Consider the following 55,025-nt stretch of genomic DNA (forward strand, 5'->3'; position numbering starts at 1 on the left):
CCCTTCTCGCGGAACATCCGGGAGGCGGTGGCCACGACGCGCTGCCGGTTCTCCTGTGCTTGCGCCCGGGACACGCGGCCCATGCGATCACTCTCCTCAGATAGATGTCACTTGCCATCTATCCTATCTCCAGTTTAGATTTTTGGTGACATCTATTTTCGGGCGGGAGATCAGCCCGGCAGGTCAAGCAGGGCCTTGCGCCGCCTCCCACCGTCTGAGGCTCACGGCCTCCGCCCCGCAATCGCAGAACTACCGACAGCACGGGAGACCCTTGTGGCATCACCGCCCACCCCCACCGGCTCCTCGACTCCCGCGGAGCCCACGCCGTCCGCGCCGCCTGCCCAGCGACGAAGCGTTTCCGAGGCGGTTCACCGTCGGCGGTGGGCCATCCTGACGGTGCTCTCGTGCAGCCTCCTGGTGGTGATGCTGGACAACTCGATACTCAACGTGGCGATGAAGACCATCGCCCAGCCCGCTCCCGCCGGACTCGGCTCCACCCAGAGCCAGCTGGAGTGGGCGGTCAACTCCTACACGCTGGTCTTCGCCGGACTGCTCTTCACCGCGGGCCTGCTCGGTGACCGGCTCGGCCGCAAGAAGGTGCTGCTCTTCGGCATGCTGATGTTCGGCGCGGGATCCGTGCTGTCCGCGCTGTCGGGCTCCTCCGGGCAGCTCATCGCCTTTCGCGCCGTGATGGGCTTCGGCGGCGCCTTCATCCTGCCCGCCACCCTCGCGATCATCATGAATGTCTTCGAGCGGGACGAGCAGCCCAAGGCCATCGGCATCTGGACCGGTGTGGTCGGTTTCGCCATCGCTGCCGGCCCGATCGCCGGTGGCGTCCTGCTGGAACACTTCTGGTGGGGTTCGGTCTTCCTGGTCAACGTGCCGATCGTGGTGGCAGCGATAGCCGCGATGGTGCTGATCGTCCCCGACTCCAAGGACCCCCGGCCCGGCAGGCTCGACCCCTTCGGCGTGCTGCTGTCGATCGCCGGTCTGGCACTGCTGGTCTACGGCATCATCAAGGGCGGCCAGCTGGGCGACTTCACCCGCTCCGAGTCCTGGGCGACGATCCTCGGCGGCCTGGCGGTCCTCGCCGGCTTCGTGGTGTACGAGGCCCGCAGCGACCATCCGGCCCTCGACGTCACCTCCTTCCGCAACCGGCGGTTCTCCGCGTCCGTGGCCGCCATCGGCCTGGTCTTCTTCGCCCTCATGGGTGTCATGTTCTTCAGCGTCTTTTACAACCAGAGCGTGCGGGGCTACAGCGTCCTGCAGTCCGGTCTGCTCGTGCTGCCGCTGGCCGCCTCTCAGATGTTCTTCGCCCCGCGGGCCCGACTGGTCGTCAACCGCTTCGGTGCCCGAGCCGTGTGCGCCGGCGGCCTCGTCCTGACCGCCGTGGCCTTCGCAGGCTTCCTGCTGCTCAGCCAGGACACCCCCATCTGGGTGCTGGAGATGCTGTTCTTCCTGATGGGCACGGGGATGGCCCATGTGATGCCGCCCGCCACCGTCATGATCATGTCGTCGCTGCCGCGGGAGAAGGCCGGCTCCGGATCAGCGGTCAACAACACCTTCCGGCAGGTCGGCGGAGCCATGGGAGTCGCCGTGCTGGGGTCGCTGCTGTCCACCACGTACCGCAACGGCATCGACGGCCACCTGGGCGTACTGCCCGCCTCCGACCGGCACGCCGCAGGTGAATCCGTCCAGGCGACCCTGGCCGTCGCCGAGAAGCTGGGACCTGCCGGCAGGGCGCTGGTGCGGCCCGCGCACGGCGCCTTCATCCATGCCATGCACATCACCGCCATGGGGTCGGCGGCCGTCGCCCTGGTCGGAGCGGTCGTCGTACTGATCTTCCTGCCGGGCAAGGACCCCGCTGTGGCCGCGGGCGGTGAAACGTCCCAGCGCAAGACCGCAGGGGCCCAACGGTGATCACAAACCATCCCCACGGACCACGGAGGCGACCGCTCGTCGAGGGACGTCGCCGCAGTGCCGCCGCTGACACCGCTGGCGCGGTGAGGCCTATGCGGACTTCGGTGCCGCTGACCTACTTCGCCCGGCAGTCGCAGAACCACCGACAGGACCGGAGGCCCCTGTGAAATCGCCACCCGGACCAGCGTGACATCGCCACGGCCAATGCCTCGCTGACAGCACCGCTGACGCTCTGATCACACCTCAACTCAGATATCCCGTTACTTCCAAGGAGATCGACTGATGACTGCCAACAACCTTGTTCTTATCCCCGGTGCCGGCGGCGTGGGCCGCACGGTCTTCGAACACTTGCGTGCCCAGGGGGTGCCGGTGCGTTTCATGATCCGTCGCGAGGACGAGCGTGCAGCTGAACTGCGGGCGCTCGGCGCGGAGGTCGTCATCGGTGACCTGACCCGGCCCGAGACGGTAGCCGCCGCGCTGCAAGGCGTGGCGCGGATGTACTTCGCGATGCGCGTGTCTCCGGACCACCTGCTGGCGGCGACCGTGGTTGCCTCCGTTGCGAGGGAGTACGGGAAGTTGGAGGCCCTGGTCGACCTGTCGCAGATGACTGTGTCGCAGATGACCGTCACCAGCACCGAGGAGTCGCACCAGCAGCGGCTGCACTGGCTGGCGGAGCAGGTCTTCAACTGGTCGGGTCTGCCGGTGGTGCACATCCGGCCGACGGCGTTCTTGGACACCCCGCTGTTCACCACGATGGCCGCGCGGTCGATTCAGGAGAACGGCACGATCGCGCTGCCGTTCGGCACCGGACGCACCTCGCCGGTCGCAGTGGACGACGTCGCCCAGGTCATCGCCACCGTGCTCCGCGATCCGGCTCCGCACATCGGGCAGGTCTACGAACTGACCGGACCGCGGTCGGTCGACATGACGGAGCTGGCCGCGGAATTCTCTCGGGCGCTGGGACGACCCGTCTCCTACGTAGACGTGCCGCCGGAGAGGTGGGAGGCACAGCTCCCGAAGCTGGGCATGCCGCCGCACCTCGAACAGCACGTCGCCACGATGGCCCAGCTGCACCGGGACAACCGTTACGACCGCACGACCGACGGCGTCGAGCGAGTGACGGGCACCCCCGCCCAGTCGATCGAAACGTTCGTCGCCGCTCGCAGGGACTTCTACCTGGGCTGAACCGCGTTTGCTAGCTGGGGGAAGCGCGATGCTTGCAGCGCTCGCCGACTCGCCTCGCCCATGGGGACTCCGTCGGCCTCGCTCGGATTCGCTGTCTGAGTGTCGCCAGACAGAACTGATGGAATGGCGCCGGAGCTGGTGGAAAGGTGCCGGACCCCGCCGCCGTATCGCCGGACAGGGGGAGAGAGACACCTCCGGGGAGGACGGCAACGGCCCGCCCGGACGTAGTGGCACGCGTGTGTCACGCCCCCGGACACGACGAAGGGCCAGCCCGGCATGCCCCCGAACTGGCCCTTCCCTCTGCTCCCCGGCGGGATTCGAACTTGCGACACCCGCTTTAGGAGTTCGATCCGAATCCGCTCCGGCTGCGGCCGTCGACTGGTGCGACAGTCGGACAGAGATGCTGGTGTACGTCCCTGTCCGGCGTCGTTGATGTCAGCCATGGATGTCAGAAGTCTTCCGATCACCGACGACCAGGAGCAGCTGCTGGCGTTCTACGACTATCCCGCGGAGCACTGGATCCACCTGCGCACCACAAACCCCATCGAGTCCACATTCTCCACCGTGCGGCTGCGCACCAAGGTCACGCGCGGTGCCGGATCCCGCACCGCCGCTCTGGCGATGACGTTCAAGCTGATCGAGTCCGCCCAGGCCCGCTGGCGCGCCGTGAACGCGCCTCATCTCGTCGCCCTCGTGCGCGCCGGAGCCCGCTTCGAGAAGGGACTACTCCTTGAGCGCCGAGAAGCCACAGCAGCCTGAGCTCCGTCGCAGTCCACGGGATTCGACGACCGGGTCTTCGGCGGAGCCGGGTGGCGCGTGGTCGTCGCCCGACCTCACACGGAGGGTCTACCGCGTCCGAGCAGCCCGTTCAGCTCGCCGGCGAGAGCCACTGAGGCGTCGATCTCGACCTTGCGGATCGACACGCTCTCCACGAGGAAACCGAACGGCATGCCGAGCCTGCGGCAGAAGGCGATCAAGTCCCGGGCGTTCGCCAAGCAGTGCTCGTACGACTCGGCCAGCGTGTCATCTGCGTGGAGCAGGGAGTTCTCGAGCCAGCGTGGGACGTCGACTCCGAGCCACTTGAGGAACGCCAGCGTCTTCATCGAGCCGCACACCGAGAGTGTAAAGAGGACGGGCTTAGGTTCGAGCTGCCGCTCGCGGCAAGCGTAGTAGTAGTCGGAGACCATGCTCTTCGCCGCGTCGGCACTGTAGATGACCTGCGAAATGAAATATGCGCTTCCCGCCTGCTGCTTGGCGATCAGCCGCAGGTGCTCGTCGGGGCGCTCTGTGATGGCCACGCCGCCGATCAGCAGATCCGGACGGACATCGCGGCGCAGGGCCTGTGCATTCGGCAGGCGGGTCCGCACCGCCTTGCCCTTCGAGGATGCACCCACGAAGACGCTGAGCACGCGGTCTGTGTCGGCCATCCGGAGCCAGGTCCGCAGCTGCGCCTCGGTGTACTTGCCGACACAGCGGTAGATGACCGCAGGGCGGTTCCAATCGCCCAGGTATTCCGCGTGATACGTGGCAGGATCCATCGTCGGCAGGTACGGGAACGGCCGTTCCTCCGGATTGCGATCGCTCTCGTCATCGATGTCGTAGAGCGCCAGACCATCCACGTCGAGGAAGTCCAACCGCGCCAAGGTCGCCGCGGTGATCTCCCGGATCCGCTCGGGAGTGGTGCTCAGGCGGGGCGGCGTGATGCCGTACAGGAGGACGCCGCTCTCGGCGTCAGTCAACCTCTTGCGGAGCGCGATGTTCTCGCTGTGGTCCACCATGCCGCCGAAACTAGCAGCTCACGCACCAGGCGCTAGGGCCTGTGTGATGTTGTGATCATCCAGTTGTCTTCAGGAGGTCGTTGATCCAGATCATCGACGCGCGGAGGTGGAGGCCGGCGAGGTAGCTCTCGGGCGTCTTGTCGTACCGAGTGGCGATACCCCGCCAGGCCTTCAACTTGTTGATGAGCCGCTCTACGGTGTTCCGCTCCTTGTAAAGATCGCCGTCGTGGCATGTGGGGCGGCCGCCCCGGCGGCCTTTCTTCTTCCGGTTGGCGGTCTGGTCCTTCTTCTCCGGGATGACTGCCTTGATGTTGCGTTTCCGCAGGTAAGAGCGGTTAGCGCGGGACGAGTAGGCCTTGTCGGCGGCGACAGCGTCGGGCCGGCTCCGGGGCCGACCAACGGGAAGACGGATGCGCACCTTCTGCAGCACGGGGACGAACTGCGGGCTATCGGCGGCCTGTCCTGCGGTCAGTACGAGGGACAGCGGACGGCACTTGCGGTCGGCGGCGAGATGGATCTTGCTCGTCAGTCCACCACGGGATCTGCCGAGCAGGGCCTGGGTCAAGCGGAGCTTGCGCCGCCGCCTGATCCGCCGTCGCTCTTCCTGCTCGGGGTCGTCCCTGCCGTCCTGTCCGTTCTGTTCTGGCGGGCCGCCCCTTTTTGCCGGGCCCGCTCCTGCTCGGCGGCGGCTTCCTCAAGGGCGTCCATGACGTCCTTGCCGATGCGCATCCCGGCCGCGTCGTGGTGAGCGCGGGCAGTGGTGGAGTCCACGCTGACCAGGGATAAGTCCGTCTCTCCCCGGCGGGCGGCCTCGGCGATCATGCCTTCCAGAAGAGCGGAGAAGACCCCGGCGTCCCGCCACACGCGAAAGCGCCCGTAAACGGTCGCCCACGGTCCGAACTCGGAGGGCATCTCGCGCCACTGAGCGCTGGACCGGAACCGCCAGATCACCCCCTCGAACTGCTCCCGCAGCCGCTCGGGGTACGGACCGTACTCGCCTATCGGCAGGTACGGCTCGATGAACTCCCACTGCTCGTCGGTGAGTTGCCTACGTGTCACACCCAGCGTCCTACCAGGTCCCGTCCCCACACGGGACGAGAACCCGAGATTGATCACGACCTCACACAGGCCCTAGGCGAGCATCACTGTGTGAGACCCTATTCGGCTACGCCCCGTCCGAGGGAGCCACGACAAGGCTCCGGTGGAGCGCTTTCTGAGTCAGGAGTCCGCCGCGAAGCCCTCGGCGACGCCAACTCATCGGCATCACTCGCTACGGCGCGAGGTCGAAGCCCAACCGCACTCGCCAGATCCACAGGACTTGACAATAACTCCCGTTTCCCCCCGTGACAGGCCTGCCTCGGCTCCCAAGGACCAGCCTGGGCGCCAACACGTGGCAGGGGCAGCTCTTCAAACTTGCGGCAGCGTCGCCGGGTCAGGGCCCGCAGGCTGCTCCGGGCCCCCAACCCTCGCGGCACCCTCAGCGGGAATCGCGATTGGCCCAGTTACGCGCTGAGCTTGCGGAGCTGCGCCTTGATCTGCTTCAGCTCTTCCATGACGCGGTCGACGGCGGCGTCGAGCAACATGCTGTAGCGCATTGGGGCAGCCAGCATTCCGTCCCAGCTCGCCCAAAGGTGCGGCTGCCACCGTTCTTCTGTCCGCGAGGTCCATTCAGGTATGTACGACGCATTCGGGGACACCCGCCGGGTCCAGACCGCCCTGATCGGCAGCGCGGATTCCGACCATCCCGTAGTACTGCCAACGGAAGCAGGGAGCTGGACCGGTTCCGCCTGCAGCATCGCTACGACACCTTCTGGTGCGGCACGTTGCTCGGTGGCTGCGGCAAGGAGCTGGCCGACAAGCGTTACACGGACCTTCTCTGAACTACCTGCGGCTGGTTTGTCGACGGGATCGCTGGGCGCATTCCGGTGAAGGCCACCTACCAGGCGCCGACTGTACGCAGCAGCAGGTGGAAGTCGTGGGCGGCTTCGGCAGTGGCGAGCGCGGCGGCGGTCAGCAAAGTTGCGGTTGCCGCGGTGAGGCCTGGATGGCGCCGGAGCGGCGGAGCGAGGAGCGCGGCGACGCGGCGGGGAACGGGGCCTGCGGTGGCGAGCGGGCTGCGGCGGCCGAGGATGCCGAGGGCGGCGCCGCCCGCGCGGGTGAGGGCCGGGGCGCGGCGTGCGGCGAGGGCTGCTTTGCCGACGGTGCGGGCGACGCGGGTGCGGTCGCCGGTGGCGGTGGCGGCGTTCTCGTCGGCCCAGCGTTCGATGGTGTAGGTGACGGCGGTGGCGAGGGGCCGCAGGAGAGGGTTGGCGGCGGCGCCGAGCTGGGCGAGGGCGACGAAGGCGTAGTGGTGGGCCGTCAGGTGCGCGCGTTCATGGGTGAGCAGGATGTCGTGCTCGGTCTCGTGCAGGGTGTGGAGCATGCCGGTGGAGACGACGACGCGGCCGGGCAGTCCGGGCAGCGCGTAGGCGTCAGGGGCTTCGTCCTCCGTCACGACCAGGCCGTCGCGCGCGGGCATGCAGGCCGCGTCCAGCGCCGCGGCGGCCAGCGTGCGGGCGCGGCGCCAGAGCATACGGGCGGCGGCGAGCACCGCGCCGCCGAGCAGCAGTCCCGCGACGAGCGCGATGGAGAGCTGGGTGGGGTCGTTGTGCTGCGCCCTGTGGGACGACCAGTGACCGAGGTCGGCCAGTTGCGGGATGCGGATGAGGCCGGTGACGGCCAGCAGGCCCAGGGAGATGGTGGTCGCCGCGCCCAGGACCAAAGCGGAGGCGGTGAGCAGCCAGGTGGCCAGGCGGGGCTCGCAGCGCTCGGACAACGGCCGCGCTCCAAGCGGGGCGAGGAGTGAGAGCAGCAGCGGCAGATAGACGGCGATGCGCATCCGGCGGGCCCCTGTCAGTCGGTGTCGGCTTCGGGGCCGAGGAGTTGGCGCAGCAGGTCGGCGTCCGTGTCGGACAGTTCGTCGGCGAAGCGGGCGAGCACGGCCTCGCGGTCGGGGCGTTCCTCCAAGACGGTACGCATCCGGCGGGCGGCGAAGCCGGCGTCGTCGGTGACCGGGGTGTAGGAGTACGCCCTGCCGCGGGCACGGCGAGTGAGCAGGCCCTTGGTGTGCATGCGAGTGAGGATCGTGACCACGCTGCTGTAGGTCAGCTCGCCGCCGAGGCGCTCGGTCACCTCGCCCGGCGTCAGCGGTCCGTCGGCCCGTTGGAGCAGAGCGAGGATCTCGTTCTCGCGGACGCCGTTGGCCCGTTTCGGACCGCGGGCGTGCGTGTTGTCGCTCACAGGGTCACCGTTCCCTCGCTCCTCGCCGGACGTGTATCTTCTACACGCGTGTGGGACATCTATACGGGTGTAAAAGTTCTGCTCCCCGAGTGTGCCATGCCGCCCGCCCTTCCCTCCAGACGACCCTGCCCGCCAGAAGATTGGGACCCCGTATGAGCGCCATCAACATCGGCCAGGCCGCCGTCCTAGGAGTCGTCGAGGGGGTGACCGAGTTCCTCCCGGTCTCTTCCACCGGCCACCTGAAGATCACCGAGGGGCTGATGAGCATCCCGGTCGACGACACCGCCGTGGTCGGCTTCACCGCCGTCATCCAGGTCGGCGCCATCGCCGCCGTCCTGCTGTACTTCTTCAAGGACATCGTGCGGATCTGCGCCGCCTGGGGCCGGGGCCTGGTCAACAAGGAGGAGCGCTACCACCACGACTACAAGTTCGCGTGGTGGGTGATCTACGCGACCATCCCGATCGTCGTGGTGGGCCTGGCCGCCAAGAAGCTCGTCGAGGGGCCGCTGGGGTCGCTGTGGGTGGTGGCCGGCTCCCTGATCGTCGGCAGTGGTGTGATGTGGGCGGCCGACCAGATGGGCCGGCACAAGCGCGGCGAGGACGACACCACCTTCAAGGACGCGATGCTGGTCGGCAGCGCGCAGATCCTCGCCCTGCTCTTCCCTGGCTTCTCCCGCTCTGGCGCCACCATGTCCACGGCGCTGATCCTGGACCTGGACCGGGTGGCGGCCACCCGCCTCTCATTCTTCCTGGGCATTCCGGCCCTGACCGGGGCCGGGCTGTACGAGCTGAAGGACGCCGTCGGCGCCGGGGTCGGCACCGCGCCGCTGGCGGTGGGCACCGCTGTGTCCTTCGTGGTCGCCTACGCCTCCATCGCCTGGCTGCTGAAGTTCGTCGCCAAGCACTCCTTCAACGCCTTCGTCATCTACAGGATCATCGCCGGTGTCGCACTGCTCGGACTGCTGACCAGCGGCATCATCAACGCCTGACGAACCACCAGGAACAACATCGAATGTAACGCGTGCTACATTCGCTGTCGTGTCGACCATGGAACCAGGGAACCGCTGGCTCGTCCTCGTGATCAAACTTCCCGCGGAGCCCTCCCGGCACCGGGTCGCGGTCTGGCGGGAGTTGCGCAAAGCCGGCGCGCTCTCCCTCGGACAGGGGGTCTGGGCCGTGCCGGACGTGCCGGCCTTCGCCAACGGCATCGGCCGGGCGGTCACACTCACGGAGCAGGCCGGCGGGGAGGCGGTGTCCCTGAACGCCTCGGGGCGCAGCACCGGGGACGCTGCGCGCTTCCAGGCAATGTTCACCGCCGCCCGCTCGGCAGACTGGGCGGAGTTCCTGGCTGACTGCGGCACGTTCGAGCAGGAGCTGGTCCGCACGGCCAAGTTCACCCTGGCCGAACTGGAGGAAGAGGAGCAGTCGCTGGAGCGGCTGCGGCGCTGGCACCGCGACCTGACGGCGCGGGACGTCTTCGGTGCCCCGGAGGCGGCCGAGGCGGCCCGGCGGCTCAAGGAGTGCGCCGCCGCCTGTGAGGACTACGCCGAGCAGGTCTTCGCCGCCCTCCACCAGACTCCCGGGGCGGACCGGTGAGCGCGCCCTCCGCTCCGGCCCCGCAGATGCGGCCGCTGTATGCGGCCGGGTTCACCACCGCCTTCGGCGCGCATGGGATCGCCGCCAACCTCGGCGGCCACACGCAGGACGCGGTCACGTCCCTGCTGGTGCTCGGCGGGCTGCTCGCTCTCTACGACGGAGCCGAGGTGCTCCTGAAGCCGCTCTTCGGCACTCTCGCTGACCGAATCGGTGCCCGCCCCGTGCTCCTCGGCGGGCTGGTGGCGTTCGCCGCCGCGTCCGCGCTGTACGTCGCCGCCGACAGCCCGGGCTGGCTGTGGGCCGCGCGCCTGGGCCAGGGAGCCGCGGCCTCCGCCTTCTCACCGTCCGCCTCCTCTCTGGTCGCCCGCCTCAACCCGGCGGCCAAGCACGGGCGCGCCTTCGGCAGTTACGGCTTCTACAAGTCGATCGGCTACACCCTCGGCCCGCTGCTCGGCGGCGTCCTGGTGTGGGCCGGCGGTCTGCGCCTGCTGTTCACCGTGCTGGCGGTGCTCGGGGCGGCGGTCGCCGTCTGGGCCGGGCTCGCTGTTCCCGCCGTACCCGCTCTGCCCAAGGCCCGCCAGACGATCCTTGACCTGGCCCGGCGGCTGGCCGACTCCGTCTTCCTCGCCCCGACGGCCGCGCTCGCGACGGCGACCGCGGCCCTGTCGGTGGGGGTCGGCTTCCTGCCGGTCTCCGGCCGCGCCGCCGGGCTGGGCACGGTCGCGACCGGGGCGACGGTGTCGGTGCTCGCCGGCTGCGCGGCCCTCGTCCAGCCGCAGGCCGGACGCGCTCTGGACGACGGACGCCTCACGACCCGCTCGGGCCTGGCGGCGGGATTGTCGCTCACCGCCGCGGGGCTGGCCTGCGCGATGCTGCCGGGGCTGACCGGCATCCTGCTCGCAGCGGCACTGATCGGTGCCGGTACGGGGCTGATCACCCCGCTCGGCTTCGTCGCGCTGGCATCGAGCACCCCTGCGGAGCGGCTCGGGCAGACCATGGGCGCCGCCGAACTGGGCCGCGAACTGGGCGACGCGGGCGGCCCGCTGCTCGTCGCCGCCGTAGCCTCGCTCGCCACGCTCACCTACGGCTTCGGGGCGCTCGCCGCGCTGACCGGGATCCTCGCAGTGGCTGCGTTCGCTTGTCGTCGCTCGGTGTCGTCCGTACCCCAGCCGGAAACCGAAGGGTGAACCCCGCGTGCTGCGTCAGGTCTGGTGGGCACGCCACAGGAGGCGCCGGCCGACGAATGCGGCGCCCACGACAGCGAGGGCGATGAGCGCGTAGAGCTGGTAGCGGGTTATCTCGTCGTAGAGGGTGGTGATGTGGGTACCGGCCGCGTAGGCCAGAGCCGCCCACACGCCGACCCACAGTGCGGCACCGAGCGCGTTGAAGGCGAGGAAACGGCGCCAGCGCATGCCGCTGGTCCCGGCAATGATGCCGTTGGCCTGACGCAGTCCCTCGACGAAACGGGCCACGGTGACGATCCCGCCGCCGTGACGGGTGAAGAACACTTCCGCCTTGTGGAAGCGTTCGGGAGTGAGAAGGACGTAACGGCCCCAGCGGTGCACGAAGGCCCGTCCGCCCCAGCGACCGATCAGGTAACCCACGTTGTCCCCCGCGACGGCCGCCACGAACGCGATCACCGCTACAGCCACGATGTTCAGCCGACCCGCCCCGGCATAGATCCCCGCTGCGATCAGAATCGTCTCGCCCGGGGCGGGGACGCCGAAGTCCTCCACGAAGACCACGGCGCCGACAGCCCAGTAGCCGTAATGGCCGAGCAGCGGAGCGAGGTGAGCCAGCGGACCCGGCAGGGGCGGTGCCATACCTTGCACCGTACGCGCCGGCCGAACCCGCGTGCCGCTCAGCAGGGTAGATCCAGGGTGACGGCGCTCCCGTGACCGGTATTCTCGGCATGCGCCGTGCCACCGTGGGCGGCGGCCACCGCGTGCACAAACGCGAGCCCCAGGCCCGAGCCCTCACTGGTACGGCTGGCCTCGGCACGGGTGAACCGATCGAAGGCCCGAGGCAGGAACTCCGTCGGGAAGCCCGGCCCCTCGTCCGTGACGCACAGCCGCAGCCTGCCCTCGTGGGCAGCGGCGGTGAGGCGGACGGTTCCGGTGCCGTGGCGCAGGGCGTTGTCGAGCATGTTGCCGATCCCGGGCACCAGCCAGCGGGCGTCGGCGTCGACGACCGTGTCGGACGCCTGGACGCTCAGAACCCGCCCGGTCCGTTCGGCCGTGCGCACATACGGGGCGACAGCGGTCTCGACCAGATCGGCCAGGCGTGCCGGAGAGCGGGTGATATGGCCGGTACTGCCGAGCTCCTCCAGGTCGAGCAGCGCGTTGGACAGGACGATCAGACGCTGGACCTCGGTATCCACCGAGCGCAGGGTCTCGATGAGCTCCCCGGCCGACCGGGGGCGGTGCAGGGCCACGTCGAGCTCGGCGCGCATCAAGGTCAGCGGCGTGCGCAGCTCGTGACTGGCGTCCGCGACGAAACGGCGCTCGCGCTCCGCCGCAGCTTCGAGACGGTCGAGCATGTGATTGAGGGTGTGCCCGAGCCGGGTGATCTCATCATCCCGCTCCGCGGGCACGTCGAGCCGCGTATTCGGGGCGCCGTCGGCGAGTGTGGCGGCTCCGCTGCGGTACCGCTCGACGGGGCGCAGGGCGGCACGGGCGGTGCGGTAGCCGACGTACGAGGCGGCGATCAGGGTCAGGGCGGAGGCGAAGGCGAGCTGGGCGAGGAGCTCGCGCAGCGCCTCGTCGCGGTGGCCTCGTCGGACGGCGGCGACCACGATCCGGGTCTGTCGGTCCGCCGCGACGCGCTTGGCCTGCAAGCGCAGGGTGTCGGAGGTGATGGGCAGGAGGGAGCCGACGTCTCGTCGGACGGTGGCGCCGCGTGCGACGGCGTCCAGCTCGGCGGTGGTGAGCAGCAGCCGGTGACGAAGGGCGTCGCTGGAGCGCAGCACACGGCCCTGTTCGTCGAGGACTTGCTGGAGACTGCCGCTGGGGCCCGGCGGGAGCGGCGCTTCGGCGCGTACGGCGTGATCGAGGCTGTGTTGGTAGGTGGTGAGGTCGTCGTTGAGCTGCTGGTCCAGGGCGGTTTTGACCCGCCAGTACACCAGTCCGGCCGCCCCGGTCAGGACCAGGGACATGGTGACGGCGACGGCCAGCACAAGGCGTGTGACGACGGGCAGCCGCCGCAGCCGGGCGCGCAGCCCGCGCGGGTTCACGGTGCGGTCTCCAGGCGGTAGCCGCGTCCGCGCAGGGTCGTGATCGTCGTGCGGTCGAAGGCGCGGTCGACCTTGGCGCGCACCTTAGAGACATGGACGTCGATGGCGTTGCTGCGCAGGTCGGTCTCGCCGTCCCAGACCTCGTCGAGCAGCTGGAGGCGGGTCACGACCCGGCCGACGTTCTCCATCAGCACCCGCAGGACGTCGAACTCGCGGCGGGAGAGGTCGAGTTCGGTGTCCGCGCGCCAGGCGCGCTGCTGTTCGGGGTCGAGGACGAGGTCGCCGACCTGGAGGCGGCCGGAGCCGTCGGGGCGGCGCCGTGAGATGGCACGCAGCCTGGCCAGCAGTTCCTCCATGGCGAAGGGCTTGACCACGTAGTCGTCGGCGCCGGCGTCCAGCCCGGCGACCCGCTCGTTGATCGCGCTGCGTGCGGTCAGCAGGATGACGGGGACGTCGATGCCCTCGGTGCGCAGCGTGCGGCACACCTCGACCCCGTCCATGCCAGGCAGCATCACGTCCAGGACGACCGCGTCGATGCGGGGATCGCGGGCGGCGATCAGCCCGCTCGGGCCGTCGTAGCGGCCTTCGGCGGTGTGGCCGGACTCGCCGAGGTAGCGGACGACCAGGTCCGTGAGGCGCGTCTCGTCGTCGACGACCAAGTAGTGCATGCCGGCCAGGCTAACCGCCCGGGATGCCGGCCCTGGGCGTCGGGAAAGGCTTCATGGTCTGTTCATGTGCCATCCCTACCGTCGTTCACGTCGCGGTGCCCCGCGGACCGCGACCGGTCCGCCGTCCGACGTGCCGTGACGGAAGGGACAGCCATGCACGCAGCGGTCACGGTGCTCGCCGCCAAGGGCATCACCGACCACATCGCACCCGCGGACCTGACAGCCCGCGGCGGCCTCGACGTCATAGCCCTGCTGATCCTGGTCGGGTGGCTGTATCGGCGCAGGCCCAGCGTACCGGCGATGCCGCTGGTCCTGGCCGCGCTGAACGTCGGCCTGTTCGCCGCGATGAGCACGATCAGCGCCGGGAAGTTCCCGGCCGGAGTCGGCTTCGGCCTGTTCGGCATCCTCTCCCTCGTGCGGCTGCGCAGTGCGGCCTTCACCCTGCGTGACGTCGCCTACACCTTCGTCACCCTGGTCATCGCCCTGTGCACCGGGCTGCCGCAGCGGCAGACCTGGCTCGTCGTCGCCCTCGTCGCCGTGGTCTTGGTCGCCGTGCTGGTGGTCGACGACCCCCAGTCGTACGAGCCGCCGACCCGGACGGTGAAGCTCACCCTCGACCGGATCTACCCCGAGCCCGCGCTCATCGCCCACGACGTGGCCCTCCGCTTCGGGCAGACCCCGCTGTCGGTCGTGGTCGACGAGGTGGACTACGTACGCGAGACCACCCGGGTCTCGGCCCGCTACCCCGCGGGGGACGAGCCCGTGGCCGCTGCGGACGCTGACCAGCGCGAGCAGGTGATGGCGCCATGACCCCGGTGAGATCCTTCGCGGCCGGGCTGGGCCTGTCCGCCCTGCGGGGCGCCACGCTGGCCGAGGTCGACGCGGCCGCGGCCCTGCAGCACCGCACCGACCGCAAGTACCTCATCCCGCTCGACCAGGCCCGCAGCTTCGTTCGCCTGCTCGCTGACCGCCACCACGTCCTCGACTTCGCCGGGCGTCGTACGACGAGCTACCTGAGCACCTACTTCGACACCGACCGGCTCGGTGCCTGGCACGCGCACGTCCAGGGCCGGCGTCGGCGCTGGAAGGTCCGCACCCGCCTGTACGCGGAGGACGGACTGTGCCGCGTGGAGGTCAAGACGAAGGACGGCCGCGGCGCCACGGTGAAACACGCGCTGCAGATACCGGCCGCCACATACGGCGCACTCGACCGGCAGGCTGCGGACTTCGTGAACGAGGTCCTGGACCGGTCCGGCATCCCCGTCACGGCCAAGGAGCTGACTCCGGCCGCCGAGATCCGCTACGTCCGCGCCGCCCTCGCCGACCTGGACCACGGCACCCGCGTCACCCTCGACGGCACCCTCACCTGCCACCAGGGCGACCGCACCGCCGCCCTCGACACCGGTCACCTTCTTGTGGAGACCAAGGGAGGTGTCCAACTGGCCTACGCCGACCGGCTGTTGCTACGCCTGGGGGCCCGCCCTGTGTCGCTGAGCAAGTACATCGTCGGCCAGTCCCTGCTCACCCCCGGCCTGCCCGACAACGACGTACGCCGCCTTGCCCGCACCCATTTCACCACCGAGGCGACTCCGCGCGCGCTCTTCGAAAGGACCTCCGCCGCATGAACGCCCTGCGCGGCATCAAATGGCCGTATGCCGTGATCGCGCTGCTCGCCGTCGCCGCTGCCGCCTTCGGCCTGCTGCACCCGGCCGCCGCCTCGACCTCCGCGAAGAAGAAGCCCGGGGCCACGGCACGCATCAAGCAAGACCCGCCGCCCACGCTCTTCACCGACGCTGAGATCGCCACGATCGGCAAGCAGGCAGCGGACCAACGCAAAAAGGCGGACGCCCTCTTCGCCCAGTGGAAAAAGGCGCACGGCACCACCCGCGACGACAAAGCATTCGCCGCCTGGGCGGCGCAGCAGATCCCGGCACCGCCGTCGGCCACACAGCGCACCGCCGAACTCCGCCAGGACCAACAGCTCGCCAAGGCCCGCACGGCCGCGGGAAAAAAGGCCGCGACCTGGCTGGAGCTCTACGCCAAGAAGGACATCTGGAAGCTCTACCTCCACGACCAGCGCGAGCTGATCCCCGACGCGCAGGGCACGGCGGAGAAGGCCCAGCTCAAGGCCGCCCTGAAGCTGGCCAAGACCCTCAGCGACCAGCTGGCAGCCAAGGACAAACAGCCGGCCCCCTTCGTCCTCGACCCAACCCTGCGCCCGGACAAGCACATCAAGCCCGGCGCCAAGGGTCCGTACTCCTACCCCTCCCGGCACGCCGCCCGCTCCGCTGCGGCCGTCACCTTCCTCAGCGCCCTCTCCCCACACCGGGCCCAGGACTACGAGTGGATGCGGGCCGAGGTCCTCTACTCCCGCCTCTACATGGCCGGCCACGTCCCCAGCGACCTCACCGCCGGCACTCTGCTCGGCGACCTGATCGGCGACTACGAACTCGCCATCAGCGGACGCTGACCAGTGGATTAGGCGTCGCTGCACCACTTGGACTGGAGCACCGGCCCGCAGATGAGCGTTCGCTTGGGCAAGGTTCGACGCAGCGAAGCTGTTCGCGGCGACCAAGGTCGACACGGCGAAGCTGCTCGGCGGCGCGAGGTTCGACACGGCGAAGCTGCTCGGCGGCGCGAGGTTCGACACGGCGAAGCTGTTCGAGGTCACTGCCAGCGTCGCAGCACTGGGTGGAGTTCGCCCATCTGTCAAGAAGCCCGGTCCGCGCTGACACCAACGGCTGACGCCAACAACCGCGAACAGCAGCGGTCGGCGCCGGACCTCAGTGGACGATCGGCCGAGGCGTAGGAGTGGTTGGTCGACGTCCACGGTCTCCGGTGATCGACCTGATAAGGATGAGACCAGACCTCAAATCCTGCACCGGGCGCGGTGCACCGTCCTCATTGATGGGCGGCGCACCGTCGGCTTTCTTCTTCATCCTCGCGGGTCTTCGCCCGGCCTCGCCGTCGGCCCGTGTCCGTCATGCGGTGAGCAGGCGGTTGAAGAACGAGCGGTAGTGCTGCAGGGCCCTACGCAGATCTTCGGTGTCCGCCTGCTCGCCCCGATTCCACTGGCCTTCCAGCTCGTGCTTCTGCTCGGCGAACGTCTCGGCCAACTGCTGCATGACGTCGGCGACCAAGGCGTCGGCCGTGTGTACGGCGTCCTGGGGGTCGTCGACGAACTCGTTTTGGATCTCCTGCCACCGTTCGCGGAGATGCTCTTCTTCCTCCGGCGCGAGGAGGTGAAGAGTCTCGTCGCCCGGTGCTGCCCCAGCCTCACGCCCCTGCCCTTCGGCAGTCTCTTGAGGCGGGGCTGTGCTCTCGCCGGGGTAGACAGGCGCCTCGGATTGCGCCCGCGGTTCATCCCCGGTGCCGGCGCGGGGCTGGGCCAGGTCTTCGGTAGAGAGGCCCCTCTCAGGGCCCGGTGCGTGTTCGCGTTCCATGTCTCCTCCGTCCTTTCGTCCTTCGGGGTCTGTCGGCATTGCGGTGGTGAGCGGGTTCAGGCCCGGGCGTGGCGAGGTTGACCACCGTCGGAGAGCAGCTCGTCGAAGAGCTCGCGGTAGTGCACCATGGCCCCGCGCAGTTGCTCGGTCGTGGCCTTGTGCTGGGTGCTGAGTGTGTCGACCTCGTGAGCGGCCCGATAGTGCTCGAGTGTGCGGCCATGCTCGACTGAAAGATCCTTCATGCGCTGTTCGAATTCCCCGGTCGGGTAGCCACGCTCGTGCATCAGAGAAGTGACCAGACGGTCGGCGTCATGCACCGCATCGTTGGGCCGGTCCACGAACTCGTCCTGCACGCTGGTCCAGTCGCGGGCGTACCGTTCCCGCACGCTGCTGGGCAGCGGCTTGATGTCGAGGGAGTCATGGCGCCTCTCCCGTGCACTCAGCTCGCGCTCGGCGGCCAATCTGTTGTCGGCGCCCTCGACTGTTCGTTCGTACTCGGGGCCGAAGCGTTCGCGCAGGTGACGGCGGCGCATGAACAAGAAGGCTGCCGTGGCAACGAGAGCGATCACCACTATGACGGGGATGATGATTGCTAGAAGTGTCCCTGTTGACATTGCGGTCGAGCCCCCTTGATTTGCCCGTTATCCACCACTTGATCCCCTGTGTGCCCCGGCCGTTGCGGCTAAAACGGGACATGGTGCGCAGCCCAACGGTGGCAGCGGGAACTTTCTGGGTCCTCTGAACCGGGAGTCAGGCAACGGGGCAGGGGTTGGCTCGTGCCCCGTGTGTGCCCGATCGGGCAGTGACGAGCGGGGATCAACGGGGAACGTCAGCCAACGGCCCGGGAACACCGAGGTCAGCGTCTCGCCTGGTCAGCCCAGATCCAGTTACGCGATCTTCCAAACTAGCTACGCCGAATCGAGGCTGGCCCGGGCAGCAGGCCCCATGGACGTCTTCCGGCAGTCCGGCCCGGTCACGCAGCCGATGCCAGGACGGGGGCGACGGGAACCAACGGGGCCGACTGCTCGGCCCAGACGATCTTCCCGGTGGGGGTGAAGCGGGTTCCCCAGCGCTCCGCGAACTGGGCGACGAGGAAGATCCCGCGGCCGCCTTCGTCCGTGTCCGTTGCGTAGCGCAGGTGCGGGGAGGTGCTGCTGCCGTCGGTGACCTCCACCACCAGGGTGGTGTCGCGTAGAAGGCGCAGGTGCGCGGGGGGCGCCCAGTAGCGGATGGCGTTGGTGACCAGCTCGCTGAGGATCAGTTTGGTGGTGAACGCCGTCTCCTTTAGGTTCCAGTCGGCCAGCTTCGCGGACACCTCGGCGCGCACGGCGGACACAGCGGCGGGAGAGGCGGGGATGTCCCATTCGGCGATGCGGTCACGGGGGAACGCGCGGGTGCGGGCGATCAGGAGAGCGACGTCGTCGGCGGGCCGGGCGGGCAGCACTGCCTCCAGGACCGTCCGGCACGTCTCGTCCGGGTCGGGCCCCGCACTGGAGAGCGTGCCGCACAGCAGCTCCAGGCCGGCTCCGATGTCGCGGTTCCGGTCCTGGATGAGCCCGTCGGTGTAGAGCACGAGCTGCGTGTCCTCCGGCAGCCGCCACTCGACGGCCTCGAAGCGCAGACCGCCCACGCCGAGCGGGGGCCCTGCGGGCAGGTCGAGAATCTCCACCCGGCCGTCCGGATACACGATGGCGGGCGGAAAGTGACCGGCCCTCGCCATCGTGCAGTTGCAGGAGACCGGGTCGTAGATCGCGTACAGGCACGTGGCCGCGACGTCCAGATCCTGACTGGCCCGGGCCTCCGCGTCCATCTGGCTGACCACGTCGTCAAGGCGGGCCAGCAACTCGTCGGGCGGCAGGTCGAGGGTGGAGAAATTGCGGACCGCGGTGCGCAGCCGACCCATGGTGACCGCGGAGTGCAGGCCGCGGCCGACCACGTCCCCGACCACCAGGGCGGTGCGGAAGCCCGGGAGCGCGATCACGTCGAACCAGTCCCCGCCGACCTCGGCCTCGGCCTCGGCCTCGGCGGGCACGTACCGGAACGCCGGCCGGACGGCGCTGGTGTCCGGCAGTGCGTGGGGCAGCAGGCTGCGCTGCAAGGTGGTGGCGATGCCGCGCTCGAGCTGTTCGAATGGCACAGCGGCGGACCGTTCGACTGGCCCAACAACGTGCAATGACCCGTCTGGCGGGCGCCACCGTCGCCACCCACGTCGAACTTCTCCCCGACGGCGCCCTTACCCGCTCAAGCCGGTCGCCCTGTCCTTCTTCAACTGGCTGGCGCTGCCGGTCGCCCGGGCGAACACGATCGTCCTGGACTCTCCCAACAGGAGCTTCCACCTCTCCCATGCGGGCAACGATCTGCGACTCTGTGCTCCGAGAGAATGTTTCACGGCACCAGGCGGTATCCGGTCACCCGCCCGCGATACGGACCACCTACTCCATGTCCTTGCTGACCAGGCAGTGAGTTCGGCGTGGTAGCGGGAGAGCTTCTGCGGGTCGGTCACACGTCTGGCCGTACGTGTGGCCATCACGCTCCAGCCGGTGCTTGCGTCCTCGTCGATCTGGTCTGCCTCGTACACCACCACCTCCGATGCCGAGGCGCTCGTCAGCAGGGCCGCACCGGCGTGCGTCCGGATGACGACGTCGCCTTCGGCGGTGACGAGGTGGTTGACCGGCCGGATCACCGGCAGTGCCTGGTGCGTGAACCCGCGCGGCCCATGGGACACGGTGGCCAGCAGTTTGAGCGACTCCTCCCGGCCCAGCTCGACCATGTGGGCAACAGGAGCGGAGGCAGGATGGTGGGCAGTCAGGACAGCTCCCTGCAGGTGACCTCGTGCTCGGCCTCCTGCGGCCAGGGCACCTCGGCATCGACGCCGTGGCTGCGGGCGTATGGCCATCACCCTGGCGTTTCCATTCTCCCCTTGGTATCGATCATCGTCACCGGCGGCTGGCTGCACAGGGCCCGGACGTCCCAAGCGCGGGGCTGTTCGACCCTTGCGGTGCCGCGAGGCGGGCCAGTGAACGCCTCGGCCCAGTCGTCTGTACGGCTACCCGGTTGCCTGCCCAGAGCGGGACGGCGGTTCGAGCTTGGTCACAGCGAACTCGATCCGGATGTCGTCGGCCAGCTTCAGCGCCCCGAGGAAGGCGCTGTACGGCTTGATGCCCCAGGTGGACTGGGTGACGGTCGCCCAGCCGCACACCATGCCGTCCCCGTCGCTGCCTCCATGCACGATCACCGGGTGCGTTCGGTCCTTGATGGTGAGGTCTCCGGTGATCTCGAAAGACTCAGGCGTTCCCGTGATGCTCGTAGAGCGGAAGGTGATGGCCGGATGCTGCGCAGTGTGCAGTAGAGCCTCGCCCTCCAGCGTGCGTTTGATCTCGGCGCGATCGGCGTCGGTCAGGGGCTTGATCCCGCCAGTTCCCTCCCGGACAGTCAGCGAGCCTGTCTCGACCGTCACGGTCACCGACGACTTCCCGGGGTCGCTCGCAGCAACCACAGCGTTCCCTGACCACCGCGTGGCCTCGATCGTGAGGTCATGACCCGCTTTCCGGCCCAGTCCGGCGCGGCTCGTCTTGATCAACAGGCGGCTGGCGGACGACCCGAAGCAGTACGTTCCATCACTGATAGTCATAAATCTTACTTTAGGTGACGGCGCATGGCTTCTCAGCAGACCCGAAAGTGCGTCCCTGCTGACGGACGCCACGGTTTTCGCCATCATCAGGACGGCAACGGCACGGTCCAACAACGGTTGTGCCTTGACTGGCTGCTAGCTGATTGTTCGGCAGAATGTCAGGCGCGAACGGGCGGCTTGATCGACCAGTGCCCCCTGTGTCTGCTGGCTCGCCCGTCCCAGCCGCACGGTCTCCCACCGGTACGCAGAACAGTGCCGGTGCCGTACTCGCGCCGTGGAGAGAGCGGGACGCGTGGGACTTGCCGAACCCTCGGTGCGCCGACCAGCGCCGACGCCATGGTGGGAGGCGGCGCTCCCAAGTGCGGCCTGGGCGCCTGGGTGCCCAGCGGACGGAGCCGTCGGCCGCGAGCCCCGGTATTGCCTCAAGGGATGACGATCCGCGCGTGCCCGGCCCGGCGCCTCCCTTCTTCGGCTGTGGCCCGGGCGAGAAGGCTCTCCGCCTGTGCCACGGCGTCGGCGGCGTTGCGTTGTCCCATGAGAACGCACAGTGTGTAGGCGGGGTCGTCGAGCCGGCGGTAGCTGAGCGGCTCGCCGTCGCGTAGCAGACCGGTCCATGCTGACCGGTAGGCGCGGAGTGCCGCGGCGACGGTTCTGACGTGGGGCATCAGCATCTTCGTATCCAGCACCTCCCTGCGCCGGCGGACCCGTCGTCGCATGGCAGAGCCGCGTGCGCACGAGATGCCTGCCGTGCGACGGTTTCACGGCACACACCGAGTGGGGTCAGGACTCGGTGACCTTGATGTGCCGCGGCTTGGGGGTCTGTGTCTTGGACACGGTGACGGTCGGCACGCCGTCGTGCAGGGTCGCGCCGACCTCCTCCGCCCTGACATCGGCGGGCAGGAGGGCCTGGTACTCGAGGCGGCCAGTGCGTCGGGTGCTGCGGCGCAGGACGCCTTCACGTCCCACTCCTTGTACTCACCGGAGATGCGCAGCAACCGAAGCCTGGGAACCGCCTCTCCAGCAGGCCGCTGGGCCGGTGTCGTACGGGCAGCGTCATCCCGGGTTCACCTCTGCGGGAGTGGGCCATGTGGGTCAATTTCCATGGTGCGGGTCTCGCGCCAGTTCGGGCGACCCAACGGCGGTTGATCGCCCGTCCAGACCGTCCTCATCACCGGCAACGCCGAGGCGCCCCATGAACGCCGGCTCACTGCGCGCCAGAACACGCTGCAACTGCACCCGCAGTTCCGTGTACTGCACATATGTGTCGTGTCGCTGCGCTGCCACGCACAACCAACGAGAAATACCCAGCGCGCGTTGTGCGCCGGACGGGTGGAGTCGTGCACGCAGCGCAAGCGACCGGACCCGCAGGGTCACACGGCAGGCATGAGCGGACAGGACTCCACGCAGTGTTCGAGGAAGGCCGCGTGCAGGAGAACAACTCTGGCTGCACACTTGGGTCAGAGCGGTGGTCGCCAACGTATGAGACCAGGGCGCGATGGCCATGATTCACGGCACGACACACTCCTCCGATGTGAGGGACGTCGTCTTCACGCATTCCGTGTTCGGCGCCCCGTGCTGGGTGAGTCTGACGAGCCGCGACCTCAACGCCACCCAAGACTTCTACGGTGCCGTACTGGGCTGGCAGTGCAGAAAGGCCAGACTGGGCGACCATTTCCGGACTGCGCTGGCGGACGGCGTACCCGTCGCGGGGATCGCCGGGGTGGCCGCCATGCGCCAGATGACTGTGGCCTGGACGCCGTACTTCGCCGTGCCGAATGCCGATGAAGCCGTGTCCCGCGCCCAGGAGCGATGCGGCACCCTGGCCGTCGGGCCGATCTCGTTTCCCCCTGGCAGAGCGGCGCTGCTCGCCGATCGCCACGGCGCGACGTTCGGGATCTGGGAGGGGAAGCTCGTCACCGAGTGGGAGGCGTGGCGGCAGGTCGCCCCGACCTTCATCACCCTTCACACACGCGACGCCTTCGACGCTGCCGTCTTCTACGGCGAGATCCTCGACTGGGCCTCGGGCCTCCCCGGCTGCTGCGAGGTCGAGTACGCGGGCGACGAAGTACTGCTTCGCAGCCGCGGCGATGTCGTGGCCCGCATCGAGTCGGGCTCGGTGGAGAAGCCACCCGATCCTTCGGTCCGGCCGCACTGGCAGGTCCACTTCATGGTGCGAGACGTGGGGCCGTGCGCCCGGGCCGCGGAGAAGCACGGTGGCAGCGTCCTGCAGGAAGCAGAGCACGAGGCCGTGCTGCGCGACCCGGACGGCGCCCAGTTCACGGTGACCTCGCTTCGGCAGCGATGACGCCCTGCTGGTCGGCACAGGATCCGCACGTGGCCGCTATGGCTCAGCGGGCGGCTTCGGGAGAGGGACCGGCCGTTGGGCGGGTCGGGGCGTTGCGCTCGGATCCCGTGGTGGGGTCGATATGCCGGCCCTGGTCGAGCCATCGGTTGGTCGAGTCGGTGGCCGCCTGCATGAGGTGAGCCATCTGCCGGAAGTCGAAGGAAAGGATTTCGACTGGGCTCGGCGACGGAAGCACGTACAGCTCGACGTGAGTGCGTGCCTTCTCGATGGAGGCGGTCATGCGTTGTTCCGTGAGAGGAGCGCCCCCCGCTCGTCGCAGGCGTCAGTGGCCAGGATATGGAGAGCGACCGCGGCGTCCTCGATACGGCTGAGGGGCAGGGCGTGGTCAAGAAATCGCTGGAAGCGCCGATTGTCGAAGACGTGGTTGACCCTGCCTGCCGCCGCCCGGAGGACCAGCAGGGGCTCGATGGGGAACACGTGGTTGCGAAATCCGAACGCCGCGGCTATACCGCGGATCGGGCGCCCCGGGAGGCGCCTGAGCAACCCGCGCAGCACCTCCGGCAGTTCGAGCGGATATACGTCGTATTCGCCGACCTGCCGCCACAGCTCCGCGAGCTCCTCGACGCCGCGCGCGTCGGGCCGGGCCGCGAAGTACGTCGCGTTCAGGGAACCCACCGAGGCTCCGACGACAAGGTCCGGCCGGATGCCGTGGGAGGTCATGGCACGCAGCATCCCCACCTGGGCGGCTCCCAGACTGCCGCCGCCCGACAGAACGAATGCGGTGGTCATCGAGACCTCCTGGTCGATCATTCCCTCAGCTCAGCCTGCGGTCAGGAGAGACGGTCCGCCACCGAAACGGACATCTGGACGAGCCGCGGCACACCAGCTGCAAGCGAGCCGCGGGAGGGACACTGATGCCGGCGCAGCCTCATCGGAGCACTGCCGACGCAGCTGTGACCGCGTAATACTTGGCCGACGATCATTGAAGATCAACCAACCTGAAATGGCTGGTCGCGGGGCTGGTGTGAGTCGGTGGTCGTGTACTCGTGCTGGACGTGGGGCTATCCGGCGTCAAGATCGCCCGGCAGCGTGTGACTTCGAGGTTGGCCAGGACGAGCAGGGCGCGCCCGCGGCAACGGTGTAGGAGGGCCGCCGCGGGGCAGTTCGGCCGGGCCCGCACACCGGCCGGATTATTGGCACGGGCCGTGTCAGTTCGACCGCTCTCAGCCGGACGACTCGCGGCCTCGAGACGCTGTCGATGCCGTGTGGGAGTTCGCCCGGGGCGGTGAGCGCGGGAAAGCTCTCCGCGACACGGCGTGGGCGGCCCTCAAGGCGGCCCAAGAGCGCGGACGGCGCGGCCGCGCGCGAGGCGGCTTCGGCGGCCATGTCCGCGGCCGGCGCCGCCTATCTGCATCCCCTGGCCAAGGCCACCCAGGTCAAGCACATTCTCGGAGCAGCCGCTTACGCGGCCACGCCGTCGGAGTCGCCGATCCCGAGGTTGTCGTAGCGCAGCATGCCGATCCCCTCGCGGGCCAACTGCTTGCTGACCCGCGAGGCGGCCGGCGAGTTCTTGCCGAGGGTGAATCCGTGGACGAAAATCCCCCAGCCCCGGACCTCGCCCTCCGGCAGGTCGATCGACCCGGCCAGCTCGGGGCCGACGACGCTGTTGAATCTCACTTCTTCGGGCACGTTGTGATCACTCCGGCCGGCTGTTCGTGGAGGCCGGCGTGCCGACGAGCAGCTCGGTGATCTCCTTGGCGAGGTGCGGGCCGAGCTCGCCCCAGCCGTCCTTGTAGCCGTAGACGCCGGCCAGGGTGCGGGCCTCGTAGTCGCCGTTCATGATCTCGATGTCGTCGGCGGTGATGAGTCCCGGGTGGGCGACGCCGACAGCCGACGAGACCTTTATCAGCTCCCTGCGCAGGGTGCGCAGGTAGACAGCGGCTCGGGTGGCCTTCGAGGTCGGGTCCAGGCCGCGGGCCAGCCACTGGTTCTGGGTGGCGATGCCGGTGGGGCACTTGTCGGTGTGGCACTTCTGCGACTGGATGCAGCCGATCGACAGCATCGCCTCACGGGCCACGTTGATCATGTCGGCGCCCAGGGCGAAGGCGACCGCGGCGTTCTCGGGCAGGCCGAGCTTGCCGGAGCCGATGAAGGTCAGCTCGTCGGTCAGCCCCAGTTCGGCGAAAGTGCCGTAGACCCGGGAGAAGCCCATCCGGAACGGCAACGACACCGAGTCGGCGAAGATCCGCGGCGCCGCTCCGGTGCCGCCCTCGCTGCCGTCGACGGTCACGAAGTCGACGCCACGATCCCCCCGCGCCATCAGCGCGGCCAGCTCCTGCCAGAAGCCCAGCTCGCCCACCGCGCTCTTGACCCCGACCGGCAGACCGGTCTCGGTGGCGAGCAGCTCGACGAAGTCGAGCATCGAGTCGACGTCGCTGAACGCGGTATGCCGCGACGGGGAGGCGCAGTCCTTGCCGACGGGGATGCCGCGGATCTCGGCGATCTCCTCTGTCACCTTGGCGCCCGGCAGCATCCCGCCCAGCCCCGGCTTGGCCCCCTGGGAGAGCTTGATCTCGATCGCCTTGACGGGGGCGCTCGCGACCACGTCCTTGAGCTTGTCGAGGTTGAAGCTGCCGTCCTCGTTGCGGCAGCCGAAGTACGAGGTGCCGATCTGCAGCACCAAGTCGCCGCCGTTGCGGTGGTACGGCGACAGACCGCCCTCGCCGGTGTTGTGCATCGTGCCCGCCAGCGCCGCTCCCTTGTTGAGCGCCGTGATGGCCGCGCCGGAGAGCGAGCCGAAGCTCATCGCCGAGATGTTCACCACGCTCGCGGGCCGGAAGGCCTTGGCGCGCCCGCGCGGACCGCCCAGCACCTTGGCCGAGGGCAGCGGGGCCTGCGCATCATGCGCGTCGGGCAGAGCGCCGGCGAAGGTGCGCTGCTTCAGGTAGGCGTGCCCCTGGACGTGCTCGACGTCGACCTCGGTGCCGAACCCGAAGTAGTTGTTCTCCTCCTTCGCCGACGCGTAGATCCAGGTGCGCTGGTCACGGCTGAAGGGGCGCTCCTCCTCGTTGGAGGTCACGATGTACTGCCGCAGCTCCGGCCCGATCCTCTCCAGCAGGTATCGGGCGTGCCCGATCACGGGGAAGTTCCGCAGTAGTGCGTGCCGCTTCTGGACAAGGTCGCGGGCTGCCACCAGCGCCACTGCTGTTGCGGCGACCGCGCCGATCCTTCGAGCCTGCATGAACGTTCCTCCTCGAGGCACGGCTCCACCGCCACGCGGTGGAGCCCGCTTGTGTCACATCGGGCGTCGGACAGCACACACAGTCAAGGGCCCGTCGGCGCCATCGAAGAAAAGCGAAACGACTCTAAAAGGTCAGACGAATATGCACAGCGACGGCCATCACACCACCCAAACGACCGGGCCCAGGCCTCGCCCGCACACGCCGACCGGCCGCTCCCCCGCCATCGAGCCGCTCTACGTGAGCTCCCGCCCCAGCCACACGCCATTCTCCTGGTCATCGGGCGTGGACCTGACGCCAAGCGGATCCCCGTCACCGTCGTCGAAGACGTTCAGCCGGCCGCTCTCGACCGCACGGGCACCGTTCCCTCCAGATGGACGGTTCCGAGCGAGCTACCCATCCGCACCGAGATCCTGCCGTCACAGCCAGAGGTCACCACCGCGGTGCATGCCCACGTACCTGCCGCCCAACGCAAGGAACGCGCCCGCATCCGCAGCGAGAAGGGCATCCGCTGGGGCGGACGCCCCCTCAACGCCGCAGCCTGACCGACCGCGAACCGCAGCCCCGGAGTGCCGCAAGGGACAAGTTCACGAGAAGGACAGCGACAGAAGGACGACTCAGGAGGCGGACGGCTCGATCTCCCCCGCGAAGACGATGACCTGGTCGATGAGGCTCCGCCGCAGATGGACGACGTCCGTTCCCGCCAGGCGGGGGCCTCCATCCGGCATGGTGAAGACCCACTGGTACCGGGCCCACTCATCAGGCATGTCCACCGCTGAGCAGCGCACCATCGTGCCGGTCCCCGCCGGGTGGCGCCGGATGTCCAGCACGAACCGCTCGACCGCCGCGATTCCTTCGCTGCGACCCAACGGTCCCCAGAAGACCACGTCTGAGGTCAGGGCCTGGGAGAGCAGGGCAGTCACATAGCTGTCGTCCGAGGCGTTAAACGCGGAGATGAACGTGTCGATCGCGGAGCGTGCCGTCTCTTCCTGCATGCCCCAGTAATACCAGCCGTTGCGCGTGCGCTCGTCCCGCGAGCCGCCTTCCGATCACGGTGGACCATCCCGGTCACAGCAATAGACAGGCCCCACGGCTGCCAGCCCTGGGCCGGCGCGCCGTCGCCCTCTCCGGCCGGATCGTACCCATCAGCGGCGTGACAGTCCTCGACAGCCGTCTCATCGGTATGACCCTGCCCCGCAACGGCGAGCTGGTCGACACCGGGCCTGGCGCGGCCGCTTTGGGCGACCCCATCGCCGTCGTCGCTTGGCTGGCGAACGTCCTGGGCGAGAGCGGCATCGCTCTGGAACCCCGGCACCTGATAAAGGTTTCGTGCCCGACAGTCCCGTCCACCTCGCAATCATCAACGGCAGCGGGACCCGCATCGCCATCGGTCTCGCCGTGGCGGACTGCACCTGACCTGCCCGCTCCTGCTTGCGACCGGATCGCCGCCCGTGGGCCTTCGGTGCCCGGATCAAAGATGCGGGCGCACAGCCGCACCCACCGATGTCATACCCGCGTATGCTCACCTGTATGACTCGTACGCGTACCACAGTCACTCTGCCGGATGATCTCCTCGCCCATGCCCGTGCCGCGGCCCCCGGCGGCAACCTTTCCGCCTACATCGAGCACGCGTTGCGGGCCCAGCAGCTGCGCGACGCCGCACCTGCGGTGCGGGCCTGGCGGGAGCGGGCCGCACGCGACGCCGACACCGAGGAGCTCGCCGACCTCTTCGGTGAGGACGTCGCGTGACCCCCGCTCTCGCCCGCGGCCAGGTCTGGCGCGTGCAGCTGGCCACCAAGACCCGCGCGGTGGTCATCGTTGAGTCGGACGCCGCCCTCGCGGCCCTGCCCGGCACCGCGGTGTGCATGGTGATTGACGAGACGCAGGGGGCCCCGGACACGGTTGTCACCATTCCCATGGCTCAGCCGGTGCGCGGGGCTGCCGTCGCCGTCGACCTCACCGCGCTGACCGACAAACGCCTAACAGCGGGCGAGTTCCTCGGCGCCGTCGACGCACAGACCATGGACCGCATCTCCGCCGCCCTGCGCGTCACCCTGGACCTCACCTGAGCGCACCGGTCGGATCTTCCGTGTCGTCGAGGCACAGCTGTGTGCTCGACGCGAGCCCGCACACGCCAGTGCTCGGCATTGCCTTCCTCCTGGCCGCGCAGGAGGGGACGTCCGGCTCTCCTGCGGTGCGGAACGATCAACCCTTGCCCAGGTAAGCGCCGTCCGCGATTACCGTCGTGCCCGCCGCTACGACGGGCAGGTCTGACTCGCGCCAGACATGCGCGTCTGACTTGTTCCCGGGTGCCGACCGTGCTGAGGCCACCACCAGGCGGGTGTCGCCGTCGATGATGACCTGCACATTCACCGAGAACCGGTAGTTGCACGAGGAGGCACCGACCGTACGGTCACGCACCGGGACCAAGGTGCCGTCCACGATCCATAACCGGTCGACGCCCGGCGCCGGCCTGGGTGCCGACGCCAGCGCAAGCGCAGGTCCCAGACGCTGGATGACCCGGCAGGCGGTGGCGGGCGAGCAACCGAAGAGCGGGGCGAGCTGCCGCATGGTGAGGTCGGCTACCAGCGGCACCCGCTCGGCCAGCGGAAGACACCACGGCCGACCACCACCGGGACCGTTCCCGCCCCGCTCCCGCACGACCCGCAGCAGCTTCTCCAAGCACCCCATCCGCAGGCCGGTGAACGTCTCCACCCACACCGGCTCGGCCCGCAACACCCCACCCATACAGGCAAAACGCCCGCCACCAAGCCTTCTGCAACACCGTGTCCGGGCTGGTGGCCATCAGAAATCCATGCCTGTGGCACCCCGGTGTTCCTGGGGTGGGGGTCAGGTCAAGTCGACTGGACGCGGCCTCTCGGCGCGGCCAGGGGTGGCGGCATCCTGCTGCACGTCGACCACGGCCGTCCCACCCACGGCTGTGTCAGCCTGGCGCGGGAACACATGAAGGAGCTGCCGCGCACGCTCGATCCCGACCAGCATCCGGTGATCGTCATGGGTGACGCCGAGTCCCTCGAACGCTGACGCCCTCGAACACTGACAACCGCCGGCGCTGACGCAGTGGGAAAGCGCCCCCCGAGTCAGACTCGGGGGGCGCCCAGCAGACGGGGCCGCTCATCCCCGTCGCTTCGCCTCGTCCGCGGGTTCTCCCGTGGACGAGGCTGCCTCGGCCGGGCGGGCGGGCAGGTCGGTGGCGGCCCAACCCGCGAGGAAGGTGAGGGCCTGGGCGCTGGGCGAGTGCGGTTCCGCCGTGTAGACGAGCAGGCTCTGCTCCGTGGCACCTCGTATGTCCAGCACCTGGAAGTCCAGACTCAGTTCCCCGGCGACCGGGTGGACGAACTCCTTGCGGCCCTGCCGCTGGGACCGCACCTTGTGGTCGGACCACCATCGGCGGAAGTCGGGGTCCTTCATGGACAGTTCCCCGACGAGGCGGGCGAGTTCGGGATCGTTCGCGTAGCGGCCGGCGTCCATGCGCAGGTAGGCGACACACTCCTGGGCCACTTGCTCCCAGTTCGCGTACAGCCCCCGGACCTCGGGGTCGAGGAAGGTGAGCCATATGTGGTTGCGCCGCTTGGCCGGCAGCCTGGAGTAGTCGGTGAACAGCGCGGAACTCAGGCTGTTCCACGCCAGGATGTCCATGCGGCGGCCGAGCACCAGCGCCGGGACGTTCACCATGCTGTCCAGGAGGACCTGGGTCGCCTGCGACAGCTGCGGCTTTCTCGCTGCGGTCGGCTTCCCACCGCCGGAGAGGCCGGCTTCGGCCGCGCACCGCAGCAGGTACTCCTCCTCGTCGGGGCGCAGCTCCAGGGCTCTGGCCAGGGCGGTCAGGATGGCGGGAGAGGCGGATTTCACGCGGCCCTGTTCCAGCCGCACGATGTAGTCCACGCTGACGCCCGCCAGCGAGGCGAGTTCCTCGCGCCGCAGTCCGGGCACCCGGCGGTGCCCTGTCGTGGTCAACCCCAGCTGCTCGGCACTGACGCGGGCGCGGCAGGCGCGCAGGAATTCGCCGAGTTCTGTCACGGCAGTCTCCTTCTCGGATAGGGACTCGTCCGACCCATGCGTGTCACGCTGCGCGTCAGACGGCGCCCTTCACATCGTCATGGTCCGTGGACAGGGCCAGCTCGCGCCAGGCGTCGGTCTCCTCGCGGAGGTGAGCGATCTTGCGGTCCATCTCCGCCACGCAGTCGCTGCCGAGCTGCGCGCGCTGCGGCGGGTTCGCGGCGTCGGCGAGGGTGAGGACGGCCGCGGCCCCTTTGACGGGGTCGCCGGGCTGGGCATGGTTGAGGCCCGGGACGGCCTCGCGCACGGCACCCGCGGTCCCGGCGTAGTCGGAGATGACCTGGCCCTCCGTGTGCAGGCTGGTGGCGTCGAGGAAGTCGGTGCGGAAGTATCCCGGCTCGACGATCGTGACTTGGATACCCAGCGGGGCCAGCTCGTCGCGCATGGCCTCCGAGAGGCCCTCCACGGCGAACTTGGTCGAGCAGTAGACGCCGAAGCCCGCCGCGCTGCGGAAACCTCCGATGGAGCTCAGGTTGAGGACGCGGCCCGACCGTTGTCGGCGCATGACCGGCAGCACGGCACGGGTGACGTTGGCCAGCCCGAAGACGTTGGTGTCGTAGACCGAGCGGAACGCCGCATCGGTGGTCTCCTCCACCGCTCCCAGCACGCCGCGTCCCGCGTTGTTGACCAGGACATCGATCCCGCCGAACTTCTGCACTGCTTCCTCGACGGCCGCGAGGGCCTGCGTCTCGTCGGTGACGTCCAGGGCGATTGCGAGCAGGTTGTCCCCGTACTGGGCGAGCGCGTCCTGCACGCCCTTGGGGTTGCGGGCCGTCGCGACGACCTTGTCACCGCGCTCCAGCGCCTGGCGTGCGATTTCCAGGCCGAAACCGCGGGACGCACCAGTGATGAACCAAGTGGACATGCCACTGCCTTTCGTTCGTTTGATTTTCGGGAGAATCAGGTGGGATGCAGTGCGTGTGTCTGTGCACTGATTTGTTCGTAATTTGGCGTATTGGCAGTGACTACTGCCAATAGTCTGCTACGGGACGATTTGGCCGGTCAGCCCGGCTGAGGTCGGCCCGAGTGGACGGCGATGGCTCCTGCCGCCGCCGCGAGCAGTGCCACGGCCAGCGCGAACCAGGAAAAGGTGGCCGCGATCCCGAACCGGGACACGGCGGCGCCCAGCGCGACCACCGGCATGCTCACCGCCACGTATGCCAGGGCGAAGAACCCCGGCAGGAGCTGAGAGTGGCCCCTGGCGAGCACCGCCGCCGTCACGGTGCTGGAGGACCCCATGAAACACAGGCCGAAGCCCGCGCCGGTGATCGCCGCACCGATGAAGAACAGGACGGCGTGAGCGGCGTCGAACCCGATCACGGATACCCCGACCCCGGCTGCGAGCAGCGCGCACCCCGTCACGGACGCCGCCCGGTCGCCGAGCCTGCGCAGCACCATCGGAGCGACGCCACCGCAGCCCTGCACCACTAGGATGACCAGCGAGGACAGCGCCCTGTCGGTGGTGTGCAGCAGGCCGCCGACCAGATCGACCCCCAGTGCCAGGTACAGGCCGACGACCGCCCAGCTGGCCGTCACGATGGGCGTCACCCGAAGCAGGACTCCCCGTGGCTCCGCACCGAGCCGCAGCACCCGGGGGCGCCAGGGCTGTAGCTGTGCCGGCATGGTCTGCCAGGCAGGAATGGCCCGCACCAGTCCGAGTCCGGCGATGGACAGGACGGCCAGCACGACGAACGGGGTGATCAGTGGTGCCGGGGCGAACTGAACGGCGAGGCCGGAGAACACCGCCCCCAGCGCGATGCCGGTCGAGGTCGCCGCGCTGTTGGCGGCCGCCGCGGCCTGGTGACTGCGGTCCCGGTGCAGATCCGTCAGTGCCGAGCCCGCGCTGCTGGTGAGCAGCCCGACCGCGACGCCCTGGACCAGGCGGGCCAGGCACAGTGCCCAGGCTCCCGTGGCCAGGAGGAACACGAGGAAGCTGACGACGATGGTGACCAGCGCCGCGCCGATCGTCCGCTGGGTGCCCAGATGCCTGGCCAGGCCCCCGGCCAGCAGCAGGGTCAGGATCGCGCCGAGGGCGTAGCAGGCGTAGACGATCGTCGAGACGGTCGTGCCGAAGTGCCATTGCTGCTGGTAGAGCCCGTACAGTGGGGACGGCGCGCTGCTGGCGGCCATGACCACGAAGACGACGCCGACCACGGTGCGAAAGTGCCAGGGACGGTGCAGCCGACGGTGGCGGGCGGCGGGGCGCCGGCGCCCCCAGGTCGTGAGGGCGGCCGGCGTGTCGGTGGCGTTCAAGAGTCTTGCCATCTCCGTGGGAATGCGGCGTCGGCCGTCAGCGGCCGAGGACGACCTTGGTCTCCAGGTACTCCTGCATGCCGTCCGGACCCCACTCACGGCCGTTGCCCGACTCCTTGTAACCACCCCAAGGGGCGGTCCAGTCGAAGTCGGCGTTGTTGATGATCACGTAGCCCGCCTCGATGCGGGACGCAACCTCTTCGGCGTCCGCGATATCGCTGCCGGTGACGTAACCGGCGAGGCCGTACCGGGTGTCGTTGGCGATCTCGACGGCCTCGTCCACGGTGTCGTAGGTGATGATCGACATCACCGGGCCGAAGATCTCCTCCTGGGCGATGGTCATGTCGTTGGTGACCCCGGCGAACACGGTGGGCTTGACGAAGTGCCCCATCTCCAGGCCCTCCGGCTTGCCCAGGCCGCCGGTGACCAGCTGGGCCCCCTCGTCCAGGCCGGACTGGACATAGTGCTGGACGGTCCGCCACTGCTCGCCGGAGATCAGCGGGCCCATGTCGGTGCCCTCCGCGCGCGGGTCGCCGATCCGCAGCGACTCCACCCGCGGGAGCAGCACGGACAGGAACTCCTCCAGCCGCTCGCGCGGCACCAGGGTGCGGCTCGGCGCGCTGCAGATCTGGCCGGTGTTGGCCATCAGCCAGGTGAGCACCGTGTCGACCGCGACGTCGAGGTCCGCGTCCGGCATGATCACCTGCGGCGACTTGCCGCCGAGCTCGGTGGCCACGCGCTTGGCGCTCTGGGCCGCGGCGGCGTTCACCTGGAGTGCGGCGTCACCCGAGCCGGTGAAGGACACGACGGCGACGTCGGGGTGCGAGGCAAGCGCGTTGCCGATCACCGAGCCGCGGCCGGTGACGAGGTTGAAGACACCGGCGGGGACACCGGCGGCGTCCAGGATCTCGGCCAGGACGACGGCCGAGTAGGAAGCCAGCTGGGCCGGCTTGAGGACGACGGTGCAGCCCGCCGCCAGCGCCGAAGCGGTCTTGCCGGCCGGCTGGAGAGCGGGGAAGTTCCACGGAGTGATCAGACCCGCCACGCCGATGGCTTCCTTGCGGATGTGGGTGGCGCCCCGGTCCTCGGTGAACGCGAACGTCTTGAGCACCTGCGCGGCGGCCCGGAACTGGATCAGTCCGGCGGCCACGTGCATGGCACGGGACAGCGGCAGCGGGCAGCCCAGCTCGGCGGTGACGGCCTGGGCCATGTCCTCGCCGCGCCGCTCGTACTCGTCGGCGATCCGCTCCAACAGCTCGATGCGCTCCTCGCGGGTGGTCCGGGAGTAGGAGGGGAACGCCCGGTTGGCCGCGGCGACCGCCAGTTCGACGTCGGCCACGCCGCCGAGCGCCACCCGGCCAGACACCTCACCGGTGGCCGGGTCGGTCAGCTCGGCGACCTTGCCGTCGAGGGGCTCGCGCCAGGCGCCGTCGATGTACAGCTTGCTGTTGTCACGCATGTTCTGTCCCTGGATTCGTGGTTCTTTGGCGTCGCATGGATGACGCCGGCGGCAGAGGCGGCTTTCGTGTTCGAAGGCGCCTTGCGGAATCCATCGTCACGGCGAAGAACCCGGACATACAGGGAGGCCTTTTCCTGGTCGCCGGTCCCTGGGAAAACCAGTACCAGGCACGCCGGGCAGACAGCCCAAACGCGAAGTCAGGCGGGTGCGGCCAGCAACGGAAGCCTGTGACGGTCCAGGACATTCGAGTGAGGCTTTCAACGGCGTGCCGATGACGGCTGTACGTGACTGGCCGCGCGGTGCCCAGGACGACTCGGCCGTCACACGCACCCTCACCCGGACGGCGGAACCGCCGGCAGACTGTCTCCGCACCTGCGGCAGCGGTAAAGCCGGGCTCCTGTGCCGAGGGGCCCGCAGGGCGAGCGCGCTCCCAGGCGGGTGATCTTCGCGTGGTCCGCGCAGGATGATACCTGCTGCTCACCCGCAGGAGGACGGCCGGCTGGGCAGCCGCACAACACCCGCCCGACACCACATGCAGGGAGCAACCTCCCATGGCGATGACGCAGACCTTGATACCGGTGCTGGAGGATGCCCGCCACGCTCATGCCGCAGCGCGTGACCGGCTGCGGGCGGACGCGGCACTCGCGCCGCCCGGCGCCCACCGGCAGATGCTCGAGCGCGAGGCCGATGAGATGCAGGGCCGGGTGCACCGCATCGAAGGCCATGTCCGCGGACTGCGGCCCCGCAGCCTGCTCGGCGGCGCGGCCGACATGGCGCGGTTCGCCGCCCGCACCACCCTCAGAACAGCCATGCTGCCGCTGGCCATCGGGCAGAAGACGGTGACCGGGGTGATGCACGGCCGAGGGCCGACCGACGACCAGCAGCTGCTGAGGAACACCGAGGACGAGTACGCCGCTGCCGCCCGGGCCCTGGCCAGCGCCCGGGCCGGCGAGGTCCTCGCCGACCAGGCCCAGGACCACACCACCCTGAACCTGCTGCAGGAACTCCGCAGCCAGGACCAGGAGCTGCTGGCACTGCTCGAGGACAGCCTCGCCAGGCAGGCCCGAACCGTGGCCGCCGCCGGCGACGGCTTCCGCGTGGAACAGACGACGAACGGCGGCCTCCCCCATGCGGCCACCCGCCCGCTGCGGGCTGTCGCCGACCGGCTGCGCCAGGCGGCACGCCCCGGGCAGAGGCCCGAAGACGAATGGCCGGTGGCGGAGGAGCCGGAAGTGACCGCCGCGGCCGAGCAGGTCCAAGGAGCGGTCAGCAGCGAGGAAAGCCTGCCCATCGTCGGCTTCAGCCAGATCAGCGTTGAGGAGATCGAGCGGCGCCTGCCCTTCCTGTCCGAGTCCGACCTGCGCGTTCTCGAGGGACACGAGCGCACGCACGCGCGCCGCAAACATGTCCTGGAAGCCATCGAGCGGCTGAGCTCCAGCCGGCCCTGACCGCACAGCCGCGCCCCCGGCCCAGCTCCCCCCGCTGCCAAGGTCACACCGTCGCGAGCGGCGCGGCTCCTTCGTTCTTGAGCCGCGCTCCCGGCATGCAACGCGGTCGCGCGGAAACACACCGGTGTCATTCGTGGTTGAACCTACTGCGGCACTGCACGGGCGGTGTCGCCTTTGTAACGGCAGTCAATGTCACGTGGTGCGCGAGGTGCACGACGATGGCCTGGGTATCTGCTCTCCTGTCGGCTGCCGGCCACGCCGGTGACCGGGCAGCACAGGTCGCGGCGTGCCTGCGCCGTCTGAAGACCCCCGCTACCGATAGGGCGGACCGTGAACGGGGCCGCCTCCTCCTGGAGCCACGGTCGGACTGGTACGTCCAGGGCGAGGCAACCGGCCTGGGCCCGGTGACGGTGGCGTATGAGCGGCAGGGGTCCGGTGAACCGGTCGTGCTGGTGCACGGCCTGGGATGCCACCGGCAGCCCGGCCGATCAGAGGCTGTTGGGCGGGCGGGTAAGCCAGGCAGAGGTGCCGGTTGTGGCGGTGCATGGGCCGTTTCGGGCTGTGCAGCGGGGCTGTGCGGGGATCCTGATGGGGATTCCTGAAAACGACCAGGGGTGCTCTTCGCCTCGCTTGATCAAGTTCTCAAGCGAGTGGGGGAGTTCGGTGAGCGCCCGGGACCGATGTGAGCCGCTGGCCGCGCTCGGGTTGACATGAGGGCCTGTCCGGCTGCCGGCACAGATGCGGCAATCCACTCCCCGACCCGGAAGGCTCTCATTCATCTCAGGATCCGCCCTCGGATAGCTGCGTCGGCAACCTGCTCAGACGGAACATCTAGGCGGGGAGGAAGGGCTGGTCGTAAGGGGCGGTGTCCCGCGCCGCGATGACGTGCTCGGCCACCGGCCCAACCGGTACGCGCAGGGGAACGGTCGGCCGCTCCACGAGGTCCGCGAGAGTCGCAGCGACCTGTTCTGGGCTGATCATCATCTCGGCGGGGATGCCACCTCCTGCGAATAGGGCCGCGTACGGGTCGTCGGGCAGGCTGTAGGTGAGCATGTTGTCCAGGGCACCAGAGCTGACCGGGCCCGGCTCGGCGAGACTGACGTCGATGCCGAAGCCGGCAACCTCGACGGCCAGCGTCTCCGCGAAGCCCTCGAGGGCCCACTTCGTAGCCGCGTAGGCGGCGTTGCCGGGCAGGACTGTTCGCCCGGCGACGCTGGAGACGAACAGCAGTCGGCCCTTCTGGCGCTGACGCATCTGAGGGAGGAGGGCCTGGGTGACGCGGATCGCCCCGACGGTGTTTTGGGAGTAGAGGCGTTCGATCTCAGCCGTCGGGCTGGCCTCGACCGCCGCGGCGAAGATGACACCGGCGTTGGAGATGAGGGTGTCGATCTCGCCGGCCTCCTCGACAGCGGCGTCGACACTGGCCTGGTCGATCACGTCCAGGCGCAGCCGCTGGTCGACGTCGAGGCCGTCCAGGGTGCGCGGGTCCCGCGCAGTGGCGACCACGCGGTGTCCGCGCTTGGCCAGTTCGACGGCGGTCGCTCGGCCGACACCCCTGGAGGCGCCGGTGATCAGGATCGAGGACATAGCTCTTGCTGCTCCTTGTTCACTGAGGGTTCTCACGCAGTGCGGTCACCCATCATGAGTCGGTTCGATTTTCCGACCCACTAACGAGGGTTACCCTAGCATCGTGAGTCAGAAAAGCGAATCGACCAATCTTGGGGCTCCCCGGGTCTGCTCCATCGCTGACGCGCTCGAGGTCGTCGGAGAGCGTTGGAGCCTGCTCGTGCTTCGGGAGCTGGGTTTCGGCGTCCACCGATTCAAGGACATCCAGGTCAACACGGGTGCCCCGCGGGAGACCCTCGCGCTACGGCTGCGCAAGCTCGAGGAAGCCGGGGTCATCGAACGCCGGCGATACTGCGACCGCCCGCCGCGGGATGAGTACCTGCTCACCGCCGTCGGCCAGGACCTCTTCCCCGTCCTCGCCGCGCTGCGCGAGTGGGGCGAGCGCCACGTCACTCCTGTCCGCCAAGCGCACGCCGAGGCCGACACGTAGGCGCTCTCTGCACCAGCATCACAGCCCACCGAAGGGTGGCGCGAGCAATGCTTCCCACTACAGCTGGTGGCTGAAGGTCCGTCAGCGTCGGTCAAGCTTCTGGCCCTCCCGCCGACCATGCTCAGGTGTTCCCGTAGATCCGTTCGGGTCGCACCACGACGGCCGCACGGCGCTCCGCGGCCATGACCCTGTCGTATTCATCCCAGTCGCCATGGACGCCGCCCGCCGCGGCGTAGATCTCGCGAAGGAGCAGGCGCCTACCCTCCGCATCGAACGCCGGATGCCGATCGTCGGGTCCGATGATCTCGGCAGCTCCCTCCAGCGTTGCCCAGTGCCATCCGGAGCGCACGGAGACGGCAAGGCGAGGGCGCATCCTGAGGTTGGCGAGCTTGACCTTGCCGTACGTCACAAAAGCCACGACGTCCCCGTCCCCGAGCGGGTGGCTCATGACTGCGAGGCTGACCACCGAAGACTGGACGCTCTGGTCGGCGCGCAATGTCGACACCACACCGAGGCCCTGCTCCGAGCGGGCAAGGTCTGTGAAGTCGCGCAACGTTGTCATTCTGGGCTCCTGACGGATCAGATCGGGCGGAGCCCGACGTTGAGGGGAAACACGTCCAGGCTGCTCATGAAGGTCGCCGCGCATGGCGCGGCGAAGAGAGGGCCCGCCAGGTCATGGAACTCTGAGTGGCGCTGTGTGCCGACGTTCCACGGGACCGCCGGAGTCAGTTCGACTACTGGACCCATTGCGGAGAAGCAAGCTAGCAGACAGAGTCGCGAAAACGAACCCACCCGCGACGATGCACTGAGGGATGTGCCGTTTCCGCTGCGCCGCACGATCTGAGGGCCCCTCTTGCCTGGCCATCCCGGGGCCTTGCCCGCGGTCGTCGCGGATCCGGAGGGATATGGGTGCCGACCCTGAACATCCCGACGATCCGGTTTCTGGCTGTGACCCTGCCCCTGAGTGCTGCCGGCCGGAAGGAGGCTGCAGCCCTGCGCCTCGGCACGGAGCTTCGAGTGACGTAGGGCGCATATCAGCCGTTCAGCAACTTTCGCCGGATTCCGGTCGAAGAAGTGCAGGTCGCGGCAGGGCTCTCAGGCGTCGGCAATCCGTGAACGTTCCAGGGCCTGTCACCGCCACTCCTGTCGATCACTCAGTCAGTTGGATTCTCGGACCGACTGTGCGAGGCTGACACAGTGAGTCAGAAAATCGAACCAACAGAGGCCTTCATGAGTAGCACACATGCCGCAGCACCTCTGGAGGGAGCGGTCGCAGTCGTGACCGGTGGCGGTCGAGGCATCGGAGCGGCTGTCAGCCGCGCACTGTCATCGAGCGGTGCCCATATCGTTCTGGTCGGACGCGACAAGCCCACCCTCGATCGACACGCCGCGAGCCTGCCAGGTCGGTCGACGGTTCTCTCCGCCGACCTCGCCACCCCTGGGGCTGCTGAGCAGCTGGTCGATGACGTCGTCGAGCAACTCGGCGGAGCAGACATCCTGGTCAACAACGCCGGCACCGCGGCGGGCGGGCCAAGCGACAGCGTGAGTGCCAACGACATCGACAGAGTGCACGCGCTGAACGTCCGGGCCCCGCTACTGCTGGCCGGACGCTTCGCCCGGGTGATCGCCGAGCGAGGTGGCGGGGCGATCATCAACATCTCCTCGGCGCTGGCCGAGCGGGGCATTCCGCAGAACATGGTCTACGCGGCGTCCAAGGGCGCGCTTGAGGCAGCCACCAGGGCTTTGGCCAGCGAGTGGGGCCCTCGCGATGTCCGGGTAAACGCTGTACGGCCAGCCGTCACCCGCTCAGACATGTCGACGGTTGTCACCGACAACCAGGACATCGTCAGGACGTACCTGACCTCAGTTCCGCTGGGCCGGATCGGCGAGGCCGAGGAGGTCGCGAACCTGGTCCACTTCCTCGCATCCCCGGCTGGCAGTTACGTTACCGGCCAGGTCATCGCCGTCGACGGCGGTTGGGGAAGCAGTGCCCGTTCGATCTTCGCAAGCTGAGCAGCGCCCTCGGCGAACGCATCTGGCAGCCCTCGGTCGTGGGCTGCCAGCTGCCGAGTGGGCTACTTGTTGCGGACATGACACCCGCAGGCCAGCGTGGGTTCGGTTGGGGAATCAAGGCGAGCAAATTTGAGGTCACCCCGAGCGCCTGGTGGGGAGATTCAAATATCCCCATCAATCCCTGCGGCTGTTTCACGGCCTGGTGCCAGGCGGGCTGAGCAGGTGGTCGCCGGGCCATAAGCAACCGGCTGCCTCGGCCCAGGTGAGGTGGTGGCGTACCTGGTTAAGGACTGCTGCGCGCTCTGGTGGGCCGTAGGAGGTGCATTCGTGGGTGGCCGGGTCGACGACGCGGACGGTGCTGTCGGGGCCGCTGCACAGCAGGGCCCGCTCGATGGGTGCAAGGCCCAGGCTGAGTGCGTCGCAGCCCTGGTTGCGGATGAGCCGGACGATGTCGGCCACCACCGCTTCCCAGTCGCCGACCTCGCCCCAGTGGGCGCCGCCGCCCAGTTCTTCGGTGAGTGTGGCCAGCGGCACGATCTCGCCCGGCCGGCGGCCCCGGACCAGCTTCCGGTGGATGCGCATCCCGTCGGGCTGCGTGATGTGAGGGTGGAGCAGGCAGGCCGCGGCGACCACGGAGGTGTTGATCTCCCGGGCGGGCAGCGGGTAGTACGGTTCGTGCGCGAACAGCCGGTACGGGGGCATGCCCGCCGGCTGGTGGCCGTCTGGCACGCGCTCGTGCTCTGCCGGGAGCGAGGGCTTGCTCGGCTCGTTCATGGGTTGCTTCCTTCCGCAGGTCGCTTCGATGCGGTGGTGCACGTGGTGCAGCGGCCGTCGCCGCCGGGGCGGGCGCGGCGGGGAGTGGGGCCGGGGCAGGCGCGGCACAGCGGCCAGCCGAGGCAGGCCGGGCAGAGGTCCTCGCCGGGCGCGGTGGAGGGAACGCCGCAGCCGGCGCATTCCACGAGGGCCCGGTAGGTCAGGGCCTCGCTCACGGTGCGGGCGGCCGCCGTCGTCGACCGGCAGGTGGCCGTGAGCGTCCGCGGCTCGTCGCTAAAAGCCGCCTTTGGGTGGCCAGCCGCGGCAGGGGGTGGCGGGTAGGCCTGGGCGGCGCGCAGGCGGGCGGCGATGATCGCCCCGACCGAGGTACGCACCGGGCTCGGCAAGGGCCGATCGGTGATGACGTGGCGCAGCTGATCGGCGCTCCAGTCGGCCTCCAGCATCACGGTGGCCACACGGCCCTGGTCGGTCAGGGTCTTCCCGGTCAGCAGCAGTTCGGGACGGCTCGCCCCGATCTCGAGCAGCAGCCGGATCCCCGGATGCAGGTCGTCCGTCCGGGACGCGGCCGCCGAGGACGCTGGTTGTTGCTCCGGCGCTTGCGTCCCTGCGCGTGTCCGCGCAAGGTCGCCGCGGTCGCACGGACGGAGGGGTCTGGTGTTCTGCTTGGTGGTCTTCTTTGTGTTGGTGTTCTTAGGGGGCCGATGAACCGACGTCGGGTTATCCACCGGTGGAAAACCCGACATCGGTTGCGACCTGCTGCTTGGCAGGCTGGGCAGGTCGGTGATGACGTACGCGGCCGCACCGAGGGTGCCATCGGGGTTGCGCTCGCGCTCCCTCAGCAGGAAGCCGTGCTTCTGAAGCTCCTTGAGCCCGCTCTTCACGGCGGCCTCGCCGTCGCGGCCGCGGCGCGCCAGGTCGGTGACGGTCATCCGCCAGCCGTCCCGGTGCGTGCTGATGAGTCCGAACAGCCCCTTCGCCTTCAACGACAACCTCGAGTCCCGGAACAGGCCGTTGGCGATCTGGGTGAACCGGTCCGCCCCCATCACCCCGCGCCGGATCCCCGCCCCCAAGCCGCGCACCGCCCCGCCGGCCGGAACGGAGGCGAACGCCACACCGGCCGCCCGCACGAGGCCGGCGTCCATGGCCAGCGGTCGGTCCGTGATCGAGTAGACGATCTCTGCGAGCGTCCCGTCATCGTGCCGGAGCTGTTCGCGAAGGAGGTATCCGTGCCTTTGCAGTTCGCTCAGGCCGGCGCGTACGGCGTCCCGCCCGTCGGGCCCGGCCCTCACGAGGTCGGCGACCGTCACCTGCCAGCCGGTGGCGTGGGTGCTGATGTAGCCGAACAAGCCCTTCGCTTTGAAGGACAACCTGGTGTCCCGGAACAAGCCGTTGGCGATCTGCGTGAACCGGTCCGCCGCCATCACCCCGCGGCGAACTCCTGCTCCGAAGCCGCTCATCGCGCTGCCCAGGGCGCAGGCCATGCGCGATGGCCACGGCAGCGCACCAGGCTGGGGTGGCCGGTGGGCACAGATGCGCAGGCGTGTGTGCGGTGCATGCGGTCAGCTCATCCGCCGGCTCCGACCAGGTTGAGGGCCATCAGCCCCGACCATCGGTCACGATCGGGCAACGTGGCTGTCCGGCTGCCGTGGTCGGGCTCATGGTCGGGCCGACCACACCCTCCTTCACCCCCCGTGCGCACGTTGCGCAACCCGACTGCGCAACCGGCACGCAGCGCTGGATGGGCGATGCGCAACCGGCACGCAGCGCTGGATGGGCGATGCGCAACCGGGCTGCGCAACCAACCGAGGACCCTGCTCAGTCGCGTGACGCGGTACGACTGCGCAGCCGGCCCGAGGATTCCTGACCTTCCGTTGCGCAGGTCCGGGTGGCGCACCGCGCAGGCACCCGCCGAAGGCAGGGGCGACTGCCGTTACGCATCGACGACGGGCCCGCCGGCCGAGCGTCACCTCGTCGCCCAGCAGTCCCCTGGCCCGGCACCGTGAACCGGACGCGATGTCCTGGCCTCCTCTCACGGCCAGGCCCGTGGTCGGGGTCGCGGTCTGGGCCGACCACGACCCCCACCACAGACTTCGTGTCCCCATCGTGACCGTGGTCGGGGGTTCATGGTCGGTGGTCGGGTCGGGGTCGCCGGGCTTCCTCAAGGTCAGCAACATCCGCAATTGACCTGGGAGTTTGACCATGTCTCCTGGCAAGCAGGCCTCACCGACCGAGGCCGCTGCTTCGATGGCGGGCGGCACCCGGCTGGAGGCGATGCGCCGCCGCGTACGCCTCTCACGCGTAGCGCTCTGGACGGTCATCGCGGCCGGCCCCGTCGCCCTGTGCGTCGCCGTCGCCTCCACCCCGACCACCCTCGAGGCAGCCACGACAGCCAAGCCCACCGCCGTGCGCACCGCGGCGGCCGCCACCGACCCGGCTGGCTATGCGCAGGTGTTCGTCAGTGCGTGGCTGCGCAGCAGCGCCGATGACGCGACGACTACGCAGGCGCGGCTTGCGCAGTCGATGGCCCCGGACGTCGAACTGCCCGATCCGGCAGCGGGTGCGCAGTCGAAGCCGGAGTCCGTGACCGCGGTGCGCACTGCGCAGCGTGGCGGCGGTGCGTGGTCGGTGACGGTGGCTGCGCAGTACGCCGACGGCCGGTTGCGCTACTACACGGTGCCGGTGGTCGCCGACGGGGCGGGCGCCTCGTTCGCGGTGACCGGTGCGCCCGGCGTGGTGGCCGGCCCGGCCCGGGCCGAGGCGGCGAAGTCGCCGTACCGGGTGAGCGTCCCGGACGGTGATCTGTCCTTGGCCGTCGGGGAGTTCCTCGCCGCCTACCTGACCGGTGCCGGCGAGGTGAGCCGCTACCTCGCGCCCGGCCTGGCGCTGGCGCCAATCTCCCCCGCCCCGTACACGGCGGTCTTGGTGCAGCAGGTGTCGGCCGTCGATCAGGCAGCGGCCGCCGAACACGTCCCTGCCGACGGCACGAGGGCGCGTGTCCTGGCCCGGGTGGAGGCCCGGGACGCCGGCGGTCGGTGGCCGCTCGCCTACGAGCTCGTTCTCAAGGCCCGCTCGGGTCGGTGGGAAGTCGCAGGCCTTCAGTCCGGCACGGTCCAGGACGGGGGCGTGCGATGAACACGGTGCACAGCCTGGTGCTCGCCGGGCAGTTGGACGACCTCGGCAACAGCTGGATCACCATGTTCAAGAACTGGGCGACCAAGGGCCTGCAAGCCGGACTCCTCGTCCTTGTCGTCACCATCATGATCCAGAAGTTCAGCCTCAAGGCGGGGATCGGCGCCCTGCTGCTGATGGTGATCGCGCTCGGCTTGTACAACTCTCGCGACAGTCTGGCGCACATGTTCGAGGACGAGGTGAAGAACCCGTCCAAGGGCGCACCCGCCCACCCCGGCATCGTCCAATCCGAACTCCCGCCCTCCCGCGACCACACGCCGACCATAGGAGGCCGGCTGTGACCGCGGCCGCGGCGCGGGTGGGCCGCTTCTACACCGCCGCCCGCCGTCACCCGTGGCCAACGCGCAAGGCCAGCGTGAGGAGAGTGTCCAGGGCACCTACGTGCCCGCCGCGGTCCGCGACGAACAGCTCGCCAAGACCACACACGTGGTGCGCTCGATCTCCGGGACACCCAGGCTGTTCGGCCTGTGCGCCCAGCTCGACCCGTGTGAGATCGCCCTGAAGATGATCGAGGGCATCGAGCCGGCCGAGCAGGCCCCCGGTGCGGGCCGGCACCCGTGGGTGGAGAACGTCGAGGCCACCCTGGAGCTGCTCGACGGCCAGGAGATGCACCGCCGCACCCTGTGGCTGGCCGTGCCCCTTAAGACCGAGACAGGCGGCCTGCAGGTGTCGGCGTCCCTCGGCGCGGCGTGGGCCGAGATCACACCGCTGCTCGGCATGCGCCCGGCGCCCGTGGCCCGGCGCGAGGTGACCGCCTACCGCGAGCAGGCGTTGCGGGTTCAGGCCGCGCTCGCCGGCGGCATCGCCTTCCGCCCCGCCCGCCCGGCGGAGATCGTGTGGATGATCCAGCACGCCCTCCACCGCGGCCTTGCCGAGCCGTTGCTGGCCGAGGCCGAGACCAGCGAGATGTACGGCGGGCAGCTCCGCGACGGCGTGCTGCGCTCCCCCAGCTACGCCGACCTCGGCCAGGTCCGCCTGCAGGAAGGCGGCACCGACCCCGAACTCGACGACACGGGCGAGCTCAAGAACGCCGGCCGCATCACGCGTTCGGGGCGCACCGCCTGGTGGCGGCTGAGGACCGGCTCGCCGCTCGGGCGGCGCTGGCTGCAGGTCGAAACCGACGCCGGCATCGGGTATCAGGCACAGTTGGCGCTGGCCGAGTGCCCGCCCGCGGTCAGCCAGGACGCCGCGGATCTGTTCGCCCAGCTGGAGACGCTCGACTTCCCCGTCGACTACACCGTCGACCTCACCCTCGTGCCCGCGGAGAAGGCGCGGGATCAGGTGCGGCGCAAGAAGAACGAACTCATCGACCAAGCCGACCAGTACGACGCCCGCCCCACCGGCATGCCCGCCTCGCTGACCGAGGCAGCGCGCGATCTGGGCGAGCTGGATGCGCGTCTGTCCCGCACCAGCGTGGAGGTCGAGGTGCAGTCGGTGACGGTGCTGACGGTGTGGGGGCCGACCGCCGCCGTCTGCGACGCACGCGCCCGCGCCCTGGCCGCCCTGCTCGCCGGCGCCGACTACCGCGCGGTGCGCCCGGCCGGCCTGCAACAGGCCCTGTTCACCCTGGGCCTGCCTGGCACGGTACGCCCCGGCGTCGTGCGGGAGTTCACCCAGCACCAGATCAGCGAGGACTGGGCGCTATGCGGAGCCTTCACCACTGCCGAGGTCGGCGACCCCAACGGGATGGTCCTCGGTATCGACCTGGACTGCGGCACTACCCGCCCCGTCATGATCAACGTGGCGGACGCCCCCAAGCAGGACGCGTCGGCGTCGATGGGGATCGTCGGGGATCTCGGCGCGGGCAAGAGCGTGCTGCAGAAACTGATCGCCGAGGCGGTGTGGGCGCGGCGGCTGCGCGATCCGCGGACCTCAGCGCTCACAGGTGCCAATCGGATCGGAATGTAAGTTGAGGGCTTCGGACGGTCCAGCCCGGTCACGCGACCGGTGCCAGGTCGCGGGTGACGGGAACTGATGGGGCGGCCGGCTGCTCGGCCCAGACGATCTTCCCGGTGGGGACGAAGCGGGTGCCCCATCGCTCGGCGAGCTGAGCGACGATGAAGATTCCGCGGCCGCCTTCGTCCCTGTCCGTTGCGTAGCGCAGGTGCGGGGAGGTGCTGCTGTTGTCGCTGACCTCCACCACCAGAGTGGTATCGAGCAGAAGGCGCAGGTGGGCAGGGGGTGTCCCATAGCGGATGGCGTTGGTGACCAGCTCGCTGAGGATCAGTTTGGTAGTGAATGCCGTCTCCCCCAGGTTCCAGTCGGCCAGCTTCGCGGACACCTCGGCGCGCAGGGCGGGCACTGCGGCGCGAAAGGCCGGGATGTCCCATTCGGCGATACGGTCACGCGGAAACGTATGGGTACGGGCGATCAGGAGAGCGACGTCATCGACTGGACGGGCGGGGAGCACTGCCTCCAGGACCGTCTGGCACGTCTCCTCCGGGTCGCGCCCCGCACCGGAGAGCGTGTCGCACAGCAGCTTCAGGCCGGCCCCGACATCGCGGTAACGGTTCTTGATGAGCCCGTCGGTGTAGAGCACGAGCTGGGTGTTATCCGACAGCTGCTGCTCGACGGCCTCGAAGCGCAGACCGCCGACGCCGAGCGGCGGTCCTTCGGGCAGGTCGAGAATCTCCACGCGGCCGTCTGGGCGGACGATGGCAGGCGGGAAATGACCGGCCCTTGCCATCGTGCAGCTACCGGAGACCGGGTCGTAGATCGCATACAGACACGTGGCCGCGATGGTCCCCTCTTGGCCGGCGCCCGCTTCCGCGTCCATTTGCTTGACCACGTCGTCGAGGCGGGCCAGTAGTTCGTCCGGCGGCAGGTCGAGGGTGGAGAGATTGAGGACCGCGGTGCGCAGCCGCCCCATGGTGACCGCGGAGCGCAGGCCGTGGCCGACCACGTCCCCGACCACCAGAGCGGTGCGGAAGCCCGGGAGAGGGATCACGTCGAACCAGTCCCCACCGACCTCGGCCTCGGCCGGCACGTAGCGGCACGCCGCCCGGACGGCACAGGTGTCCGGCAGCACACGGGGCAGCAGGCTGCGCTGCAAGGTGGTGGCGATGGCGCGCTCACGGGAGTAGCGGCGAGCCAGCTGAGAGACCGCGAGACCGACGCCGAGCAGCAGCCCGGCGGTGACGATGTCGGCCGCGCGGTTGAAGCGGATGAAGGTTCCGTACGGAGCGGTGAAGAAGAAGGCGAACCACACAGCGGCGGACAGGGCCGTCAGGACCGCGACCCAGCGGTAGCTGAGGCCAGCCACCGTCGCGACGACCAACATCAGGATCAGAGCCACGTTGTTCTGGGACAGGGTGGCTCGGACGGGGAGCAGCAGCGCGCATACGGCGAGCGGGACTGTCACTGCCGCAAGGAGCGCGGCCAACCCCCTGATGAGACCACGAGGCATGCGCACCTCCCTCCTCTCTGGTCTAGCAGGGCTCACGCGCCGCGGCCAGTCGATACGGGTCGGGGCGGAACCTCGGGTCGAGGCCCTCGACGGCGTCTGCGACGCTGCGGAACCTGCGGGAAATGACGGGTATGCGCGGCGTCCAGCGCCCCGGTGTGCCGAAGGCTCGCCGGGGGCCGGATCAGGCGGGGGTCACGTGCGCACTGGGGTGTCAGAGATGCCTGGTGGTGTGCGAGGATCCGGCTCCGCATAGGTGTTTGCCGAGGTAGACCGGAGATCCATGTCCGCCATGCCGCTGCCCACGTCGTCTGAGCCCGGCTCCAAGCGCCAGCAGAAGCGCCGCGGACTAGCGATCGTGGGTGTGCTGGCGCTCGGTGGGGCCGTGCTCGCGATGAGCCTGATCAGCAGGGCACTCTCCGGTGACGCCGACGAAAATCCGGACAAGCGGATGTCCGGCGCAGGCGACGGGTCGGCCGTGAGCCTCGCGGTGGGCGACTGCTTCACCAGCTCGCAGCACAATGAGGTCTACTCCGCGGTACCCGTGTCGTGCTCCCGGCCACACGACGGCGAAGTGTTCGCCACGGTCGCTCTCATCGGGTCCAGCGGCGTCGGCGATGTCCTCGCAAAGCAGTCGTACCACCAGTGCAGCGATCGGCTGACCGACTACGTCATGGACGATTGGTCCTTGCCCCACACGACGGGCGTCAACTACTACTACCCGACCCCTGAGGTCCAGCAGGCGGGCAACAGGACTACCACCTGTTTTACGGCCGACACGACCGGCCGGACCACTGGCAGCGTACGCGTGCAGGAGGCCAGCCTGGCAGCAGACCAGCTTGCCTTCCTCAGGCTGGAGCTGGGCTCCGCGCGCGTCTTCAAGACCTATCCGCACCTGGGCAGCACGGCCGCCAATCGTGCCTGGGCTGCAAAAATAGCGGCCGCATTGGACCATGAAGCAGATGGCCTCGAAGCCGCCCACTGGTCGGCCGGTGCGAGGCCCAAGATCACCGCCTACGTCGGGGAGCTTCGAAGGAGCGCCGAGCTGTGGCGCAAGGCCGTGGCGGCACGTTCTGACAACAGTTACTGGGCCCGTTCCGACGACGCCTGGAACCAACCTTCCTACAAGTACCAGGGGGACGTCCGGAAGGCTCTGGGACTGGCTTCGGATCTCCCCGCCACCTCTTTCGGGCCGCCGTTCTAGGGTCCACACGCCTCGGGTTGCTGATCTGGCCCGCCTGATTGGACCGCCTGTCGAACCGAAGCGCCCTCAGCACAATTCAGTGCGTTCGGGCGCACGGTGGAAGCGGTGGCCGGCCCCATCCTGTCGGGTAGCTACCCGGCGTGGATGGCTGCTCGTCGATCCCTCCCGCTGGATGCCGTCAAGGCATCGCGGATCCTCGCCAAGCTCCGCACCGGCCCCGGACCGCGCCACCGCCCGCCCTGCCCGGAGGAGGTGGGAAGACCTCCCTCACGTCTGGTTCAGGAAGTGTGCCCCCGAAGCCGGTCGAGTGGACGGCCGCCAATCGCCCCTGGGCTGCGAAGACGGCGGCCGTGCTGGACCGTGAGGCCTGATCGATGCGCGTGCTGGGGTCCAGTCCGTGGTTGTGTAGCCGCCGGTCGCGGCTACGCGGGGCTTTCAGGTTCCAGGGACGGAAGCGCGGGGGCGAGGCCGGCCAGCGAGAGGGCGCAGGTGATCACATTTTCGATGTCGCGCCGGGACTGTTCGTCCTCGTGGTGTACCTCGTACTGGATGATCAGTCCGTCGATCGCCGCGACGAGGAACCGCGTCAGCGCCGCCAGGTCCATCGGCGGTGGTGAGGTCTCGTGGGCGAGCGCGGAGCGGAAGACGTCTTCGACACAGGCGCAGTAGCGGGTGTACTGCCAGGCGGCGAGCCACTCGAAGCCGGAGTTGCGGCGGCAGTAGATCATCAGCTCGTATTGCATCAGCTGGAGCCCGTCGTCGCCCACCACGAAGGCCCAGAAGGCGCGTGCTGCGTCGCCGATCGCCGCGGCCAGTCCCTTTTCGGGCGTCACCGCGTCGCGCAGGATCTGCTCGACCTGCTCGGTCACCGTGCCGATGACGGCGGTCAGTAGTTCGTCCTTGCCTCGGAACGCGTAGTGGATCGCGGCCTGCGCGGTTCCGGCATGTTCGGCGATGCGGCGCGTCGTGGCACGGTCCAGACCTTCGCGGGCCATGACCTCGATGGCGGCCTTCACGAACTGCTCGCGGCGCTCTTCGACCTTCATCCGAGGCAGGGTGGCCACCTTCTTCCCAAGGTCCGCGACCGGGTCTTCCGGTCACCTCTTGACACCTTCACCGAAGCATACTTCACTCTGGCCACCCGACTTGGTCGGCCGACCAATTCAGCTGACCTGTTCATCTGACCAATATCTGGAAGGTGGCCTCGTGCCCGAAAACTGCGACACCGACGTCGTCATCGTCGGAGCCGGACTGGCCGGGCTGACCGCCGGCCGCACCCTGCACGCTCAAGGCGTGGACGTGCTTGTTCTGGAGGCGCGTGACCGGGTAGGTGGGCGCACCTGTTCCATGGTCGAGGACGACGGGCGGCTGGTGGAGTACGGCGGGCAGTGGATCGGCCCGACCCAGGACCGGATCAACGCGCTCGTCGAGGAGTTCGGTCTGACGACGTTCACGCAGTACAGCGACGGGGGCAACCTGCAACGCACCGAGGACGGCAGACTGCTGCGTTACCACGGGGCGATCCCCACCGGGGACCCGGTGGTGGCCGCGGACCTCATGGAGGCCATGGTCGAGCTGACCGCACTGGCCGCCGAGGTCGGCGCCGAGGCCCCGTGGACCCACCCGCAGGCCGCTGTGCTGGACGCCACCACCGTCGAGAGCTGGATCGGCGCGCAGCCGTACTGTGAGGGCGCCAAGGAGTGGCTGCGCGCGTTCACCCGCGCCCTGTTCCCCGCCGAGCCCGGGGAGGTGTCGCTGCTGCACGCGCTGTTCTACATCGCCTCCGGCGGCGGCGTGGAGCGGATGATCGGGGTCATCAACAGCGCGCAGGAGACCCGTCTCAGCGCCGGAGCGATGGGCGTCTCCCTCGGCCTGGCCGGGGTGCTCGGCGACCGGGTCCGCCTGTCCTGCCCGGTTCACCGGATCGACCAGGACGAAAGTGGTGTCGTCGTGCACCACGAGCAGGGCCGGGTGCGTGCACGCTACGCCGTCGTCGCCGTCCCGCCGCCGCTGGCCGGCCGGCTGCGCTACAGCCCGGCGCTGCCGGGCCTGCGCGACCAGCTGACCCAGCGGGTGTTCATGGGCTCGGCCATCAAGACCACCGTGGTCTATCCCGAGCCGTTCTGGCGCGCCGACGGCCTGTCCGGGCACAGCACAGGACACAACACGTTGACCTTCGACCAGAGCCACCCGGACCGCGCGGAGGGCGTGCTGGTCAGTTTCACCGACTGCGACGCCGCGCGGCGCGCGCTGCGGATGAGCCCCGAAGAACGGCAGCAGCAGGTCGTGGCCGAACTGGTCTCGGTCTTCGGCCCCAAGGCGGCGCAGCCGATCGCGACCTACGAGAAGGTCTGGCTCGAGGAGGAGTGGTCCCGCGGCTGCTACACCGGGATCCTGAGCCCGGGCACCTGGTCCACTCTGGGCCCGGCGCTGCGCGAGCCGGTCGGCCGGATCCACTGGGCCGGCACCGAGTACGCCACCGTGTGGAGCGGCTACATGGACGGCGCGGTGCGCTCGGGCGAGGAGGCTGCCGCCGCGGTGGCGTCCGAGCTGGACATGGGCGCCGGGCTGAGCGAGTCGGTGGAGGCCGCCCGATGAGCGAGGCGATCCGTGAGAGCGTCGGGGCGGACGAGCTGTTGGACGCGCTGAGCGAGTACGCGACCAAGGCTGGGGCCAGTCCCCGGGTCGGCAAGACGCTCGGCGGCTGGAACTGCCGCATCCACATCCAGGCCACCGACCACGACGCGGCCTTCACCCTAGTGATCTCCGGCGGAAAACCCGCAACGCCGACGGCCGGCATGTCCGGCGCGGCCGACCTGGTGGTGCGCGGCCACAGCTTCGACCTGGCCGAGATCTTCTGGGGCGACGCGAACCCGGTGTCCAACTACATGCAGGGAGCGATCCGCACCCAGGGCCGGGCCGAGGACGTCATGCGCCTGGACGCGATGGCGATGTTCGTCTTCCTGGGCCAGTAGCCGACATCGCGCGGCACGGGTTCCTGGGCCAGTAGCCGACACCGCGCGGCACGGGCTCGTGCCGGGGCGTGGCCCCACGCCCCGGCTTGCTTGCCCGCCTTCCCGCCGCCCGTCAGCGGCTCGGCCGGGGCAAGCCCCTCCCGGCGCGGCCGGCTGGGAAGGCCGTGCCACGGCACCTTGCGACGACCGTGATCTTGTAACTGAGCATCCGAAAGGGAAACACCATGGCCGAACCGTTGGCGCAACCGGTGCTGCGCCGGGCGCTGTCGTTCGGCGGCGCCTCCGCGATCTCCACCGGACTGGCGTTCGCCGCGATCAATTTCCTGGGTCTCGCGCAGTTGCTGACCTATGTCAGCGGGCCGATGTCCTGGCTGGCCATCGCCGCCGGCGGTCTGGTCATGCTGGCGGTGCGGTGGGTGTTCGCCGAGCTGAACGGCATGCACCCGACGGCGGCCGGCATCCGGCTGTGGCTTGCCCGCGCCATGCCGGACAAGGCGGCGCTGACCATCACGTTGACCTACATGGTGGCAATCGTGCTGGTGATCGCCGCCGACGCCTACATCATCGGCGAAGCGCTTGCCTACGCCTTCGGCAACGGCCGGCTGATCGCGGTCGGCTACGTCGGATTGCTGCTCCTCCTGGCGACCTGGCTGAACCTGCGCGGGATCAAGCTCGCCGGAGCGGCCGAGCGGATCGTCACCACGGTCGTGGTGCTGGCCACCGTCGCGATCGGCATCGCAGCGATCGCGCACCCGGGCCACCACGCCGCGCTCGGCGCGGGCTCGTCGAGCTCGCCGATCCAGGCGCTGATCCTCGGCATCTTCGTCTACACCGGTTTCGAGTGGGTGACCACCAACGCCGAGGAGGTCACCGAGCCGCGGATCATCCCGCGGGCGATGCTGGTCGCCGTGCTGGTCCTGGCCGCCTCCCAGGCGGTGTTCGCGGTGGCGATGGGCGCCACGCTCGACGGCGCCTCGCTCGGCACCGCCTACCCGCAGCTGCTGGTCGCCCAGCAGGCGCTCGGCCGGGCCGGGATGCTGGTGATGCTCGCCGTCACGGCACTGACCGCGGTCAACACCTTCAACGGCGGGTTCGTCACCCTCTCCCGGTTCATGTACGCGGTCGCCCGCGAAGGCAAGCTGCCCCGCCCGCTGACCCGGCTCAACGAGCAGGCGGTGCCGGTGCTCCCGGTGTGGATCCTCGGCGGCGCTTCCCTGGTCCTGGCCGCGGTCGTGGCCGCCACCGGCTCCTTCGCCGTCATCGTCTCTTTGTGCGCGGCTTTGGAGATGGGGGTGTACAGCGCCGCCGGGTACTGCGTGTGGAGGCTACGGCGCCGCGAGCCCGGCACCCCCCGCTCCTACCGGCTGCGCGGCGGCGTGCCCGTGGCAGCCGTACTCACCGTGGTCTTCGCCCTGATGGGGTTGCTGGCCTCGGTCAGCGTCGGCCCGCAGTTCACCCTGGCCCCGCTGGGGCTGCTGCTGGCCTGTGCCGGGCTGGTGGCGGTGTACGTGTGGACCTACGTACCGCGGCTGGAGCGGCGCGAAGCCGAGGAACTCGCAGCCCGTCGCGCGGCCCGGGCCGCGGCCCGCGGCGCCGCCCGCACCGCCTCGGCCACGCGGGCAGAGATGCCGGAAGCCGAACAGGAGCCGCGGCAGTGAGCACACCACCGGACTTCGGCACCGCCCCGATCGACCAGGCGCTCGGCGTGGCCACGATCGACCTACCTGAACGGATCGCGCTGTGGAACGGCTGACGCCGCGGATCACGCGGCCGGTCAAGGACACGCCGGCCGCGGCCTCGAAGGCTTACGATCGGGCCTGCCCGTCGCCGCCGAGGAGCGGACCGACGGCCCCTGGGCGACGGCGCAGAACACCAGCGCCCTGGTGCTGACCCTGCACCGGATCGCTGCTGGGAAGAAGCCGGTCCCGCACGGCGCCGTGCATGACGAGGCCGGACGCCGCAGGAGCAGCGCCCTCACGTGGCTGCCTGCACGAAACGCCCGGTCGTCTCACAGAAGTGCGAGGACGCTCCGGAGAAGGCACCCCGAGCGGCCGCAGTGGACAACAGCGTGCTGCACGCGGACGTTTCGCCGCTTGGGCGTCCCGGTGCTGCCTCACAACCTGCGGGACGGGCGAGCGGCGCTGCCGTCGTCCGTGCACTGCACAAGTCACCTCTTCGAACCGCGCGGGTCCAGCCCGTGGTTGTGGAGCAGATTTCATCCAGGAAAGGAACCGCAGGCTGTGTCCACCGCATGGCACTTGGAACTGCGTCGGGAACGCACTCGGTTCATGGAAACCATGAGCGAGCTGACCGACGATGAGTTCAACAACGCGAAAACCCTGTGTGCGGATTGGGCCCCACGGGACATCCTCGCGCATGTGGTCGGCCTGGACCGAATGGCATCCCATTATTTCCGGCCGTCGACACTGACGGTGAACCGGGGAAACGCACGGATGGTTGCGCACGGCAGGACGCTGAGCCGTGCGGAGCTGACCGACCTCGGGTGGAACGCCGCCACGAAGCCCTCCGGCCAGGCACAGGCCATGGCATGGCTGCTCACCGGAGACATGGCGATGCATCACCAAGATGTTCTGCGTGGCCTGGGCCGCAACCGCGAGATCCCCGAGTCGGTGGCCCGCGCCTTGTTCCGTGAAGGAGTCATCTGGAGCTGGCCGTTCGGCCGCAAGCTCACCCGCTACCGCGTCGTCCCCACCACACCGGGCGGAAGGCCACGCGGCCGCGGCCAGCTGGTGAGCGGCACCACCGAAGCGCTGAGCATGTGGCTCGCAGGGCGCGAGAGCGTCGCCAACGAGCTTACGTTCCAGTAGGTCAGCGACAAGTATCCGGCCAGCGGCTACGCTGCGGCGTGCGCAGCCGCTGGGCCCGCGCCCGCCTGGACGGCATCACGCTGATCATCTGCGTTCCGTCCTGCCTGACCCTGCCGGGACATCCGCACGGTCTCCTCACCGTGGTCCTGCGGCCGGGGTTCGGCCCGGCCGACGTGATGACCGTCGCCGAACTCGCCCCCGGTCGGCGCCGCGGTGGCGCGCCGGGCCCTGACGACCACCGTCGGACGGATCGCCCCAGCGGCGACCGGCTCGCTGGCCGACACTCACGGCACCACCGGCTGCCCGCACGCCGTGCGACTCACCGCAGCTCTGCTGCTGCCCGGTAGGACCGCCACCGTCGTCCCGGCCGACCCCGCCCGTGACGGGCGCCTTCCGGGCGAGTGAGCCGCCCCACTTCCTACCCCACTTGTTCGCACCGCCAAGGAGTGACGTGAACAGCACCCCCCTCGACACCGCCGCCCTCGACCACGCCCTGCACGAACTGCGGGAGAACGCCGCGTCCTGGACCGCGGCACCGCTCGCCGAGCGGATCGGCCTGCTGGAGCGGCTGATGCCGCGCATCCGCAACGGAGCCGCCGAGCTGGCAGCGACCGGCGCCCGCGCCAAGGGGTACAACCCCGACTCCCCCTGGGCCACGGAGGACTGGGCGGGCGGCCCGTGGGCGCTGGCCCAGAACGTCAGCGCCCGCCTGCACGTCCTGCGCCGGATCGCCGCCGGCCAGGACCCGCTGCCCGCGCGGGCGGTCCACGAACACGGCGGCCGTACCCGGGTGAACGTCTTCCCCGCCACCGGCTGGGACCGCGTGCTGCTCAGTGGCTACTCGGCCCAGGTCCGGATGCAGCCGGGCACCACCGCCGAGCAGGTGCGCGACCGAGCGGCCGGGCTGCACCGCGGCCGTCCGGAGCCGGCCGGGGTGGCGCTGGTGCTCGGCGCAGGCAACGTCGCCGCCCTGACCGCCGTCGACATCCTGCACAAGCTGTACGCCGAAGGTCAGGTCGTCGTCGCCAAGTTGAACCCGGTCAACGCCTATCTACGGCCCCATTTCG

General features: G+C 69.4%; 52 protein-coding genes and 6 pseudogenes (2 of these 58 running past the window's edge). 27 read left to right on the plus strand and 31 right to left on the minus strand.

Translation table 11 applies throughout. The annotated features are described in order from the left end of the window. A protein-coding gene (locus ACQPXS_RS01175) for a TetR/AcrR family transcriptional regulator (RefSeq protein ID WP_433446058.1) crosses the window boundary here: on the minus strand, positions 1-83 show its start. It extends 508 nt beyond the left edge of the window; the window shows 83 of its 591 coding nt (coding positions 1-83); its start codon is at positions 81-83; the stop codon falls past the left edge of the window. A gap of 190 nt (positions 84-273) precedes the next feature. Here ACQPXS_RS01175 and ACQPXS_RS01180 point away from each other — a divergent pair, with 190 nt between their 5' ends. The 3 genes and pseudogenes from ACQPXS_RS01180 to ACQPXS_RS01190 all read left to right on the plus strand — a co-directional run. Continuing rightward, positions 274-1,920 carry an MFS transporter gene (locus ACQPXS_RS01180; protein ID WP_433446060.1) on the plus strand — a complete coding sequence of 549 codons (1,647 nt, stop codon included), beginning with the start codon at positions 274-276 and terminating at the stop codon, positions 1,918-1,920. 282 nt (positions 1,921-2,202) lie between these two features. Further along, positions 2,203-3,105: an NmrA family NAD(P)-binding protein gene (locus tag ACQPXS_RS01185; protein ID WP_433446062.1), complete on the plus strand. Its 903-nt coding sequence runs from the start codon at positions 2,203-2,205 to the stop codon at positions 3,103-3,105. 462 nt (positions 3,106-3,567) lie between these two features. Beyond that, positions 3,568-3,864 (plus strand): annotated as a pseudogene (locus ACQPXS_RS01190) (transposase); the annotation flags it as partial. A gap of 74 nt (positions 3,865-3,938) precedes the next feature. On the opposite strand, the gene ACQPXS_RS01195 reads toward ACQPXS_RS01190, so the two are convergent. The 4 genes and pseudogenes from ACQPXS_RS01195 to ACQPXS_RS01210 all read right to left on the minus strand — a co-directional run bounded on the left by ACQPXS_RS01195 (position 3,939) and on the right by ACQPXS_RS01210 (position 8,162). Beyond that, a complete protein-coding gene (locus ACQPXS_RS01195) occupies positions 3,939-4,883 on the minus strand; it encodes a methylenetetrahydrofolate reductase (RefSeq protein WP_433446064.1) in 945 nt (314 codons plus the stop codon). A gap of 55 nt (positions 4,884-4,938) precedes the next feature. After that, a pseudogene (locus tag ACQPXS_RS01200) lies at positions 4,939-5,942 on the minus strand (IS5 family transposase). An 877-nt stretch (positions 5,943-6,819) separates the two neighbouring features. Continuing rightward, entirely contained in the window at positions 6,820-7,761 is a 942-nt protein-coding gene (locus tag ACQPXS_RS01205) for a M56 family metallopeptidase (protein ID WP_433446066.1), read from the minus strand. 14 nt (positions 7,762-7,775) lie between these two features. Beyond that, entirely contained in the window at positions 7,776-8,162 is a 387-nt protein-coding gene (locus tag ACQPXS_RS01210; RefSeq protein WP_433446068.1) for a BlaI/MecI/CopY family transcriptional regulator, read from the minus strand. 152 nt (positions 8,163-8,314) lie between these two features. Here ACQPXS_RS01210 and ACQPXS_RS01215 point away from each other — a divergent pair, with 152 nt between their 5' ends. From ACQPXS_RS01215 to ACQPXS_RS01225, 3 genes are read left to right on the plus strand one after another with little or no spacing between them, the layout of a single operon-like run. After that, entirely contained in the window at positions 8,315-9,151 is an 837-nt protein-coding gene (locus ACQPXS_RS01215) for an undecaprenyl-diphosphate phosphatase (RefSeq protein WP_433446070.1), read from the plus strand. A 58-nt stretch (positions 9,152-9,209) separates the two neighbouring features. Then, positions 9,210-9,758, plus strand: a complete 549-nt coding sequence (locus tag ACQPXS_RS01220) for a Chromate resistance protein ChrB (RefSeq protein ID WP_433455646.1) — start codon at positions 9,210-9,212, stop codon at positions 9,756-9,758. Positions 9,759-9,784: 26 nt separating this feature from the next. Then, positions 9,785-10,945 (plus strand): MFS transporter, encoded by a 1,161-nt coding sequence (locus ACQPXS_RS01225; RefSeq protein ID WP_433455648.1) that lies wholly within the window; start codon positions 9,785-9,787, stop codon positions 10,943-10,945. A 15-nt stretch (positions 10,946-10,960) separates the two neighbouring features. Here ACQPXS_RS01225 and ACQPXS_RS01230 read toward each other — a convergent pair whose 3' ends face one another. Genes ACQPXS_RS01230 through ACQPXS_RS01240 form a run of 3 tightly spaced genes read right to left on the minus strand, consistent with a single transcriptional unit; the run spans position 10,961 to position 13,658 of the window. After that, positions 10,961-11,581 (minus strand): DedA family protein, encoded by a 621-nt coding sequence (locus tag ACQPXS_RS01230; RefSeq protein ID WP_433446072.1) that lies wholly within the window; start codon positions 11,579-11,581, stop codon positions 10,961-10,963. 38 nt (positions 11,582-11,619) lie between these two features. Beyond that, on the minus strand, positions 11,620-12,990 hold the full coding sequence (locus ACQPXS_RS01235) for a sensor histidine kinase (RefSeq protein ID WP_433446074.1): 1,371 nt from the start codon (positions 12,988-12,990) through the stop codon (positions 11,620-11,622). Then, on the minus strand, positions 12,987-13,658 hold the full coding sequence (locus ACQPXS_RS01240) for a response regulator transcription factor (protein WP_433446076.1): 672 nt from the start codon (positions 13,656-13,658) through the stop codon (positions 12,987-12,989). Before ACQPXS_RS01240 ends, ACQPXS_RS01235 begins: the two co-directional genes overlap by 4 nt. 153 nt (positions 13,659-13,811) lie before the next feature. On the opposite strand from ACQPXS_RS01240, the gene ACQPXS_RS01245 reads away from it, so the two are divergent. Genes ACQPXS_RS01245 through ACQPXS_RS01255 form a run of 3 tightly spaced genes read left to right on the plus strand, consistent with a single transcriptional unit; the run spans position 13,812 to position 16,128 of the window. Further along, entirely contained in the window at positions 13,812-14,468 is a 657-nt protein-coding gene (locus ACQPXS_RS01245) for a DUF4956 domain-containing protein (protein ID WP_433446078.1), read from the plus strand. Next, positions 14,465-15,283: a polyphosphate polymerase domain-containing protein gene (locus ACQPXS_RS01250; RefSeq protein ID WP_433446080.1), complete on the plus strand. Its 819-nt coding sequence runs from the start codon at positions 14,465-14,467 to the stop codon at positions 15,281-15,283. Before ACQPXS_RS01245 ends, ACQPXS_RS01250 begins: the two co-directional genes overlap by 4 nt. Beyond that, on the plus strand, positions 15,280-16,128 hold the full coding sequence (locus ACQPXS_RS01255; RefSeq protein ID WP_433446082.1) for a phosphatase PAP2 family protein: 849 nt from the start codon (positions 15,280-15,282) through the stop codon (positions 16,126-16,128). The genes ACQPXS_RS01250 and ACQPXS_RS01255 overlap by 4 nt, the downstream gene beginning before the upstream one ends. A gap of 511 nt (positions 16,129-16,639) precedes the next feature. Here the strand turns inward: ACQPXS_RS01255 and ACQPXS_RS01260 are convergent. From ACQPXS_RS01260 to ACQPXS_RS01290, 7 genes and pseudogenes are all read right to left on the minus strand, one after another. Next, positions 16,640-17,101 carry a hypothetical protein gene (locus tag ACQPXS_RS01260; protein WP_433446084.1) on the minus strand — a complete coding sequence of 154 codons (462 nt, stop codon included), beginning with the start codon at positions 17,099-17,101 and terminating at the stop codon, positions 16,640-16,642. 56 nt (positions 17,102-17,157) lie between these two features. Beyond that, positions 17,158-17,715, minus strand: a complete 558-nt coding sequence (locus tag ACQPXS_RS01265; RefSeq protein ID WP_433446086.1) for a hypothetical protein — start codon at positions 17,713-17,715, stop codon at positions 17,158-17,160. A gap of 359 nt (positions 17,716-18,074) precedes the next feature. Beyond that, positions 18,075-19,220 (minus strand): annotated as a pseudogene (locus ACQPXS_RS01270) (ATP-binding SpoIIE family protein phosphatase); the annotation flags it as partial. 114 nt (positions 19,221-19,334) lie between these two features. After that, complete coding sequence (locus ACQPXS_RS01275) at positions 19,335-19,871, minus strand: pyridoxamine 5'-phosphate oxidase family protein (RefSeq protein ID WP_433446088.1); 537 nt, start codon at positions 19,869-19,871, stop codon at positions 19,335-19,337. Between the two features lie 276 nt (positions 19,872-20,147). Next, entirely contained in the window at positions 20,148-20,819 is a 672-nt protein-coding gene (locus ACQPXS_RS01280; protein ID WP_433455650.1) for a YceI family protein, read from the minus strand. A 335-nt stretch (positions 20,820-21,154) separates the two neighbouring features. Continuing rightward, positions 21,155-21,397 carry a DUF5133 domain-containing protein gene (locus tag ACQPXS_RS01285; RefSeq protein WP_433446090.1) on the minus strand — a complete coding sequence of 81 codons (243 nt, stop codon included), beginning with the start codon at positions 21,395-21,397 and terminating at the stop codon, positions 21,155-21,157. Between the two features lie 115 nt (positions 21,398-21,512). Beyond that, positions 21,513-21,698 carry an Hsp20 family protein gene (locus tag ACQPXS_RS01290; protein ID WP_433446092.1) on the minus strand — a complete coding sequence of 62 codons (186 nt, stop codon included), beginning with the start codon at positions 21,696-21,698 and terminating at the stop codon, positions 21,513-21,515. A gap of 535 nt (positions 21,699-22,233) precedes the next feature. On the opposite strand from ACQPXS_RS01290, the gene ACQPXS_RS01295 reads away from it, so the two are divergent. Further along, positions 22,234-23,037, plus strand: a complete 804-nt coding sequence (locus tag ACQPXS_RS01295) for a VOC family protein (RefSeq protein ID WP_433455652.1) — start codon at positions 22,234-22,236, stop codon at positions 23,035-23,037. A 43-nt stretch (positions 23,038-23,080) separates the two neighbouring features. Here the strand turns inward: ACQPXS_RS01295 and ACQPXS_RS01300 are convergent, their stop codons facing one another. The 4 genes from ACQPXS_RS01300 to ACQPXS_RS01315 form a co-directional block, all read right to left on the minus strand. After that, positions 23,081-23,317: a hypothetical protein gene (locus ACQPXS_RS01300; protein ID WP_433446094.1), complete on the minus strand. Its 237-nt coding sequence runs from the start codon at positions 23,315-23,317 to the stop codon at positions 23,081-23,083. Beyond that, positions 23,314-23,847 carry a patatin-like phospholipase family protein gene (locus ACQPXS_RS01305; RefSeq protein WP_433446096.1) on the minus strand — a complete coding sequence of 178 codons (534 nt, stop codon included), beginning with the start codon at positions 23,845-23,847 and terminating at the stop codon, positions 23,314-23,316. The genes ACQPXS_RS01300 and ACQPXS_RS01305 overlap by 4 nt, the downstream gene beginning before the upstream one ends. A gap of 651 nt (positions 23,848-24,498) precedes the next feature. Further along, complete coding sequence (locus tag ACQPXS_RS01310; RefSeq protein ID WP_433446098.1) at positions 24,499-24,714, minus strand: hypothetical protein; 216 nt, start codon at positions 24,712-24,714, stop codon at positions 24,499-24,501. A 19-nt stretch (positions 24,715-24,733) separates the two neighbouring features. Continuing rightward, a complete protein-coding gene (locus ACQPXS_RS01315; protein ID WP_433446100.1) occupies positions 24,734-26,278 on the minus strand; it encodes an FMN-binding glutamate synthase family protein in 1,545 nt (514 codons plus the stop codon). Between the two features lie 438 nt (positions 26,279-26,716). On the opposite strand from ACQPXS_RS01315, the pseudogene ACQPXS_RS01320 reads away from it, so the two are divergent. Then, positions 26,717-26,821 (plus strand): annotated as a pseudogene (locus ACQPXS_RS01320) (integrase); the annotation flags it as partial. 72 nt (positions 26,822-26,893) lie between these two features. On the opposite strand, the gene ACQPXS_RS01325 reads toward ACQPXS_RS01320, so the two are convergent. Beyond that, positions 26,894-27,271 (minus strand): nuclear transport factor 2 family protein, encoded by a 378-nt coding sequence (locus tag ACQPXS_RS01325; RefSeq protein WP_054228474.1) that lies wholly within the window; start codon positions 27,269-27,271, stop codon positions 26,894-26,896. 535 nt (positions 27,272-27,806) lie between these two features. On the opposite strand from ACQPXS_RS01325, the gene ACQPXS_RS01330 reads away from it, so the two are divergent. Both ACQPXS_RS01330 and ACQPXS_RS01335 read left to right on the plus strand, forming a co-directional pair. After that, positions 27,807-28,025 carry a type II toxin-antitoxin system CcdA family antitoxin gene (locus ACQPXS_RS01330; RefSeq protein ID WP_433446102.1) on the plus strand — a complete coding sequence of 73 codons (219 nt, stop codon included), beginning with the start codon at positions 27,807-27,809 and terminating at the stop codon, positions 28,023-28,025. After that, positions 28,022-28,345, plus strand: coding sequence for a type II toxin-antitoxin system PemK/MazF family toxin (locus ACQPXS_RS01335; RefSeq protein ID WP_433446104.1), 324 nt, complete (start codon positions 28,022-28,024; stop codon positions 28,343-28,345). Before ACQPXS_RS01330 ends, ACQPXS_RS01335 begins: the two co-directional genes overlap by 4 nt. 41 nt (positions 28,346-28,386) lie before the next feature. Here ACQPXS_RS01335 and ACQPXS_RS01340 read toward each other — a convergent pair. Next, positions 28,387-29,024, minus strand: a pseudogene (locus ACQPXS_RS01340) (transposase); the annotation flags it as partial. A gap of 99 nt (positions 29,025-29,123) precedes the next feature. Here ACQPXS_RS01340 and ACQPXS_RS01345 point away from each other — a divergent pair. Then, a pseudogene (locus tag ACQPXS_RS01345) lies at positions 29,124-29,321 on the plus strand (L,D-transpeptidase family protein); the annotation flags it as partial. Between the two features lie 90 nt (positions 29,322-29,411). On the opposite strand, the gene ACQPXS_RS01350 reads toward ACQPXS_RS01345, so the two are convergent. From ACQPXS_RS01350 to ACQPXS_RS01365, 4 genes are all read right to left on the minus strand, one after another. Continuing rightward, on the minus strand, positions 29,412-30,317 hold the full coding sequence (locus ACQPXS_RS01350) for a helix-turn-helix domain-containing protein (RefSeq protein WP_433446106.1): 906 nt from the start codon (positions 30,315-30,317) through the stop codon (positions 29,412-29,414). Between the two features lie 55 nt (positions 30,318-30,372). Then, positions 30,373-31,221: an oxidoreductase gene (locus ACQPXS_RS01355; protein WP_433446108.1), complete on the minus strand. Its 849-nt coding sequence runs from the start codon at positions 31,219-31,221 to the stop codon at positions 30,373-30,375. A gap of 137 nt (positions 31,222-31,358) precedes the next feature. Next, complete coding sequence (locus ACQPXS_RS01360) at positions 31,359-32,621, minus strand: MFS transporter (RefSeq protein ID WP_433446110.1); 1,263 nt, start codon at positions 32,619-32,621, stop codon at positions 31,359-31,361. A gap of 25 nt (positions 32,622-32,646) precedes the next feature. Then, positions 32,647-34,068 (minus strand): aldehyde dehydrogenase family protein, encoded by a 1,422-nt coding sequence (locus ACQPXS_RS01365; RefSeq protein ID WP_433446112.1) that lies wholly within the window; start codon positions 34,066-34,068, stop codon positions 32,647-32,649. A gap of 551 nt (positions 34,069-34,619) precedes the next feature. Here ACQPXS_RS01365 and ACQPXS_RS01370 point away from each other — a divergent pair. Then, a complete protein-coding gene (locus ACQPXS_RS01370) occupies positions 34,620-35,516 on the plus strand; it encodes a hypothetical protein (protein WP_433446114.1) in 897 nt (298 codons plus the stop codon). Positions 35,517-36,347: 831 nt separating this feature from the next. Here ACQPXS_RS01370 and ACQPXS_RS01375 read toward each other — a convergent pair. Beyond that, the gene (locus ACQPXS_RS01375; RefSeq protein ID WP_433446116.1) at positions 36,348-37,103 is read right to left on the minus strand and encodes an SDR family oxidoreductase; all 756 of its coding nucleotides are present in this window, start codon (positions 37,101-37,103) and stop codon (positions 36,348-36,350) included. A gap of 103 nt (positions 37,104-37,206) precedes the next feature. Between ACQPXS_RS01375 and ACQPXS_RS01380 the strand changes: the two genes are divergently transcribed. Beyond that, positions 37,207-37,572 carry a winged helix-turn-helix transcriptional regulator gene (locus ACQPXS_RS01380; protein ID WP_433446118.1) on the plus strand — a complete coding sequence of 122 codons (366 nt, stop codon included), beginning with the start codon at positions 37,207-37,209 and terminating at the stop codon, positions 37,570-37,572. Between the two features lie 121 nt (positions 37,573-37,693). On the opposite strand, the gene ACQPXS_RS01385 is transcribed toward ACQPXS_RS01380, so the two are convergent. Further along, a complete protein-coding gene (locus ACQPXS_RS01385) occupies positions 37,694-38,134 on the minus strand; it encodes a TIGR03618 family F420-dependent PPOX class oxidoreductase (protein WP_433446120.1) in 441 nt (146 codons plus the stop codon). A gap of 668 nt (positions 38,135-38,802) precedes the next feature. On the opposite strand from ACQPXS_RS01385, the gene ACQPXS_RS01390 reads away from it, so the two are divergent. Further along, positions 38,803-39,585 carry an SDR family NAD(P)-dependent oxidoreductase gene (locus ACQPXS_RS01390; RefSeq protein ID WP_433446122.1) on the plus strand — a complete coding sequence of 261 codons (783 nt, stop codon included), beginning with the start codon at positions 38,803-38,805 and terminating at the stop codon, positions 39,583-39,585. 192 nt (positions 39,586-39,777) lie between these two features. On the opposite strand, the gene ACQPXS_RS01395 is transcribed toward ACQPXS_RS01390, so the two are convergent. Beyond that, positions 39,778-40,359, minus strand: a complete 582-nt coding sequence (locus tag ACQPXS_RS01395; RefSeq protein ID WP_433446124.1) for a hypothetical protein — start codon at positions 40,357-40,359, stop codon at positions 39,778-39,780. Next, on the minus strand, positions 40,356-41,816 hold the full coding sequence (locus ACQPXS_RS01400) for a hypothetical protein (protein ID WP_433455654.1): 1,461 nt from the start codon (positions 41,814-41,816) through the stop codon (positions 40,356-40,358). Before ACQPXS_RS01400 ends, ACQPXS_RS01395 begins: the two co-directional genes overlap by 4 nt. Positions 41,817-42,558: 742 nt before the next feature. Here ACQPXS_RS01400 and ACQPXS_RS01405 point away from each other — a divergent pair. From ACQPXS_RS01405 to ACQPXS_RS01415, 3 genes are read left to right on the plus strand one after another with little or no spacing between them, the layout of a single operon-like run. Then, positions 42,559-43,491, plus strand: a complete 933-nt coding sequence (locus ACQPXS_RS01405) for a conjugal transfer protein (protein WP_433446126.1) — start codon at positions 42,559-42,561, stop codon at positions 43,489-43,491. Next, positions 43,488-43,829, plus strand: a complete 342-nt coding sequence (locus tag ACQPXS_RS01410) for a hypothetical protein (protein WP_433446128.1) — start codon at positions 43,488-43,490, stop codon at positions 43,827-43,829. The genes ACQPXS_RS01405 and ACQPXS_RS01410 overlap by 4 nt, the downstream gene beginning before the upstream one ends. 52 nt (positions 43,830-43,881) lie before the next feature. After that, positions 43,882-45,456, plus strand: a complete 1,575-nt coding sequence (locus ACQPXS_RS01415) for a hypothetical protein (RefSeq protein WP_433446130.1) — start codon at positions 43,882-43,884, stop codon at positions 45,454-45,456. Between the two features lie 28 nt (positions 45,457-45,484). Here the strand turns inward: ACQPXS_RS01415 and ACQPXS_RS01420 are convergent, their stop codons facing one another. After that, positions 45,485-46,954 carry an ATP-binding SpoIIE family protein phosphatase gene (locus tag ACQPXS_RS01420; RefSeq protein WP_433446132.1) on the minus strand — a complete coding sequence of 490 codons (1,470 nt, stop codon included), beginning with the start codon at positions 46,952-46,954 and terminating at the stop codon, positions 45,485-45,487. Positions 46,955-47,234: 280 nt separating this feature from the next. Here ACQPXS_RS01420 and ACQPXS_RS01425 point away from each other — a divergent pair, with 280 nt between their 5' ends. Further along, positions 47,235-48,155, plus strand: coding sequence for a septum formation family protein (locus ACQPXS_RS01425; RefSeq protein ID WP_433446134.1), 921 nt, complete (start codon positions 47,235-47,237; stop codon positions 48,153-48,155). 422 nt (positions 48,156-48,577) lie between these two features. On the opposite strand, the gene ACQPXS_RS01430 is transcribed toward ACQPXS_RS01425, so the two are convergent. Further along, complete coding sequence (locus ACQPXS_RS01430) at positions 48,578-49,201, minus strand: TetR/AcrR family transcriptional regulator (RefSeq protein WP_433446136.1); 624 nt, start codon at positions 49,199-49,201, stop codon at positions 48,578-48,580. 160 nt (positions 49,202-49,361) lie between these two features. On the opposite strand from ACQPXS_RS01430, the gene ACQPXS_RS01435 reads away from it, so the two are divergent. The 6 genes from ACQPXS_RS01435 to ACQPXS_RS01460 form a co-directional block, all read left to right on the plus strand. Beyond that, a complete protein-coding gene (locus ACQPXS_RS01435; protein WP_433446138.1) occupies positions 49,362-50,753 on the plus strand; it encodes a flavin monoamine oxidase family protein in 1,392 nt (463 codons plus the stop codon). Continuing rightward, positions 50,750-51,130, plus strand: a complete 381-nt coding sequence (locus ACQPXS_RS01440) for an SCP2 sterol-binding domain-containing protein (protein ID WP_433446140.1) — start codon at positions 50,750-50,752, stop codon at positions 51,128-51,130. Before ACQPXS_RS01435 ends, ACQPXS_RS01440 begins: the two co-directional genes overlap by 4 nt. 224 nt (positions 51,131-51,354) lie before the next feature. Continuing rightward, positions 51,355-52,788, plus strand: a complete 1,434-nt coding sequence (locus tag ACQPXS_RS01445) for an APC family permease (protein WP_433446142.1) — start codon at positions 51,355-51,357, stop codon at positions 52,786-52,788. 582 nt (positions 52,789-53,370) lie between these two features. After that, positions 53,371-53,958: a maleylpyruvate isomerase family mycothiol-dependent enzyme gene (locus ACQPXS_RS01450; RefSeq protein ID WP_433446144.1), complete on the plus strand. Its 588-nt coding sequence runs from the start codon at positions 53,371-53,373 to the stop codon at positions 53,956-53,958. A 38-nt stretch (positions 53,959-53,996) separates the two neighbouring features. Further along, entirely contained in the window at positions 53,997-54,305 is a 309-nt protein-coding gene (locus tag ACQPXS_RS01455) for a hypothetical protein (protein ID WP_433446146.1), read from the plus strand. 104 nt (positions 54,306-54,409) lie between these two features. Continuing rightward, on the plus strand, positions 54,410-55,025 hold the 5' portion of the coding sequence (locus ACQPXS_RS01460) for an aldehyde dehydrogenase family protein (protein ID WP_433446148.1). 1,091 nt of this gene lie beyond the right edge of the window; 616 of the gene's 1,707 nt are visible here — the first part of the coding sequence; it begins with the start codon at positions 54,410-54,412; its stop codon lies beyond the right edge, outside the window.

The sequence above is a fragment of the Streptomyces sp. CA-142005 genome (assembly GCF_050942335.1).
Lineage (GTDB): Bacteria > Actinomycetota > Actinomycetes > Streptomycetales > Streptomycetaceae > Streptomyces.

Excerpts from the sequence above, each read along its gene's own strand:
- ACQPXS_RS01185 (WP_433446062.1), top strand. The coding sequence starts at position 2,203 with ATGACTGCCAACAACCTTGTTCTTATCCCCGGTGCCGGCGGCGTGGGC.
- ACQPXS_RS01195 (WP_433446064.1), bottom strand. The coding sequence starts at position 4,883 with ATGGTGGACCACAGCGAGAACATCGCGCTCCGCAAGAGGTTGACTGAC.
- ACQPXS_RS01205 (WP_433446066.1), bottom strand. The coding sequence starts at position 7,761 with ATGCGCATCGCCGTCTATCTGCCGCTGCTGCTCTCACTCCTCGCCCCG.
- ACQPXS_RS01215 (WP_433446070.1), top strand. The coding sequence starts at position 8,315 with ATGAGCGCCATCAACATCGGCCAGGCCGCCGTCCTAGGAGTCGTCGAG.
- ACQPXS_RS01220 (WP_433455646.1), top strand. The coding sequence starts at position 9,210 with ATGGAACCAGGGAACCGCTGGCTCGTCCTCGTGATCAAACTTCCCGCG.
- ACQPXS_RS01225 (WP_433455648.1), top strand. The coding sequence starts at position 9,785 with ATGCGGCCGCTGTATGCGGCCGGGTTCACCACCGCCTTCGGCGCGCAT.
- ACQPXS_RS01230 (WP_433446072.1), bottom strand. The coding sequence starts at position 11,581 with ATGGCACCGCCCCTGCCGGGTCCGCTGGCTCACCTCGCTCCGCTGCTC.
- ACQPXS_RS01240 (WP_433446076.1), bottom strand. The coding sequence starts at position 13,658 with ATGCACTACTTGGTCGTCGACGACGAGACGCGCCTCACGGACCTGGTC.
- ACQPXS_RS01245 (WP_433446078.1), top strand. The coding sequence starts at position 13,812 with ATGCACGCAGCGGTCACGGTGCTCGCCGCCAAGGGCATCACCGACCAC.
- ACQPXS_RS01250 (WP_433446080.1), top strand. The coding sequence starts at position 14,465 with ATGACCCCGGTGAGATCCTTCGCGGCCGGGCTGGGCCTGTCCGCCCTG.
- ACQPXS_RS01255 (WP_433446082.1), top strand. The coding sequence starts at position 15,280 with ATGAACGCCCTGCGCGGCATCAAATGGCCGTATGCCGTGATCGCGCTG.
- ACQPXS_RS01260 (WP_433446084.1), bottom strand. The coding sequence starts at position 17,101 with ATGGAACGCGAACACGCACCGGGCCCTGAGAGGGGCCTCTCTACCGAA.
- ACQPXS_RS01265 (WP_433446086.1), bottom strand. The coding sequence starts at position 17,715 with ATGTCAACAGGGACACTTCTAGCAATCATCATCCCCGTCATAGTGGTG.
- ACQPXS_RS01275 (WP_433446088.1), bottom strand. The coding sequence starts at position 19,871 with ATGGTCGAGCTGGGCCGGGAGGAGTCGCTCAAACTGCTGGCCACCGTG.
- ACQPXS_RS01280 (WP_433455650.1), bottom strand. The coding sequence starts at position 20,819 with ATGATGGCGAAAACCGTGGCGTCCGTCAGCAGGGACGCACTTTCGGGT.
- ACQPXS_RS01285 (WP_433446090.1), bottom strand. The coding sequence starts at position 21,397 with ATGCCCCACGTCAGAACCGTCGCCGCGGCACTCCGCGCCTACCGGTCA.
- ACQPXS_RS01295 (WP_433455652.1), top strand. The coding sequence starts at position 22,234 with ATGATTCACGGCACGACACACTCCTCCGATGTGAGGGACGTCGTCTTC.
- ACQPXS_RS01300 (WP_433446094.1), bottom strand. The coding sequence starts at position 23,317 with ATGACCGCCTCCATCGAGAAGGCACGCACTCACGTCGAGCTGTACGTG.
- ACQPXS_RS01305 (WP_433446096.1), bottom strand. The coding sequence starts at position 23,847 with ATGATCGACCAGGAGGTCTCGATGACCACCGCATTCGTTCTGTCGGGC.
- ACQPXS_RS01315 (WP_433446100.1), bottom strand. The coding sequence starts at position 26,278 with ATGCAGGCTCGAAGGATCGGCGCGGTCGCCGCAACAGCAGTGGCGCTG.
- ACQPXS_RS01325 (WP_054228474.1), bottom strand. The coding sequence starts at position 27,271 with ATGCAGGAAGAGACGGCACGCTCCGCGATCGACACGTTCATCTCCGCG.
- ACQPXS_RS01330 (WP_433446102.1), top strand. The coding sequence starts at position 27,807 with ATGACTCGTACGCGTACCACAGTCACTCTGCCGGATGATCTCCTCGCC.
- ACQPXS_RS01355 (WP_433446108.1), bottom strand. The coding sequence starts at position 31,221 with ATGTCCACTTGGTTCATCACTGGTGCGTCCCGCGGTTTCGGCCTGGAA.
- ACQPXS_RS01360 (WP_433446110.1), bottom strand. The coding sequence starts at position 32,621 with ATGGCAAGACTCTTGAACGCCACCGACACGCCGGCCGCCCTCACGACC.
- ACQPXS_RS01365 (WP_433446112.1), bottom strand. The coding sequence starts at position 34,068 with ATGCGTGACAACAGCAAGCTGTACATCGACGGCGCCTGGCGCGAGCCC.
- ACQPXS_RS01370 (WP_433446114.1), top strand. The coding sequence starts at position 34,620 with ATGGCGATGACGCAGACCTTGATACCGGTGCTGGAGGATGCCCGCCAC.
- ACQPXS_RS01375 (WP_433446116.1), bottom strand. The coding sequence starts at position 37,103 with ATGTCCTCGATCCTGATCACCGGCGCCTCCAGGGGTGTCGGCCGAGCG.
- ACQPXS_RS01385 (WP_433446120.1), bottom strand. The coding sequence starts at position 38,134 with ATGACAACGTTGCGCGACTTCACAGACCTTGCCCGCTCGGAGCAGGGC.
- ACQPXS_RS01390 (WP_433446122.1), top strand. The coding sequence starts at position 38,803 with ATGAGTAGCACACATGCCGCAGCACCTCTGGAGGGAGCGGTCGCAGTC.
- ACQPXS_RS01395 (WP_433446124.1), bottom strand. The coding sequence starts at position 40,359 with ATGAACGAGCCGAGCAAGCCCTCGCTCCCGGCAGAGCACGAGCGCGTG.
- ACQPXS_RS01400 (WP_433455654.1), bottom strand. The coding sequence starts at position 41,816 with ATGAGCGGCTTCGGAGCAGGAGTTCGCCGCGGGGTGATGGCGGCGGAC.
- ACQPXS_RS01405 (WP_433446126.1), top strand. The coding sequence starts at position 42,559 with ATGTCTCCTGGCAAGCAGGCCTCACCGACCGAGGCCGCTGCTTCGATG.
- ACQPXS_RS01410 (WP_433446128.1), top strand. The coding sequence starts at position 43,488 with ATGAACACGGTGCACAGCCTGGTGCTCGCCGGGCAGTTGGACGACCTC.
- ACQPXS_RS01420 (WP_433446132.1), bottom strand. The coding sequence starts at position 46,954 with ATGCCTCGTGGTCTCATCAGGGGGTTGGCCGCGCTCCTTGCGGCAGTG.
- ACQPXS_RS01425 (WP_433446134.1), top strand. The coding sequence starts at position 47,235 with ATGTCCGCCATGCCGCTGCCCACGTCGTCTGAGCCCGGCTCCAAGCGC.
- ACQPXS_RS01430 (WP_433446136.1), bottom strand. The coding sequence starts at position 49,201 with ATGAAGGTCGAAGAGCGCCGCGAGCAGTTCGTGAAGGCCGCCATCGAG.
- ACQPXS_RS01440 (WP_433446140.1), top strand. The coding sequence starts at position 50,750 with ATGAGCGAGGCGATCCGTGAGAGCGTCGGGGCGGACGAGCTGTTGGAC.
- ACQPXS_RS01445 (WP_433446142.1), top strand. The coding sequence starts at position 51,355 with ATGGCCGAACCGTTGGCGCAACCGGTGCTGCGCCGGGCGCTGTCGTTC.